48 protein-coding genes are annotated in these 54093 nt (G+C 63.4%); 22 read left to right on the forward strand and 26 right to left on the reverse strand.

Annotated elements, in window-relative coordinates; translation table 11 throughout:
• The 9 genes from AC2YJX_RS25670 to AC2YJX_RS25710 form a co-directional block, all read right to left on the reverse strand.
• On the reverse strand, nt 1-282 hold a 282-nt coding region (locus AC2YJX_RS25670), incomplete at its 3' end, for an isocitrate/isopropylmalate family dehydrogenase (RefSeq protein WP_487257666.1).
• A 40-nt stretch (nt 283-322) separates the two neighbouring features.
• The gene (locus tag AC2YJX_RS25675) at nt 323-1969 is read right to left on the reverse strand and encodes an ABC transporter ATP-binding protein (RefSeq protein ID WP_487257667.1); all 1647 of its coding nucleotides are present in this window, start codon (nt 1967-1969) and stop codon (nt 323-325) included.
• A gap of 2 nt (nt 1970-1971) precedes the next feature.
• Nucleotides 1972-2868 carry an ABC transporter permease gene (locus AC2YJX_RS25680; RefSeq protein WP_487257668.1) on the reverse strand — a complete coding sequence of 299 codons (897 nt, stop codon included), beginning with the start codon at nt 2866-2868 and terminating at the stop codon, nt 1972-1974.
• 24 nt (nt 2869-2892) lie between these two features.
• Nucleotides 2893-3849: an ABC transporter permease gene (locus AC2YJX_RS25685; RefSeq protein WP_487257669.1), complete on the reverse strand. Its 957-nt coding sequence runs from the start codon at nt 3847-3849 to the stop codon at nt 2893-2895.
• Nucleotides 3850-3884: 35 nt separating this feature from the next.
• Nucleotides 3885-5405: an ABC transporter substrate-binding protein gene (locus AC2YJX_RS25690; protein WP_487257697.1), complete on the reverse strand. Its 1521-nt coding sequence runs from the start codon at nt 5403-5405 to the stop codon at nt 3885-3887.
• Nucleotides 5406-5553: 148 nt separating this feature from the next.
• Complete coding sequence (locus AC2YJX_RS25695; protein ID WP_487257670.1) at nt 5554-7173, reverse strand: ABC transporter substrate-binding protein; 1620 nt, start codon at nt 7171-7173, stop codon at nt 5554-5556.
• A gap of 80 nt (nt 7174-7253) precedes the next feature.
• Nucleotides 7254-8546 (reverse strand): NAD(P)/FAD-dependent oxidoreductase, encoded by a 1293-nt coding sequence (locus AC2YJX_RS25700; RefSeq protein WP_487257671.1) that lies wholly within the window; start codon nt 8544-8546, stop codon nt 7254-7256.
• Nucleotides 8547-8595: 49 nt separating this feature from the next.
• Nucleotides 8596-9261, reverse strand: coding sequence for a haloacid dehalogenase type II (locus AC2YJX_RS25705; RefSeq protein ID WP_487257672.1), 666 nt, complete (start codon nt 9259-9261; stop codon nt 8596-8598).
• 211 nt (nt 9262-9472) lie between these two features.
• Nucleotides 9473-10954: an aldehyde dehydrogenase family protein gene (locus AC2YJX_RS25710; protein ID WP_487257673.1), complete on the reverse strand. Its 1482-nt coding sequence runs from the start codon at nt 10952-10954 to the stop codon at nt 9473-9475.
• A 234-nt stretch (nt 10955-11188) separates the two neighbouring features.
• On the opposite strand from AC2YJX_RS25710, the gene AC2YJX_RS25715 reads away from it, so the two are divergent.
• The 8 genes from AC2YJX_RS25715 to AC2YJX_RS25750 are packed head-to-tail and all read left to right on the forward strand — an operon-like array spanning nt 11189 to nt 18750.
• A complete protein-coding gene (locus AC2YJX_RS25715) occupies nt 11189-12082 on the forward strand; it encodes a GNAT family N-acetyltransferase (RefSeq protein ID WP_487257674.1) in 894 nt (297 codons plus the stop codon).
• A 56-nt stretch (nt 12083-12138) separates the two neighbouring features.
• On the forward strand, nt 12139-12450 hold the full coding sequence (locus AC2YJX_RS25720) for a (2Fe-2S)-binding protein (protein ID WP_487257675.1): 312 nt from the start codon (nt 12139-12141) through the stop codon (nt 12448-12450).
• Entirely contained in the window at nt 12429-13811 is a 1383-nt protein-coding gene (locus AC2YJX_RS25725) for an FAD/NAD(P)-dependent oxidoreductase (RefSeq protein WP_487257676.1), read from the forward strand. The genes AC2YJX_RS25720 and AC2YJX_RS25725 overlap by 22 nt, the downstream gene beginning before the upstream one ends.
• Nucleotides 13808-14953, forward strand: a complete 1146-nt coding sequence (locus AC2YJX_RS25730) for an NAD(P)/FAD-dependent oxidoreductase (protein ID WP_487257677.1) — start codon at nt 13808-13810, stop codon at nt 14951-14953. Before AC2YJX_RS25725 ends, AC2YJX_RS25730 begins: the two co-directional genes overlap by 4 nt.
• Before the next feature lie 49 nt (nt 14954-15002).
• Nucleotides 15003-15779 (forward strand): cupin domain-containing protein, encoded by a 777-nt coding sequence (locus AC2YJX_RS25735; protein WP_487257678.1) that lies wholly within the window; start codon nt 15003-15005, stop codon nt 15777-15779.
• A 33-nt stretch (nt 15780-15812) separates the two neighbouring features.
• Nucleotides 15813-16739, forward strand: coding sequence for a 2-hydroxyacid dehydrogenase (locus AC2YJX_RS25740; protein WP_487257679.1), 927 nt, complete (start codon nt 15813-15815; stop codon nt 16737-16739).
• Between the two features lie 41 nt (nt 16740-16780).
• Nucleotides 16781-17776 carry an ornithine cyclodeaminase family protein gene (locus AC2YJX_RS25745; protein ID WP_487257680.1) on the forward strand — a complete coding sequence of 332 codons (996 nt, stop codon included), beginning with the start codon at nt 16781-16783 and terminating at the stop codon, nt 17774-17776.
• Nucleotides 17773-18750, forward strand: a complete 978-nt coding sequence (locus tag AC2YJX_RS25750; protein WP_487257681.1) for a threonine ammonia-lyase — start codon at nt 17773-17775, stop codon at nt 18748-18750. Before AC2YJX_RS25745 ends, AC2YJX_RS25750 begins: the two co-directional genes overlap by 4 nt.
• Nucleotides 18751-18816: 66 nt before the next feature.
• On the opposite strand, the gene AC2YJX_RS25755 is transcribed toward AC2YJX_RS25750, so the two are convergent.
• A complete protein-coding gene (locus AC2YJX_RS25755) occupies nt 18817-19323 on the reverse strand; it encodes an HAD family hydrolase (protein ID WP_487257682.1) in 507 nt (168 codons plus the stop codon).
• Between the two features lie 475 nt (nt 19324-19798).
• On the opposite strand from AC2YJX_RS25755, the gene AC2YJX_RS25760 reads away from it, so the two are divergent.
• The 3 genes from AC2YJX_RS25760 (at nt 19799) to AC2YJX_RS25770 (ending at nt 23464) form a co-directional block, all read left to right on the forward strand.
• On the forward strand, nt 19799-21202 hold the full coding sequence (locus tag AC2YJX_RS25760) for an aminotransferase class III-fold pyridoxal phosphate-dependent enzyme (protein WP_487257683.1): 1404 nt from the start codon (nt 19799-19801) through the stop codon (nt 21200-21202).
• 85 nt (nt 21203-21287) lie between these two features.
• Complete coding sequence (locus AC2YJX_RS25765) at nt 21288-21782, forward strand: Lrp/AsnC family transcriptional regulator (protein ID WP_487257684.1); 495 nt, start codon at nt 21288-21290, stop codon at nt 21780-21782.
• Nucleotides 21783-22138: 356 nt separating this feature from the next.
• The gene (locus tag AC2YJX_RS25770) at nt 22139-23464 is read left to right on the forward strand and encodes an NAD(P)/FAD-dependent oxidoreductase (protein ID WP_487257698.1); all 1326 of its coding nucleotides are present in this window, start codon (nt 22139-22141) and stop codon (nt 23462-23464) included.
• A 271-nt stretch (nt 23465-23735) separates the two neighbouring features.
• Here the strand turns inward: AC2YJX_RS25770 and AC2YJX_RS25775 are convergent, their stop codons facing one another.
• Both AC2YJX_RS25775 and AC2YJX_RS25780 read right to left on the reverse strand, forming a co-directional pair.
• Nucleotides 23736-24971 carry an amidohydrolase gene (locus AC2YJX_RS25775; RefSeq protein ID WP_487257685.1) on the reverse strand — a complete coding sequence of 412 codons (1236 nt, stop codon included), beginning with the start codon at nt 24969-24971 and terminating at the stop codon, nt 23736-23738.
• A 565-nt stretch (nt 24972-25536) separates the two neighbouring features.
• A complete protein-coding gene (locus tag AC2YJX_RS25780) occupies nt 25537-26427 on the reverse strand; it encodes a LysR family transcriptional regulator (protein ID WP_487257686.1) in 891 nt (296 codons plus the stop codon).
• 112 nt (nt 26428-26539) lie between these two features.
• On the opposite strand from AC2YJX_RS25780, the gene AC2YJX_RS25785 reads away from it, so the two are divergent.
• The 6 genes from AC2YJX_RS25785 to groL all read left to right on the forward strand — a co-directional run bounded on the left by AC2YJX_RS25785 (nt 26540) and on the right by groL (nt 32130).
• On the forward strand, nt 26540-26986 hold the full coding sequence (locus AC2YJX_RS25785) for an ester cyclase (RefSeq protein WP_440597352.1): 447 nt from the start codon (nt 26540-26542) through the stop codon (nt 26984-26986).
• 16 nt (nt 26987-27002) lie between these two features.
• Nucleotides 27003-27923, forward strand: coding sequence for an NADP-dependent oxidoreductase (locus tag AC2YJX_RS25790; protein WP_487257687.1), 921 nt, complete (start codon nt 27003-27005; stop codon nt 27921-27923).
• Nucleotides 27924-27938: 15 nt separating this feature from the next.
• Nucleotides 27939-28844 (forward strand): SDR family NAD(P)-dependent oxidoreductase, encoded by a 906-nt coding sequence (locus AC2YJX_RS25795; RefSeq protein ID WP_487257688.1) that lies wholly within the window; start codon nt 27939-27941, stop codon nt 28842-28844.
• Nucleotides 28845-28884: 40 nt separating this feature from the next.
• A complete protein-coding gene (locus AC2YJX_RS25800; protein ID WP_440597349.1) occupies nt 28885-29625 on the forward strand; it encodes an SDR family oxidoreductase in 741 nt (246 codons plus the stop codon).
• 467 nt (nt 29626-30092) lie between these two features.
• A complete protein-coding gene (locus AC2YJX_RS25805) occupies nt 30093-30383 on the forward strand; it encodes a co-chaperone GroES (protein ID WP_055395161.1) in 291 nt (96 codons plus the stop codon).
• A gap of 94 nt (nt 30384-30477) precedes the next feature.
• The gene (gene groL / locus AC2YJX_RS25810; protein WP_055395159.1) at nt 30478-32130 is read left to right on the forward strand and encodes a chaperonin GroEL; all 1653 of its coding nucleotides are present in this window, start codon (nt 30478-30480) and stop codon (nt 32128-32130) included.
• A 147-nt stretch (nt 32131-32277) separates the two neighbouring features.
• Here groL and AC2YJX_RS25815 read toward each other — a convergent pair whose 3' ends face one another.
• The 4 genes from AC2YJX_RS25815 to edd all read right to left on the reverse strand — a co-directional run bounded on the left by AC2YJX_RS25815 (nt 32278) and on the right by edd (nt 37787).
• On the reverse strand, nt 32278-34383 hold the full coding sequence (locus AC2YJX_RS25815; RefSeq protein WP_487257689.1) for a TonB-dependent siderophore receptor: 2106 nt from the start codon (nt 34381-34383) through the stop codon (nt 32278-32280).
• Nucleotides 34384-34704: 321 nt separating this feature from the next.
• Entirely contained in the window at nt 34705-35004 is a 300-nt protein-coding gene (locus tag AC2YJX_RS25820; protein WP_218298755.1) for a DUF805 domain-containing protein, read from the reverse strand.
• Between the two features lie 222 nt (nt 35005-35226).
• A complete protein-coding gene (eda, locus tag AC2YJX_RS25825) occupies nt 35227-35856 on the reverse strand; it encodes a bifunctional 4-hydroxy-2-oxoglutarate aldolase/2-dehydro-3-deoxy-phosphogluconate aldolase (RefSeq protein WP_121422374.1) in 630 nt (209 codons plus the stop codon).
• A gap of 161 nt (nt 35857-36017) precedes the next feature.
• The gene (gene edd / locus AC2YJX_RS25830) at nt 36018-37787 is read right to left on the reverse strand and encodes a phosphogluconate dehydratase (protein ID WP_121422373.1); all 1770 of its coding nucleotides are present in this window, start codon (nt 37785-37787) and stop codon (nt 36018-36020) included.
• Between the two features lie 99 nt (nt 37788-37886).
• On the opposite strand from edd, the gene AC2YJX_RS25835 reads away from it, so the two are divergent.
• On the forward strand, nt 37887-38816 hold the full coding sequence (locus tag AC2YJX_RS25835; RefSeq protein WP_487257690.1) for an SMP-30/gluconolactonase/LRE family protein: 930 nt from the start codon (nt 37887-37889) through the stop codon (nt 38814-38816).
• Nucleotides 38817-38926: 110 nt separating this feature from the next.
• Here the strand turns inward: AC2YJX_RS25835 and AC2YJX_RS25840 are convergent, their stop codons facing one another.
• From AC2YJX_RS25840 to pgi, 3 genes are all read right to left on the reverse strand, one after another.
• Nucleotides 38927-39259: a hypothetical protein gene (locus AC2YJX_RS25840; protein ID WP_306556019.1), complete on the reverse strand. Its 333-nt coding sequence runs from the start codon at nt 39257-39259 to the stop codon at nt 38927-38929.
• A 6-nt stretch (nt 39260-39265) separates the two neighbouring features.
• Nucleotides 39266-40495 (reverse strand): AGE family epimerase/isomerase, encoded by a 1230-nt coding sequence (locus AC2YJX_RS25845; protein WP_487257691.1) that lies wholly within the window; start codon nt 40493-40495, stop codon nt 39266-39268.
• Between the two features lie 109 nt (nt 40496-40604).
• Nucleotides 40605-42170, reverse strand: coding sequence for a glucose-6-phosphate isomerase (gene pgi, locus AC2YJX_RS25850; protein ID WP_487257692.1), 1566 nt, complete (start codon nt 42168-42170; stop codon nt 40605-40607).
• Between the two features lie 186 nt (nt 42171-42356).
• On the opposite strand from pgi, the gene zwf reads away from it, so the two are divergent.
• Nucleotides 42357-43811: a glucose-6-phosphate dehydrogenase gene (zwf, locus tag AC2YJX_RS25855; protein ID WP_121422369.1), complete on the forward strand. Its 1455-nt coding sequence runs from the start codon at nt 42357-42359 to the stop codon at nt 43809-43811.
• A gap of 190 nt (nt 43812-44001) precedes the next feature.
• Nucleotides 44002-44325: a hypothetical protein gene (locus tag AC2YJX_RS25860; RefSeq protein WP_487257693.1), complete on the forward strand. Its 324-nt coding sequence runs from the start codon at nt 44002-44004 to the stop codon at nt 44323-44325.
• Nucleotides 44326-44339: 14 nt separating this feature from the next.
• On the opposite strand, the gene gloA2 is transcribed toward AC2YJX_RS25860, so the two are convergent.
• The 7 genes from gloA2 to AC2YJX_RS25895 form a co-directional block, all read right to left on the reverse strand.
• The gene (gene gloA2, locus AC2YJX_RS25865; protein ID WP_487257694.1) at nt 44340-44795 is read right to left on the reverse strand and encodes an SMU1112c/YaeR family gloxylase I-like metalloprotein; all 456 of its coding nucleotides are present in this window, start codon (nt 44793-44795) and stop codon (nt 44340-44342) included.
• Nucleotides 44792-45769 (reverse strand): glucokinase, encoded by a 978-nt coding sequence (glk, locus tag AC2YJX_RS25870; protein ID WP_121422360.1) that lies wholly within the window; start codon nt 45767-45769, stop codon nt 44792-44794. The genes gloA2 and glk overlap by 4 nt, the downstream gene beginning before the upstream one ends.
• A gap of 200 nt (nt 45770-45969) precedes the next feature.
• Nucleotides 45970-47046, reverse strand: a complete 1077-nt coding sequence (locus AC2YJX_RS25875; protein ID WP_121422359.1) for an ABC transporter ATP-binding protein — start codon at nt 47044-47046, stop codon at nt 45970-45972.
• 8 nt (nt 47047-47054) lie between these two features.
• Complete coding sequence (locus AC2YJX_RS25880; protein ID WP_121422358.1) at nt 47055-47924, reverse strand: carbohydrate ABC transporter permease; 870 nt, start codon at nt 47922-47924, stop codon at nt 47055-47057.
• Nucleotides 47914-48795 (reverse strand): carbohydrate ABC transporter permease, encoded by an 882-nt coding sequence (locus AC2YJX_RS25885; RefSeq protein ID WP_121422357.1) that lies wholly within the window; start codon nt 48793-48795, stop codon nt 47914-47916. Before AC2YJX_RS25885 ends, AC2YJX_RS25880 begins: the two co-directional genes overlap by 11 nt.
• A 121-nt stretch (nt 48796-48916) precedes the next feature.
• The gene (locus tag AC2YJX_RS25890) at nt 48917-50101 is read right to left on the reverse strand and encodes a carbohydrate porin (protein WP_487257695.1); all 1185 of its coding nucleotides are present in this window, start codon (nt 50099-50101) and stop codon (nt 48917-48919) included.
• Between the two features lie 57 nt (nt 50102-50158).
• Nucleotides 50159-51409 (reverse strand): ABC transporter substrate-binding protein, encoded by a 1251-nt coding sequence (locus tag AC2YJX_RS25895; protein WP_487257696.1) that lies wholly within the window; start codon nt 51407-51409, stop codon nt 50159-50161.
• A gap of 224 nt (nt 51410-51633) precedes the next feature.
• Here AC2YJX_RS25895 and AC2YJX_RS25900 point away from each other — a divergent pair, with 224 nt between their 5' ends.
• Together AC2YJX_RS25900 and AC2YJX_RS25905 are read left to right on the forward strand one after the other, a co-directional pair.
• Complete coding sequence (locus AC2YJX_RS25900) at nt 51634-52353, forward strand: response regulator transcription factor (RefSeq protein WP_055395176.1); 720 nt, start codon at nt 51634-51636, stop codon at nt 52351-52353.
• A gap of 178 nt (nt 52354-52531) precedes the next feature.
• Nucleotides 52532-53926, forward strand: a complete 1395-nt coding sequence (locus AC2YJX_RS25905; protein ID WP_121507508.1) for a sensor histidine kinase — start codon at nt 52532-52534, stop codon at nt 53924-53926.
• Nucleotides 53927-54093: the final 167 nt, after the last annotated feature.

Consider the following 54093-nt stretch of genomic DNA (forward strand, 5'->3'; position numbering starts at 1 on the left):
GAGCAGCGATCCCCACAGCGACACATGGTCGGGCACGGTGGCGGGCCAGCCCACGGCACCGAAGAAGATGGCGTCCATGCCCGACAGTTGCGCCTTCCAGTCGTCGGGCATCATTTTTCCGTGGGCGGCGTAGTAGTCGCAGCTGGCCCATTCGAATTCGTGCAACTGCAGTTCAAAGCCAAAGCGGGCGGCGGCGGCCTGGATGGCGCGCAGGCCCTCGGGCATGACTTCTTTGCCGATGCCGTCTCCGGGCAGGACGGCGATGCGGAATATCGGGATCATGAATGGGTGCTCCTTCCTAGATTCATTCGCAGCATGGCGCTCACGCCGCCAGCGCCACAGGCGCGACCGCATGGGTGACCTGAAGGTCCCGCTCTTCCAACCAACCCTGGCGTAGCTCGGGCACCGAGGCGGCCAGGAGTTCGTAGTACGGATGGTGCGGGCCCCGGTCAAAGTCGGCGCGCACAACATGGTCGAGCTTGCGGCCATGCTGCATCACGATGATCTCGTCGCACACGGCCCGCACGGTGTGCAGATCGTGGCTGATGAACAGATACGAGACGCCCAGCTCGCGGCGCAGGTCTGCCATCAAGTCCAGCACGGCGGCCCCCACCACGGTGTCAAGTGCCGATGTCACTTCATCGCACAGGATCAGGTCGGGCTCAGCGGCCAAGGCACGCGCCAGGTTCACCCGCTGCTTCTGCCCGCCTGAGAGGCCGCCCGGAAGACGCTGCGCCACAGAATGCGGTAGCCGCACCAGATCCAGAAGCTCATGGATACGCCGCTGCAGCGCAGGCCCCTGCATGCCTTTATAGAACTGCAGCGGTCGCGCCAGGATGCGCTCGATGGTCTGCGAAGGGTTCAACGCCGTGTCCGCCATCTGGAAGACGATCTGGATCTGCCGCAAATCTTCCTTGCTGCGCTGGCGTAGGTCAGGCTGAAGCGTGTGGCCTTTGAAAAGCATGCTGCCCTTACTGGGCGCGATCAGCCCGGCAACCGCTCGCGCCAGCGTGGTCTTGCCCGAGCCGGATTCGCCGATCACACCGATGGCCTGGCCACGGTACAGCTTGAAATTGATGTCCTCCAGGATCAGCGTTGCAGGCTGTCCCTTCGAATCCACAGGGCCGTATCCGGCCGAGAGCTCGCGCACCTCCAGCAGTAGCTCACCCTCGCCCTTGCAATGGCCGGTGGCGCGCGGCGCAGGGCGTGCGGCTGCCAGCAGGCTCTGGGTGTACTCATGCGCAGGTTTGGCGAGGATCTGCGCGGTGGAGTTCACCTCTTGCATCTGGCCGCCACGCAGCACGAGGATGTGGTCCGCCATCTGCGCCACCACAGCCAGATCGTGGCTGACGTACACGGCCGTGGCTCGCCGCTCGCGCACCACACGGCGGAAAGCGCGCAGCACCTCTATTTGCGTAGTCACATCCAGCGCTGTGGTGGGTTCATCCAGGATGACCAGGTCCGGGTCGGTGATGAGTGCCATGGCCGCCATCAGTCGCTGCAGCTGCCCGCCAGACACTTGGTGTGGGTAACGCTGGCCGATGGTTTCAGGATTGGGCAGCGCCAGCTCGCTGAAAAGTTGTACAGCCTTGGCCTCGGCCTCGGCACGGGGCATGGTGCCGTGGATGCGCGCGGGCTCCACCACCTGGTCCATGATGGTGCGCGAGGGGTTGAACGATGCCGCCGCACTCTGCGCGATATACGACACGGTGCGTCCTCGCAGCGCCCGTTGACCGGCCGGTGACAAACCCAGCACATCGGTGTCGCCAATGCGCACGCTGCCGCCCGTGATCGCGCAGCCATGGCGTGCGTAGCCCATCAGGGCTAACGCCGTAGTGGTTTTGCCTGACCCGGATTCACCGATGAGTGCCAGCACCTCGCCCGGCTCAATGACAAAGCTCAGGTGGTCCACCAGAGTCTGATCGCCTGCGGTGATGTGCAGGCCTTTCACAACGACTGAAGCGCCCATGTTCAATGTCCTTGACGTTCGCGGGCCGCACGGCCCGGCAGGTTGTCGATGACCAAATTGACCGAGATGGTCAAGCTGGCGATGGCCAGGGCCGGAGCAATCACCGCTGCGCCGCCGTTGGCTAGCGCGTCAACGTTTTCCCGCACCAGCGAACCCCAGTCGGCTTCGGGAGGTTGAATACCCAGACCCAAGAAGCTCAGGCTGGCCAGCAGCAGCACCACATACACAAAGCGCAACCCAAGGTCTGCCAGGATGGGGCCAATGATGTTGGGCAAGATCTCGCGCAACATGATGTACAGCGTTCCCTCGCCCCGCGTACGGGCCACGGTCACGTAGTCCAGCGCGTTGATGTTCACGGCCAGCGAGCGAGCGATTCGGAAGGCTCCGGGCACATACAGCAGTGCTGCGGTAAACACCAGCATGCCGATGGACGAGCCGAAGCCAGCCACCAGAACCAGCGCGAACATCTTGCTGGGAATGGAAGTCAGCGTGTCCAGCAGCCGGCTCAGGAAGGCGTCCACCCACGATCCCGTGGCTGCTGCCAGCAGCGCCAGCACCGTTCCCGTGCTGCTCGCAATCAAGGTGGCCACCAAGGCCACGCCTACGGTGTAGCGCGCACCCTGTACCACTCGCACCAGCATGTCGCGACCAAGGTAGTCCGTACCTAACCAATGCTGAAAGTCAATTGGCGCATAGACCACCGAGGCTTGTAGGTCCACCAGATGGCGGGGCAGCAACGACGGTCCCAGCAGTGCGGTGAGCAACCAGAACACAAGAATCACCAACCCAACCAGGCCGGAGAATCCAAAGCCCGCAAGCCAGCGCAAGGTCCGGCCACGGTCGGGGGCAGGTGGCAGCGAAGAAGCACCTGAAGTCGGGGAAGGGGGAAGCGAATGCATCAGAAAATTCTCCAGACTGGGGCTTCAACGGTGGCGCAGACGCGGGTTTGCCAGGATTCCGCAAACGTCAGCGAGCGTGACCAGCAGCAAATACCCGGTACAAAAAATCATGGCGCAGGTCTGCACCAGCGGCATGTCGCGCTGAATCACCCCGTCCACCATCAACTTGGCAATTCCCGGATAGTTGAAGATGGTTTCAATCACGATCACCCCCCCCAACAAGTACGACAGCGACAGCGCCACCGCATTGGCAATAGGCCCTACCGCGTTGGGCAATGCATGGGCGAGCACCATGCGCAGGGGCGATGCTCCCTTGAGCCGCACCATCTCGATGTAGGGCGCTTCGAGTTGGTCGATCACCGCAGCGCGCGTCATGCGCATCATCTGCGCCACGATCACGCAACACAGGCTGAGAACGGGCATGGCGTATGCGCGCAGCATCTGTCCCATGGATTCGATATCGTTCACGTACGAGAGCGCTGGCAGCCAGCGCAGCTGCACGGCGAACACCAGCACCGCCAGCGTAGCCACCAAAAACTCAGGGACGGACACCACCGCCACCGACAGGCTGGAGGCAATGCGGTCAAGCCACGAACCCCGCAGCACTGCCGACAAGATGCCGAACAGCAGCGCGATGGGAACCGAGAACAGGGCCGTGACTGCGGCCAGCTGCAGCGAGTTGGGCAGGCGGCTGGCCACCAGCTCGGCCACCGGCAACCGCGTGGTGATGGATTGCCCCAGGTCGCCCTGCACCACGCCCCACAGCCACTTCACGTAGCGCTCGGGGGCTGGCACATTGAGTCCCATTTGCGCACGCAGGGCCGCCAGCGCTTCAGGGGTTGCGTCCTGGCCCAACTGCTCCTGCGCCGCATCGCCCGGCAGCACTGCGGTAATCGAAAACACGATGGCAGACACCACGAGCAGCGACACACAAGCGAGCGCGATCCGTTTGATCAGCAATGACAAAATGACGTTATTCATGGTTTTGCGTGTCTCATATTCTTGGAATTCGGTTATCAGGCGTCCACCCAGACGTGCTCGGCGAACGCGTTGCCCATCAACCCGCCAAGTGGAATGGATTGCAGGCCCTTGAGACGACTGGAATGCCCGTCAATGCTGGCCAGGAACAACGGGATTCCAACACCGGCATCGTGGTGGATCATCGTCTGCATATCGGCGTACATCTGCTTGCGTTTGCCCACATCCAGTTCGGCGCGGGCAACCAGCAGCAATTGGTCAAACCGCTCGGACTTCCAGCGTGATTCATTCCAAGCAGAGTCTGATTTAAAGAACTGGGTAAGGATGGTGTCAGCTGTGGGGCGGGCGTTGATGTTTCCAAAGCCCACCGCGCTGCTGAGCCAATGCTTGGACCAATAGCCGTCGGCCGGCACCTGCTGCAAATCCAGTTCCAGGCCGATCAGCTGCGCAAACTGTTGCAGCATCAGGGCCATGTCTAGCGAATACATGGCCGCGCGAGATGCCACCACCTGCACGGGCCCTGTTACGCCGGATTTCTTCAAGTGGAACTTGGCCTTGTCTAGGTCGAAAGGACGCTGCGGCAACTCATCAAAGTGAAAGCGGCTGGTAGGGCTGATGGGCTGGTCATTGGCGACCAGCGCATGGTCCAGCGCCACGATCTTGCGCATCTGCTCGCGGTGCATCAGGTGCTTCATCGCCAGCACGAAGTCGGCGTTTGCACCCGGCCCAGTGTCTCGGCGCATGACAAGGTTGGTGTAGTGCGACCCTTGCGTGGTGAAGATGGCGTAACCCTTGGCGCTCTTTACGCGCCCGACCGAGCGCGGATCAATGCCCGCCACAAGGTCGAAATCGCCATGCAGCAAGGCGCTGACACGCGCCTTCTCGTCAGCAATGCCGGTAAATTCGATCTCGTCGAGGTAGGGCCGGTCGGGCTTCCAGTAGCGCTCGTTCCGCACCACCACGGAGCGCACGCCTGGCGTGAACTCCTTGAGCTTGAACGGGCCGGTGCCGATGCCTTTGGAGAAATCGGTAGTGCCCGCTTTGACGATATGGAAGTGGAAAGTCCCAAGAATGGCTGGCATGTCCACATTCGGCGCGGCGAGCTCCAGCGTCACTTCAGCAGGTCCAGTTGCGCGCACCGAAGCAATTTGTTCAGCCAGCGCCTTGACCTTGGAACCCGTGGCCGGGTCTTTGTGACGCAGCAGCGAGAACACCACATCGGCCGACGAAAGCGCTTTGCCGTCGTGGAACTCAACACCCTTGCGCAGAGTAAAGACCCAGGTCTTCGCGTCCTGTGTGGAAAAGGACTCGGCCAGCGCGGGCTGGGGGGTAAGCGCCCCATCCAGCGCCGTCAGCCCGTTGTAGAGCATGTGGCCGCGCGCATAGTCCATCTGGTTGGCCTGCTTGGCCGGGTCCAGTGTCTCGGAGGCTGTGGTGGTGGTACCCGCCACACGGATGCGCCCACCGCGCCGGGGAGTGCTCGCGTGAGCAGTAGCTGCCAACCCAGCCATGACACCCGCTGCACCCACCTGCATGCCGGCAGCCATGAACATCGCCATCACATCTCTGCGCGTGGCGCCGCGTGCAAGGGCCCGCAGCAGCGGCGCATGATCGCGCGGCTCCAGCAGGCTTCTCGAGGTGATGTGGGGGGCATTCATGACCGGATCGTTCAAGGGCAAAGAGGCTTGTGCGAGGCGTCGCCGTGGCTCAGGCGTCCAGCCACACGTTTTCTGCAAACATGTAGCCCATCAGCCCACCAATCGGAATCGGCGACAAGCCCTTGAGCTTGGTGCTGTGCCCGTCGATGCTGGCCAAGAACATGGGGATGCCGATGCCCGCGTCGTTGTGGATCATGGTCTGCATGTCCGCATACATCTGCTTGCGCTTGGTGATATCGACTTCGGAACGCGCGGCCAGCAGGAGTTGGTCAAACTGGGTGCTCTTCCAGCGCGATTCGTTCCAGGTCGCATCTGACTTGAAAAACTGCGTGAGGATGGTGTCGGCATTCGGTCGCGGGTTCACATTTCCAAAACCGACCGGGCTATTCAGCCAATGGTTGGACCAGTAGCCATCGGCAGGCATCCGCTTGACATCCAGATCCAGGCCAATGCGCTGGCCTGCCTGCTGTAGCAGCAATGCAATTTCCACCGAGTACATAGCTGCGGGCGAGGTGACCACAGGAATCTTCCCGGTCACACCCGACTTCTGCAGGTGGAATTTGGCCTTGTCCAGGTCAAACGGACGCTGCGGCAGGTCTTTGAAGTAAAAGCGATTTGTGGGGTCGATGGGCTGGTCGTTGCCCAACACAGCATGGTCCAGTGCGATGGTCTTTTTCATCTGTTCGCGGTCGAACAGATGTTTCATCGCCAGGGCAAAGTCGGGGTTCATGCCAGGGCCCACATCCTTGCGCATGATGAGATCAGTGTATTGGCCCGATTGCGTGGTCATGATGGCAAAACCCGCCGTTCCCTTGACGCGCGCCACCGAGCGGGGGTTGATGACGCCCACCAGGTCGATGCCGCCCGACAGCAGGGCGTTGACACGGGCGTTTTCGTCGCCGATGCCCACGAACTCGATTTCATCCAGGTAGGGCTTGCCGGGCTTCCAGTAAGCGTCGTTGCGAACATGGACGGAGCGCACGCCGGGCTTGAACTCCTTGAGCTTGTAGGGGCCGGTGCCGATACCCGCAGTGAAGTCGGTGGTGCCTTCCTTGACGATCTGGAAGTGCGAGGTGCCCAGAATCACGGGCAGGTCGGCGTTGGGCGCCGACAGCACGATGGTCACTTCGTTCGGGCCGCTGGCACGCACGGTGTCGATCTGCTCGGCCAGCACCTTGGCCTTGGAGGCCGTGGCCGGGTCCTTGTGGCGCATGAGCGAGAACACCACGTCGGCGGGCGACAGCGCCTTGCCGTCATGGAACACCACGCCCTTGCGCAGGGTGAAGACCCAGGTCTTGGCGTCCTGCGTGTTGAACGATTCGGCCAGCGCCGGCTGGGGCGAAAGCGTGGCGTCCAGCGACGTGAGCCCGTTGTAGAGCATGTTGCAGCGCGAGTAGTCCGTCTGGTTGGACTGCTTGGCAGGGTCCAGCGTGTCGTTGGCCGAGGCCGTGGCGCCCGCAACACGAATGCGCCCTCCGCGCTTGGGGGTCTGCGCATGGGCCGATGTGGCCAGGCTGGCAATGCCCCCCGCCACCGTGGCCTGCATGCCGCATGCGGTCAACATGGCCAGCACGTCGCGCCGGGTTGCGCCGCGCTTGAGCGAGTTCATCACGCGAAGGCTCTCGCCGGGACCGACAAGTTGCTCAAATTTTTTGTGGCTATCGCTCATGGTCATGCTCCTCGTTGAAAAATGGATCGCAGGGTTGTGTTGTCAGAAAGGAAAAGATTGGCTGCGAGCCAGGCCCAATTTCAGGCCAGCCGGTCCTTGAGCCGGAAATACAGACCCACCGCAGGCAGAAACCAGGGAGGCCCGAAATGCCCCGGGATAGCAGGCCAGCGCCGGTTCTTCCAGGGATTGGCGTCAGCATCGCCTGCCATTACCGCAGCCATGCGCTGGCCCATATGCACAGACATCTGCGTGCCATGGCCGCTGTAGCCCATCGAATAGAAGACGCCGTCGCGCTCGCCCGCCTGGGGCAGGCGGTCTTGCGTCACATCCACCAGGCCGCCCCAGCAGTAGTCGAGACGAACCGGGCCCAGTTGCGGAAAGGTCTCTGCCAGGCCCGCGCGCAGGATCTCCCCGCTGGCGGCGTCTGATTGCGGGCTGGAGATGGCAAAACGCGCGCGCCCCCCGAACACCAAGCGATGGTCCGGCGTGAGGCGAAAGTAGTGGTGGATATTGGCAATGGTTGTGTAGGTGCGGCGTTCACGCAGCAGTGCATTCGCACGTTCGGCGCCCAAAGGCTCCGTCACCACGATGAAGCTGCCAATCGGCACGATGCGCCGCCGCAGCCAGCCGAAGCTGCCGTAGCCGCCGTGGCGCGAAGCACCCGTGGCCAACAGCACCTGATCAGCGGCCACCACACCATGGCTGGTATGCAAGCGGTGGGCATGCCCCTGCACGCGCTCCAGGCGGTCTACCCGCGTGCCGGTGTAGATCTCAGCACCCTGGCGCTGTGCAGCATGGGACAGCCCCTGGGCAAAACGACCCATGTGCATCTGCGCGCTGCGCTTGTAGAACAGGCCGCCGTGAAAACGCTCGCTTTGCACTTCGCTGCGCACGCGGGCGGCATCGAACACCTCCACATCGGTGTCCACGCCATCGGCAATCAGCCGTTCAGCGCTGCGCTGCAGTGATTCCATCTGGTGAGGCCGCGTAGCCAGCTTGAGCTTGCCGTGGCGCAGAAAGTCGCAGTCGATGTCCTCATCGGCTACCAGCCGGGCCACGGTGTCGACCGCATCGTCATAGGCTTGGTACCAGGCTCGCGCCTGGGGCACACCCACCCGTGCAGCCACGTCCGCGTAGTCCACGGCCAAGCCGTTGTTCACATGTCCGCCGTTACGGCCCGAGGCTTCGGGGGCCACCGTGGCCCCTGCCTCCAGCACCACCACACTCGCGCCCCGGCGGGCCAGAGCCAGGGCTGCCGATAGGCCAGTGAAGCCGCCGCCCACGATGGCCACATCCACCTTGGTCGGCAGACTGCCCGCAGCGGGCGCCTGCGAGATAGGCAAGCCATCGTTCCAATACGAATCGAGCTTCATGGTGATGAACGCCGTGGAAAAATTGGAGGGGTATGGCGGTGCAGCGCGATCAGAGACCCACCACGCCGGGCAGGCCGCCGATGTCCTGGATCTCGGTGTAACGGTAGGCAGGGTTGCCCGGGCCGTGGCCGCGGTTCACATAAACCTTGTTGACGATGCCAATGTCGTCTGCCGACATCAGGTCGTAGCGCAGGCTGGAGGACACATGCAACACATCCTCTGGGTTGCAGCCCAGCGAGTCGAGCATGTATTCGAAAGCCTTCAGGCGCGGCTTGTAAGCCTGGGCCTGCTGGGCGGTGTACACGCGATGAAAGGGCGCGCCCAGCATGGCCACGTTCTTCTGGATCTGGCTATCCATGGCGTTGGAGATGATGACCAGCGGGATCTCCTTGGCCACTTTGGCCAAGCCGGCTGGCACATCAGCGTGCGGATCCCACGTGGGTACGGCGTCGTAGTACGTCTGACCATCGGTGTCGAAGTACTGGATCTTCCATTTCTTGCACAAACGACGCACCGCATTCTTCAGCACCACGTCGTAGGGCTGCCAGTCGCCCAGCACTTCGTCGAAGCGATAGGCGGTGAAGTCAGCAATGAACTGCTCCATGCGCTCGGCTGGAATACGGTCAGCAAACAGCTCGCGCGTCAACTCGGCCATGCGAAACCGGGTGAGCGTACCGTAGCAGTCGAAAGTCACGTACTTGGGGCGAAAAGTCATGGTCTCTGTTCCTTCAAAGTTAGGTTGCCGATCGTCGCCAATCGCATCTCGAAATTACTGTTTGCGACAAAGTGATGTCGAATTGATTGGAGCACTTCACAACGCAGAACGTGTTGGGAAATAGGGCCCTTGCACGCGACAAAGTTGCGCATTGCGTGGGGGCGTTTGGCATGTCGTGTGGTGCGCACAGCATGGGTGCAAAACCGCACCATTAGTGCGCCGCAGCAAAGTCGATCAGCACGCTTTTGAAGCGCAGATTGGCCTCCACTGCCTGGCGCCCCAGATCCTTGCCAATGCCCGATTGGTGATACCCCCCTGTAGGGATGACGAAGTCGGCGCTGCGCCCATAGCGGTTGATCCAAACCGTTCCGGCAGAGATTCCTCGCATGGAACGTAGCGCCCGGCCAATGTCAGCCGTGTGTACGCCTGCAGCCAAACCGTAATGCGCATGCGCAGCCAATGCTAATCCTTCCTCCTCAGTGTCGAAGGTCTGCATCGTCAGTACCGGGCCAAAGATCTCCTCCTGTACGGCAGGGTTGTCGGCTGATACGCCCTCCAGCAGCGTCGGTTGGAAATAGGCACCACCTGGACCGCCCTCAAACAGACCGCCACCGCTGCGCACTTGGGCTCCAGCGACACGCGATCGCTCCACGATGTCGAGAATACGCGCGGCCTGCGGTGCAGAGATGATGGGGGAGAGCGTGGCCTGCGCATCCCAAGTAGCCCCGGGGCGAAGAGCCGCAAAGCGCTGCGCCAAGCGTTCCATCAGTGCATCGGCAATGCCGCGCTGCACGATGAGCCGCGAGCCCGCAACGCACACCTGGCCCGCGTTCCCGGTGATGGCGCCAGCAATAATGTCGGCGAGGCGGTCCACATCGGGTGCGTCGTCAAACACTAGCTGCGGGCTCTTGCCGCCCAGCTCCAGCGTTACGGGTTTAGGCCCCTGCAGCGCACAACTGGCCATGATGGCGGCACCCGTGCGCGTGGAGCCGGTAAAAGTCATCTTTGCAATGAGCGCATGGCGTGTGAGCGCATCGCCCGTCGCGCGGCCATCGCCCTGCACGATGTTGAAGATCCCCGGCGGCACACCCGCGTCGATGGCCAGCTGAGCCAGGCGCACAGCCGAAAATGGTGTCATCTCCGAGGGTTTGAGCACCACGGCGTTGCCCGCAGCAAGGGCCGCTCCCACTTTCCAGGACACCATCACCAGCGGAAAATTCCAGGGCGTAATCGCCCCCACCACGCCATAGGGCTCAGCCACCACCATGCCGAGGTGGTCGTGTCGCGTAGCGGCCACCTCGCCGCCCAGCTTGTCAGCATATTCGGCAAAGAAGCGCAGGCCCTCGGCGGTGAAAGGCACGTCCCACGCAGCAGCATCGCGCACAGGACGGGTGGAGCAAACGGCCTCCAGCGGAGCCATATGCTGCACATCAGCCTCAACCAGGTCGGCCCAACGGCGCAGGACGCGGGCCCGATCCCGGGGAGCGCGGCGCGCCCAGTCGGAAGTGCGCCAAGCGCGCCATGCATCCTGCACTGCTGCATCCACGGTTGATGCGTCGGCCACAGGCAGTTCGGCGTGCGCCTGCCCATCAGAGGGGCGCAACACCGTAAGGCGCCCAGTGTCAGAAACCAGCTGGCCGCCGATGAAATGGCCGGACGCAACCGCAATGGATTGAGGGTCGAAAAGTGGCATGGCAATGGTGTCGCCCGCAGGTCCGGGCGGAAGGTGGAAATAGATGGTTGATGCTAGGCACTAAGGCCCAGCATTTGTGCCCATAAGGACCTCCCAAGCGGCAGCAAATTGCAAAACGAGAGGGGTCCGCAGACGATGCTTGCAAGTTGCGGGCAAACCCCAATTCGGTGCTGGTGCAACGCCGCGATGTCGTCCAAGATAAGCACCAATTTCCATTGCCTTGAGGTGCTTTTTATGCCGCCGAAGCCCGCCGTTTCCTCTTTACACGCTGCTGTCGCCGACGACGGTGTAGTGCTGCGCCCGATGACCGCCGACGACTTGCCCCAGGCCCATGCACTGTCGGCAGAGCAGCGCTGGCCCCATCGCCCTGTGGACTGGGAGCAGATGTTCGCCCACAGCGAAGGCCTGGTGGCCGAGCGCGATGGCAAGGTGGTGGCCACGGCCCAGCGCTGGCTCTGGGGCGACCACCACGCCACCATCGGCCTGGTGATTGTGTCGCCCGCCTGCCAGGGTCGGCGCATCGGCCATCGGCTGATGAGTGCGCTACTGGAAGACATGGACGACCGAACCGTGCTGCTGCAGGCCACCGCAGAAGGCAGGGGCCTGTACGAGCGGCTGGGCTTTGTACGCACCGGAGAGATCCGCCAGCACCAAGGCATGGCACAGCCCACCCCGCTCATTGCGCTACCCGCTGGCTGGCGTCTGCGCCCCTCAGGGCTGAACGAAGCCGCCGCCCTGCACCAGCTGGACCGGGACGCGCGCGGTATGCCCCGGGCTGCGCTCATCGACGAGCTGATCGCACAGGCGGACGCCTGCGTGGTGCTGGACCACGAGGGCACCCAAAAGGGCTTTGCCATCCTGCGCCGCTTTGGCCGCGGCCATGTCATCGGCCCCGTGGTTGCGCCCGACGCGGAAAGCGCTAAGGCGCTGATTGCCCACCTGGCCGGCATGAATGCGGGGCGCTTCACCCGCATAGACATCGACTTCTCCTCCGGCCTGGCCGAGTGGCTGGAGAGCATCGGCCTGCTGCGCGTGGACGCCCCCACCACCATGGTGCGTGGCGCACCGCTGCAGCACCCTGAAGGCGCGCCCGGGATGTTCGCCATCGTGACCCAGGCGCTCTGCTGAAAGCCCGCTGATTCCATCGACCTGCCAGGACAACGGCAGGCAATAGGAGACATGAGATGAGCCAACGATTTTTCCGTCTGGCAGAGGAGGCCCGCGCCCGCGTGCGTATCGTGATCGACGGGGAGATGGCCGCCGCACTCGCTGGCGACACGCTGATGGTCGCCTTGCTCAGCCACACGCGGCACCTGCGCGAGTCTGAATTCGGGGATGGAAAACGCGCGGGATTTTGCCTGATGGGTGCCTGCCAGGACTGCTGGGTGTGGACCGCTGACGGCCACCGGTTGCGCGCCTGCTCCACCACAGTGGAAGAAGGCATGCACATCGTGACCCAACAACCGGAGGCAACATGGCCCAACCACAGCGCGTAGTCATCATCGGCGCAGGCCCTGCAGGGGTCCGCTGCGCACAGACCCTGGCAGCAGCCGGTCTGCGCCCCACGGTTGTGGACGAGAACCAGCGCGACGGCGGACAAATCTACCGCCGCCAGCCCGACAACTTCACACGCCCCTACGCCAAGCTCTACGGCACCGAAGCCGGGCGCGCAGAGGCGCTGCATGCAAGTTTCGATATGCTGCGCGACCAGATCGACTATTTACCCCATACGCTGGCCTGGAACATTGCCGACCAGCAGGTGCATGTGGCGTGCGGCGAGCGTGCCTCGACCCTGCCCTTTGATGCGCTGGTGATCTGCGCGGGCGCGACCGACCGACTGATGCCCGTGAAGGGTTGGCAGCTGGCGGGCACCTACAGCCTGGGTGCGGCCCAGATCGCCTTGAAAGCCCAGGCCTGCGCGATAGGCCGCCGGGTGATCTTCATGGGCACCGGGCCTTTGCTCTACCTGGTGGCGTCACAGTACCTCAAGGCGGGGGCGCACGTGTCGGCCGTGCTGGACACATCGCCGTTGGCAGGTCGTTTTGCGGCGCTGCCCAAGCTTCTGGCTCGGCCCTCGGTGCTGCTCAATGGGGTGGCGCTCGTGGCCAGCATCAAGCGTGCTGGGGTACAGGTGCTGACGGGCATCACGCCAATGGAAATCACTGGCGATACGGAAACGGGTGTGCAGGGTGTGGTGGTGAGCGACGCCAGTGGCACCACCCACACCTTCGGGTGCGACGCGGTAGCCATGGGCTACCACCTGCGGCCCGAAACCCAATTGGCCGATCTGGCGCGCTGCGCGTTTCACTTCGCCCCCGAGACGCGCCAATGGCTGCCCGAAGTGCGCGAAGACGGCCGCACGTCTGTGCCCGGCGTGTACCTGGCGGGTGACGGCATGCGCGTGCAGGGCGCCGACGCCGCCGAGATCTCGGGCCGCCTGGCCGCGATGGCCGTGCTGAAGGACTTCGGCTTGGAGGTCGCCAACGACCAGCTGCAGCAGCTTCGCGCGCAACAGGCCACGATGGAACGCTTTCGCCAGGGGCTTGCCAAAGCATTCCCCTGGCCCGCGCACCAAGCCGCGCTGCTGCCTGACGAGACCATCGTCTGCCGCTGTGAAGCCATCACCGCCGGCGAACTACGCCGTGTGGTGTGCAATATGCGCGCCCAAGAGGCCAATCGCGCCAAGGCCTTCAGCCGCGTGGGCATGGGTCGTTGCCAGGGCAGGTATTGCGGACATGCGGGCGCCGAGGTGATTGCCAGCGCAGCCGGAGTACCGGTGGAACAGGTGGGCCGCCTGCGCGGCCAGGCGCCCATCAAGCCGCTGTCCATCGCGGTGCGTGAGGAGAAAGCGGCATGAGCGCACTGAAAGCAGATGTGATCATCGTGGGCGGCGGCTTCATGGGGGCGGCCAGCGCATTCTTTCTACGCAAGCGCGGAGTTTCGGTGATCCTGCTGGAGCGCGGCCTGATCGGGCAGCAGGCCAGCGGCGTCAACTTCGGCAATGTGCGTCGGCAGGGCCGCGCCATTGAGCAATTGCCGCTGGCCAACCGCTCTCGCGATGTCTGGGGCCGCCTCAAGGAATTGATAGGCGAGGATGTGGAGCTCCTGCTCAGCGGCCACCTTCGCGTGGGCTACCGCCCGGTGCATGCCGAACGTATGGAAGCCTATGCGCGCGATGCCCAGCCCTATGGCCTGGACCTGCAGATGATGACGGCCAAGGCGGTACGCGAGCGCTTTCCGTTCCTGGGGCCGGAGGTCACGGCCGGCTGCTACGCCCCGCACGATGGCCACGCCAACCCACGACTGGCGGCGCCGGCCTTCGGGCGTGCTGCGGTGCGTGAAGGCGCCCAGGTGTTTGAGAATACCGAGATCGTCCACATTGAAAAAGCGGGCGAGGACTTCCAGGTGCAGGCAGCAGATGGTCGCAATTTTGCGTCGCCCGTCGTGCTGGTCACTGCCGGCGCATGGGGCGACCGCATCAGCGCAGCCTTCGGCGAGCCAGTGCCGCTGCAGGTCAAGGGGCCACAGATGTGCGTGACAGAGCCGGTGCCCTACGCTATTGCCCCAACGATCGGCTTGGCCACCGATGTGCCAGAGGAAATCGTCTACTTCCGACAGGTGGCACGCGGCAACATCGTCATCGGCGGCGGTGGCCACGAGCCCGTGGACATGGAAAACCTACGTGCCCACGTACACCCTCGCCGCACACTGATGACGCTCGCCCAGCTGCCACGCGTGGTGCCAACCTTCAATCGCCTGAACATCATCCGCGTGTGGAGCGGCATCGAAGGCTACATGCAGGACAGTCGCCCCGTGATGGGCCCCAGCGCTCGCGTGCCTGGCCTGCACTACGCCTTCGGCTTCTCGGGCCATGGTTTCCAGCTGGGTCCCGGCGTGGGCGACGTGATGGCAGAGCTGATCCACACCGGCGCAACCAGCACGCCTATCGGGCAGTACCACATCGGCCGATTTGCAGAGCCTGTGGCCCAAGCGGCATAACCCCTGCGCTCCACCGCACCTTCTTCCTGCTCCTTCCATTAAAACCAGCATGTCCAAACTGCAGTCCGCCCTGGCCCCAGCGGCCGAAGCCACCCCGGTTCCCTCTTTCATCGACCTGCGCGCGTTTGCGCGGGATGCCCGCCAAGGCGTAGCCATGGAGTCCTCGGCAGGGGACGACCCCTTTCTTGTCCAGCGTCGCGCGCTGGACTGGGCGCCCGGTGGCCCAGTGACGGCGGGCGTCATCATGCTCGAAGCTGGCGGCGGCACGGTGCCGACCTTGCCCGCAGATGAGTTCATCATCGTCCACGAAGGACGCTTGACGCTCGTCCAACAGGGCGAGCGCCAGAACACCACGCTGACCTTGGAGCCCGGCCAGAGCGCCGTGATCCCGCACGGCGCGGAGTTCACTTGGTCGGCATCGGCGCCGGTATCGCTCATCTTCACGCGCTACAACCTCAGTCAGCCCGGCAGCGGTGTGATCGTGCCCATTCAGCAATCACCCGAACTCAAGCCCTCGGGAACGCCACCCCTGGACCTGTTGACCACGCCTGCCCCCTCCTGCCGCAATTTCACCGACTACCAATCGGCTGATGGCGAGTTCATGTGCGGCACCTGGGATTCCACGCCCTATGCGCGCCGCCCGCTCTTCTACAAACACTACGAGCTGATGCACCTGCTCCAGGGCAGTGTGGACTTTGTGGATGAAACGGGCCGCTGCGCCACCTTCTCCAAGGGCGACATCTTCCTCGTCGAGCAAGGCGCGCGCTGCACCTGGGACAGCCGCGAGCAGGTGGCGAAGGTGTACGTGATCTACCGTCCCAAGTAAACGGCCGGTTTGGCCGCAAACCCAAGTTCTGACATGACCTTTCTCTACAAAGCCGACCCAGTGCGCGGCGCGGTGTGGGCCGAGCTGTTGGCCCGCAAGATGCCGGAGCTGCCTTTTCGCATCTGGCCCGACATCGGCGACCCACAAGCGGTTCGCTTTCTGGCCGCGTGGCAGCTGCCGCAAGATTTGGCTGCGCAGTTCCCCAACCTGGAGATCCTGTTTTCCACGGGCGCTGGCACCGACCAGTTCGACTTCGCGGCCATCCCTCCCAGGCTGCCGGTGGTGCGCATGGTCGAGTCCGGCATCGTCCAGGGCATGGTTGAGTATGTGACTCTGGCTGTGCTGTCTCAACATCGCAGCTGGCGCACCTACCAGGACCAGCAACGCGCCGGCATCTGGCAGGCGCACCGCGTGCAACCGGCCTCGTCGCGCCGCGTGGGAGTTCTCGGGCTGGGAACGCTGGGCCGCGCAGTGCTGGAACGGCTGCGCAGCTTCGGCTTCCCGTGCGCGGGCTGGAGCCGGTCACCACAGCAGCTCTACGGAGTGGAGTGCCACCATGGGCCCCAAGGTCTACAGGACCTGCTGGCGCGCACCGACATCCTGGTCTGCCTGCTCCCACTGACCGACGGCACGCGCGGCATCCTCTGCCAAACGCTCTTTGACCAGTTACCCCGTGGTGCCACCGTGATCAACGTGGGCCGTGGCGGACATCTGGTGCAAGACGACCTGCTGCGTGCGCTGAACGCAGGGCAGTTGGGGAACGCCGTACTAGACGTCTGCGAGCCCGAGCCGCTGCCACCCGACCATCCGTTCTGGACGCACCCCCAGGTGGTACTCACGCCGCACATCGCCAGCATGACACAGCCAGAGACGGCGGTCGACGCCGTGATCGAGAACCTGAGCCGGTACCGTCAGGGACTGCCCATGGTGGGGCTGGTAGACCGGACGCTGGGCTACTGAAGCCCGCTCCATCCCGATCAATCTTCAGAAGTACAACCCCTATGAAAACGCTGCTGCTCAACAAAGGAGATGTGGGCCGATTGATCCACATGCGCGAAGTAATCGAGACAGTGGAGGAGGCCTACAAGGCCCTCAACAGCGGCCAGGTGACCCAACCACCCTACACCTGCATCCACCTGCCCCCGCCCCGGGGCGAGATCGATTTCAAGCTCAGCCACTGCGCCGCCAACGAGATCATCTCGATGAAGGCCTCGTCCGGCGGCTTTCCGAACAACCCCACCAAGTACGGCGTGCCCAGCGGCATGGGCACCGTCCTCCTGTTTGATGCGCGGACCTGCGCGCTCATCTGCGTGATGGACGGCAGCCTGCTCACCGGCCTGCGCACTGGGGCGGCCGGAGCGGTGTCGGTGAAGGCCCTTGCGCGCAAAAACGCAAAGACCGTCACCTCCATTGGCACCGGCAACCAGGCGCGGATGCAGATCCGCGCGATCCGCGAGGTGATGCAGATCGAGACCATTCACGCCTGGGACCATCACCCCGAGACCCTGGCCCAGTACCAAGCCGATATCGAGCACGATTTCGGCATTCCAGTCGTGGCCGCCCACTCCAAGCAAGCGGCGGTAGAGCAGGCCGACATCCTTGTCACTACCACGCGAGGAAAAGGCTCGCTGGTGGAAGCGGCCTGGGTGCGCCCCGGAACGCACATCGTGGCCATTGGAACCGACACATATGGAAAGCAGGAGTTCGAGCCCGAGATTTTCAGGGGAGCCAAGATTGTCAATGACTCCATTGCGCAGTGCCTGGAGAAGGGCGAGACCTGGCATCCGCTACACAGCAACATCATTCGCAAGGAAGACATCCACGCAGAACTCGGCGAAATTCTGCTAGGCAAAAAGTCCGGGCGCGAACGGGAGGACGAAATCACGATCTTCGACTCCACGGGCATGGCCATTCAGGACAACACCACCGCAGCCCGCATCTACCGCAATGCCATTGCTGGCCAGGTCGGCACGGCCTTTGAGTTCATTTCATCATGATTTCCCTGCTTGAACACCCCACCCTTCAGGACATTCTCCAAGCCCGCGAACGCCTGAGGCCCCACATCCGGCACACACCCTTGCTGCGTGCCGAGAAGATGGAACCCGCGCTCGGGTGCCAGTTGTACCTCAAGCCCGAAACACTACAGATCACCGGCGCTTTCAAGATCCGGGGCGCGCTGAACAAGTCGCTGTCGCTGCCGCGCGAGGCCCTGGCCCACGGCATCATCGCCACCTCTTCGGGAAACCACGCCCAGGGCCTGGCCTATGCCGCGCGCATGCTGGGCGTGAAGGCCATCCTGGTCGTGCCCGTCACCACGCCGAGCATCAAAGTGGAAAATACCCGGGCGATGGGCGCGGAGGTGATTCTGTTTGACGGCGACACCGCAGCCAGGTGGCAGCATGTGTACGAAATCGCAGCACAGAACCACTACACCATCGTGCATGCGTTCGAGGACCCGCTGGTCATGGCGGGCCAGGGGACCATTGGCTGTGAAATCCTCGAAGACCTGTCCGACGTGGACACAGTGATCATCCCAATGGGCGGAGGCGGTCTCATCTCCGGCATTGCCACCGCCATCAAGGAAACCAGGCCCTCAGTGCGGGTCATCGGCGCTGAGCCCGCCTTGACGCCCAAGTACTTCCACAGCCGACTCCACAAGGAGCGCACCTCGCTGCCGCTCAAGAACACCATTGCAGATGGCCTACGCATCAGCGTTCCGGGACAGAATCCCTATCCCATCATCGAAAAGTATGTGGACGAAATCATCCTGGTTGATGACGAGCACATAGTTGCGGGTATGCGCGCGTTAGCAAAGGATGCGAAGCTGATCGCGGAGCCGGCGGCCTCCATTGGCATTGGAGCCTTGTTGGCTGGTAGCGTAGAGCTCAAGCCTGATGAAAAAGTCTGTGTAGTTCTGACCGGTGGAAACTGGGATCTGTGCGATCTTGCTGAGATATATGCAGGTGGCTGAGCGACTCAGCAAAAGATGAGCGAACTACGGCATCTCCAACTGCCTCAGCTACTTCAATAGCAGGCATCACCTAGCCATGCGCCCGCAACCGAGCTGGTCGAACATGTATTCGAAGGTCTGCATGCGCGGCTTGTAGGCGCGCGCTTCCTCGGAGGTGTAGACCTTGTGGAACGGGGCCTTGAGGTGCGCGACGCTGTGGGGGATGAGGTCAACCATCGAGTTGGACAAGATCACCAACGGCACGTGCGGTGCGATGGCTTCCAGCACTTCCACGACGTTCGGGTGGGGCTGAAAGGTCGGCACTGCTGCGTACAAGGCAGTCGCATCCGATGGCAGGCATTCGACGCCATGCTTCGTGCAAGTGCGTTGAATGGAGTTTTCCAACACATCAAAAAAGGGCTTCCAGTCACCCAGCACCTCGTCGAGGCGATAGGCGCGGAAACTTTCCAGAAACGCCGGCATGCGCTCGGCTGGCACACGGTCCTTAAACAGGACCTTGGCCGTCGGCCCCATCTCGAAGTTGATGAGGGTTCCGTAGCAATCGAAGCTGATGAATTTGGGTTTGAATGTCATGGTTTGATCCTCTGCGTTGAGACGGAATAAGTCTATGGTTGCCCCCCTTTCAGGAGATGCCATATCGCAGCGGCCTGCACGCAGATTCGTTGTCAATCAACGGGATGTCTGGCACTTTTTGCCATCGCTGTTGAGCGGTGGCCGCGTCGAATGTCTGGTCATGCGGGGAGGCGATTGCCGGTCCCCTGGGAAGAACCCGTATTTCGAACGCAATGGCAAATATCGCCTTCATAGAACTCTGTCATGGGCAGCTGTTAGCTCTGAGGTAACTCCGTGCATGAACGCGCCCAGGAGGCAGCAACCAAACGAAGTGCTGTCTGCCCCTCCAACAACCGCACGCTACTTCGTCCGGCATCCTCAAAGCAGCATCACCTTGGTCGCTATTCGCCCTAACCTAGAGGCAATTGACGACAGGTGTTTTAGCGCCTGCCACCTTGTCTTCTGACCTTGTGCCTTGCCACCCATGGATACTGCAATGACTCACTCCGAAGCCCTTCCCCAGATCGCAGCACTGGACGCTCTGGACCGCGCCCACCTCATCCACCCCGTGTCCCCTTGGCGCACGCACGAAGCGCGCGGCCCTAACATTCTCACGGCCGCGCAGGGCATCTGGCTCACGGACGGCCGGGGCTACCAGTTGCTGGATGCCTTTGCAGGCCTGTGGTGCGTGAACGTGGGCTACGGACAAGAGAGCGTGGTGCAGGCCGCAGCCGAGCAAATGCGCAAGCTGCCCTACGCCACCGGCTACTTCCACTTCAGCAGCGAGCCCGCCATCCGTCTCGCCGAAAAATTGGTGCAGATTTCGCCCGCATCGCTGCAGCACGTGTACCTCACGCTGGGCGGGTCTGAATCGGTGGATGCTGCGGTGCGCTTCATCGTTCAGTACTACAACGCCATTGGAAAACCTGCCAAGAAGCACTTCATCGCTCTGGAGCGCGGATACCACGGCTCGTCGTCCACTGGCGCAGGCCTCACTGCGCTGCCCGTATTCCATCGCGGGTTTGACCTGCCGCTGCCCACGCAGCACTACATTCCATCGCCCAACCCCTACCGCGCGGCAAACCCGGCGGACGGCCAAGCCATCATCGATGCGTCGGTCGCGGCCCTGAAGGCCAAGGTGGCCGAGCTAGGCGCCGAAAACGTGGCGGCATTTTTCTGTGAGCCCATCCAAGGCTCGGGTGGGGTCATCGTGCCACCGCAGGGCTGGCTCAAGGCCATGCGCGAGGCTGCTAGAGCGCTTGATATCCTGTTCGTGGTGGACGAGGTCATCACCGGCTTCGGGCGTACTGGCCCCATGTTCGCCTGCGACGCCGAAGGCGTGGACCCCGATCTGATGACCGTGGCCAAGGGTCTGACTTCCGGCTACGTGCCCATGGGCGCCACGCTGATGAGCCACAAGGTCTATGCAGCCATCGCCGACGGAGCCCCCAAAGGCGCCCCCATTGGCCACGGCGCCACCTACTCCGCCCACCCGGTGAGCGCCGCCGTGGCGCTGGAGGTGCTCCGTCTGTATGACGAAGGAGGCGTTCTGGTCAATGGCCATCACGTAGCTCCGGTGTTCGCGCAGGGCTTGGACGACCTCCTGACCCACCCGCTGGTGGGCGACTCGCGCCACCGTGGCCTGCTCGGCGCACTGGAGCTCGTTAGCAACAAGGCCACCAAGGCGGGCTTCGATGCCACGCTGGACCTGCCTGGCCGCATGGCGGCCACCAGCTACCGCAACGGCATCGTGTTCCGTGCGTTTGGCGACAACATTTTGGGCTTTGCTCCGGCGTTGACCTTCACTGAGTCCGATTTCGGCTTGATGTTTGAGCGCTTGAAAAAGACTTTGGATGACGTGCTCAACGCCCCTGAGGTGCGTGCCGCCCTGAAAGACTGACGCGGTGTAACTCCCACTCCAGCCTACGCTGACGCCGAAGCAAAATGTCTGTCACCTCTTCTTCCCTGTGCACCAGGAGACCATGATGACTGAAGCCTTCAAAATTGACCGCCTGGACCTGCGCATACTCGCGCAGTTGCAGAAAAATGGGCGGATGACCAATGTCGATCTGGCGGACGCGGTGGGCTTGTCTCCCAGCCCCTGCCTCATCCGCGTCAAGCGTCTGGAGCAGGCGGGATACATCGCTGGGTATGGCGCCCACTTGCGGCTAGAGAAGCTGGGCGACACGCTCACCGTGTTCACAGAGGTGACCCTCTCCGATCATCGCCGCGAAGACTTTGCCCGCTTTGAGACAGCCATTCGCGAGGTAGACGAAGTGCTCGAATGTCACTTGGTCAGCGGAGGCTATGACTATCTGTTGCGCTTTCTGACTCGGGGTGTAAATCACTATCAAGAAGTGATTGAAGACCTGCTTGAGCGCAATCTGGGTATCTCCAAATACTTCAGCTACATCGTCATCAAGTCGCCATTCATCAAAACACACTGTCCGATCGAACGCCTGTTTCCGCACCAGCACTAAGCAAGTCCTGCGGCTCTGAGACGCGAGACGACCCCGGTGGTTGATGCGCAGAGCCAGGACAGAGCGAATGGGCTGTCCTCAACCAAGCCATGCTGCCCGAGACGCTCCACTCCGAATAGATAGCGGCCGCAGGTTGCACTTGCTGTGAGTGACAGGCCTCACGCCAGCCGATTTCCGGCTGCCTTGCGAGGCGCTCAACGCTGACTTTTTAGCGGCGCTGTATCGAGAACAAGAACCCTCGCCAAGCTCACCCAATTCGGTACCCCATTCGATATGCCACACCTACCATCCACCACATGAATTGGCCTATGACAACGCACTACCACCCCAGCGCTGAAGCTGCGGACCGCACCGCCATTCTGCAGCCCCTGCGCATCATCGAGAGTTCGCGAAAAGTGCCGACGCACGCAGATGCCGTCGTCATTGGCGGCGGAATCATCGGTGTATTCGCGGCCTACTACATGGCTCGACGAGGCCTCTCCGTCGTGGTGCTCGAAAAGGGCAGCATCGGTGCAGAGCAATCTAGTCGCAACTGGGGCTGGTGCCGTCAGCAGAATCGCGACGCGCGCGAGCTACCGATGGCAACTCGGAGCCTCGAACTCTGGGAACAGTTCGCCGCAGAAACGGGCGAAGACACGGGGTTCAAACGTTGTGGCCTGTTCTACCTCAGCAACGATGAGGCAGAAATTGCGCGCTGGGCCCGGTGGCGCGACTTTGCAAAAACTGCGGGTGTGACCACTCATATGCTCAGTGGCCGCGAGGCCAGCGAACGCGGCCGGACCACGGGACGTACTTGGAAAGGGGGCGTATTCTCGCCCAGTGACGGCACTGCCGACCCTGGTAAAGCAGCACCTTCTGTGGCTGCGGCCTTTTTGAAACTGGGCGGTACCGTTCTTCAGAACTGCGCTGCACGCGGGATTGAGCGTGAGGCAGGGCGTGTGAGCGGTGTGGTGACTGAGGCCGGTACGATCAAGACCAACACCGTTGTCTATGCGGGTGGCGCGTGGGCATCGTCGTTCTGCCGCCAGCTAGGCATACGATTCCCGCAGGCCACAGTCCGCCAAACTATCGTGCGTGTCTCTGGCGCAGCCGAACGCCTTCCGGATGCGCTGCACACTGCGCGCGTTTCCGTCACACGCCGCAGCGATGGCAGCTACAACTTGGCCATTAGCGGGCGGGGGCGGGTTGACCCTACGCCGCAGCTGCTGCGTTTTGCACCACAGTTCCTGCCCATGTTTGCCAAACGCTGGCGCAACGTTTTTCCGGGTGGTCTAGAGGGACTGCGCGGTGGTCACGAAACGCTCGCCAGGTGGCAATTGGACGCCCCGACCCCCATGGAGCGCATGCGGATCCTCAACCCCCGCCCCGATGCCGCCGCAGTGCGCCAGACCTATGAGCGTGCCATCGATTTGTTGCCTGCTCTCAACAAGACTGGTGTCGCCAGTGCCTGGGCGGGCTTTGTGGACAACACCCCCGATGGTGTCCCCGGGATCGGCGAAGTGGCTGAACTGCCTGGCTTCATTCTCGCGGCAGGCTTCTCGGGTCATGGCTTCGGTATTGGTCCCGGGGCTGGCCATCTGATCGCCGATTTGGTCACAGGTGTGGAGCCCATCTTCGACCCACGCCCATACGATCCGGCGCGTTTCCGGAATTCAGCATGGGGCAAGGTTGCGGACTTCTAATCCGGTGGATTACGCGCAGTTTCGGTGCAAGGGCCAGTGGCTAGATGAGCGAATGCGCCTGCGTTCTCCGCTGTGCCCACGCATGCACCTGCCAACACTTGAGTGAACTACATGCAGCCGAGCAGCGGCGCGGCGCCCCATCCGGAACGCGGGACCGTCAGTCTGGATTTTTGAGGTTCACCTCCAATTGGTAGCTTGCGTCGCCCGATTTGTAGGCACTGCAAGCTACCTCTTACGAGAAATCTCCTACCGTGCCCATGGCGATACGACTTTAGCCTGAGACGCTAGTTTCCAACGAACGAGTAGCGACCTCGCAGAACCAGCGCACTCCAAGTGGCAATGCATCGTCGTTGAAGTCATAGCAGGGGTGGTGCAACGCGCGCTCGCCATCGGGCCCAGGATCCGCACGGCCCTGGCCTAGCCACAGGTAGGCCCCCGGCTTACGCTGCAGCATGAAGGCAAAGTCTTCCGACGTGAACGCGGCACGCGGGGCCACCTCAGCGCAAAGGCCCACGGCGCGCGCAGCTTCCAGGGCCAGCGCTGCCTCGGCAGAGGTGTTCACAGTGGCGGGGTAGTAGCGAAGGTACTTCACCTCTACCTCGGTGCCACTGGCCAATGAAACTCCGTGCGCTGCGGCGCGCAGTGCGCCCTCAATGCGGTCCTGCGACGCTGCATCAAAACTGCGCACCGTGCCCGTGATCTGAACTTCAGCCGGCAGTACGTTGTGGCTGTGGCCTCCCTCGATTCTGGTGACAGACAACACGGCAGACTCACCGGGGTCAATGCGCCGCGCCACGATGGTGTTGAGCTGCGCAACCAACTGGCTGGCCGCCAGAATCGCGTCGGGCGTGTGGTGCGGCTGTGCTGCATGGCCGCCTTTTCCGCGCACGCTGATGTCGAACCGGTCAGCGGCGGCCATGATGGGCCCAGGGCGCGTCTGCACCTTGCCCAGTGGCAGATCGGGCCAGTTGTGCAGCGCAAACACGCGATCGCATGGAAAGCGTTCAAACAGTCCATCCTCGATCATGCGGGCAGCACCACCTTTGCCCTCCTCGGCGGGCTGAAAGATGAAATGCACAGTACCGCTCAGCCCGAGCGCCTTACGCGTACGCACCAACTGCTGGGCAGCGCCTAGCAACATGCTGGTGTGGCCATCGTGGCCGCAGCCGTGATGCTTACCTGGTGAGCGGCTTGCATAGGCGCGCTGGCCCAGCTCCAGCATAGGCAGTGCATCCATGTCCGCCCGAAGACCTACGCTTGGTACATCACTTCCGCAACTTTCGCCGCAGCGAAGTGTGCCCACAACGCCGGTTCCGCCTACACCTTCGTGCACCTCAAGACCCAAAAGCCGCAGAACATTGGCGACAATGCCCGCTGTACGCTGCTCTTCGAAAGCCAGTTCGGGGTGAGCGTGAAGGTCGCGGCGCAGCCCCATCAATTCGGGCAAAAGATCGTCCACCGGTGCGGAGATAGCCAGAAGGTTGCAGTCTTTAGATAGAGATTTCATTCTCTTGGCTCCCCCGAATAGGTTTGTGACACCAGCAGGAAGGAGCACCGATCTTGCATGGTGCTAATCGAACAGGCATCCACACCTACTTGGAGAATGCGCCCTCGATGGCACAGTATTTCTCCATCAAAAAATACCTCTTTGAAACACCATGAAGCCATAGTCCACTCCTGCAGCTAGCAATCAGTTCGCAGCCCTCCGGAGAGCGGTCTGCCGCACAAAAAATGCTGATCGAGCTTAGAAGTGAAGTGACTCTCGCGGGCACCAATCTACGTACCCGGAACAGCAGCAAGTTTCGTTTTGGTGGCCCGAATGCACACATGATTGAAGTCCTCTGACAAGAAGGCCAGACGGCGAGATCTTTTAGTAGTCTCTCGGTGCAAGTGTCGTGTTTTCGCTGCAAATCGCGTTCGCCGCTACGGGTGTTCAGAAAACGATCTGTCTACGCGAGGTCAGCATTGCAGCGGTTGCTGTCATCCGATCTGCGTCGTTGAACGCGTACTGTCGGCCAAAAAGCGGCCACTCCTGGTGGCAGTCAGTAGGCTAGGCGCTTCCAGCGCTGCGATCACAAGGCGGAGGACACCCGCTCGATGAGCCCACGCATCCACGCCTGCGCCGCGTTGGCGTCGGCCCGGCGGTGCCAGATCAGGTTAAGAACGATTTCCGGCAAGGCGACCGGCGGAGGGAAGAAGGCCAGTTCCTTGCTGGCCAGCGCATGCGACGCCACACGCTTCATGACCGTGGCGGCCAAGTCGGTGCGGGCGATGACGGCCGGCAGGGCGAACATCTGCGGCAGGGTCAGGCTCAGGGTGCGTTGCTTGCCGTGCAGCGCTAGTGCCTCGTCAACCAGCCCGTGGCGCTGGCCTTCCGGCGAAGCCAGGGCATGGGGCAGCGCGAGATAGGTTTTCAAGTTCATGCCGCGTCGTGCCGCCGGGTGGTCGCGGCGGAGAATGGTTATGAACTCATCCCGCAGGATGGGGCGCGCCAGGATGCGTTCTTCCGACTGGGTGGGCGTGACACCGATGGCCGCGTCGATGGCACCGGCATCGAGCAGACTCACCGCATGGTCCCGGTCGTGGTAGCCATGCACTTGTACGCAGATGCCCGGCGCCTCGGTGCCCAGCACCTGCATCAGCGGCGGCAACACGACGAAGGCAGCGTAGTCGGTCAGGCCCAGGTTGAAGGTCAGCCGGGCCTCCGACGGCACGAAGCCCGGTTGACGCACCAGGGCAGCCCGGATGCCGCCCAGCGCTTCCTGGATGGGCGCTGCCAGCTCGCGCGCCCGCGGTGTTGGCAATAGGCCGTCGGAGCTGCGGTGGAACAACGGGTCGCCCAACAGCAGGCGCAGCCGGGATAGGGCTGCGCTCATGGCCGGCTGGCTAACCCCCACATGCGCCGCAGCACGGGTCACATTCCGCTCAGCCATCAGTGCGTCGAAGGCCACCAGTAAATTCAAATCGACGCCATGAAAATCCATAAATCAAATAATCGTATATATCAGATATCTGTTGGACAGATTTTATCCTGGCATCAAAACTACAGGTCTTCCAAACCTGAAAGTAATAGCCATGATTACCCAAGACCTCGACATGACCGAACGCCTGCGCACCGAACGCCTGGCCGTCGAGACCCTGTACCGCGCCTTCAGCGAACAATCTCCAGACCTCGTTGACACCGTGCTCGCCCCGGACTGGGACGACATTCCGCTAGCACCCGGCCAGGAGTCCGGCCCCGCAGGCATCAAGCCCATCATCCAGAGCGTGGCCAAGGCCTTCCCCGATGTGCGCGTCGTTATCCATGACGTCATCCAGGCGCCGGGCCGCGTTGGCGTGCGCGCCGAGATCACCGGTACGCACCTGGGCGAGCTGTTCGGCATTGCCGCTACCGGCAAGAAGGTCAGCTTCCGCCTGCACGAGTTCCACACAGTCGAGAACGGCTTGGTCAAGACGACCTGGCACATGGAGGACTGGTTCGGCCTGTTCCTGCAACTCGGCCAATTCCCGCTGCAGGCCTGAGCCTAGGAGTACCCCCATGAAAGCAGCCATGATTTCCAGCTTCGGCGGACCTGATGTCATCACCACCGGCGAACTGTCGTTGCCCAGCCTGCAGCCTGACGCGGTGCACATCCGCATCGAGTCCGCAGGCCTCAACCCGCTGGACGTGAAGATGATCGCTGGCTACCTGCAGCAGGTCTTCCCGGTCAACCACCCCTACGTACCGGGCACTGACTTCAGCGGCGTCATCGTCGCCGTTGGCGCCCAAGTGCAGCACCTGCAAGTGGGCGAGCGCGTCTACGGCCGCACGTCCCCGGTCGTCGGCGGCGCCTTCGCCTCCGAATTGATGATCGCGGCCACCGAGGTTTGTCCCATCCCGGCTGACATGTCCTTTGAGCAGGCCGCATCCCTGCCTACCACCTTCGGCACCGCCCACCAGGCGCTGTTCGCTGTCGGAGAACTGGCCGCCGGCGAACGAGTGCTGGTACACGCGGCGGCCGGCGGCGTCGGCAACATGGCAGTGCAACTAGCTCGCCAAGCCGGCGCCCATGTCATCGCCACGGCCTCGGAGCGCAATGTGGAGCTGGTCAAGAGCCTGGGCGCCCACGAGGTCATCGACTACCGCACGCAAGACTTCAGCGCCCTACGGGACATAGACCTTGTGCTGGACCCGCTGGGTGGCGAGACCCTGGAAAAGTCTTGGGCGGTTTTGCGTGCGGGTGGCCGCATCGCCAGCCTAGTGGAGTTCGGCATCCAGGACCGCGACGGGAAGATCGGACGCTCGGTGTTTTTCGTCAGCGCGGCACCGACCCTCGCACTGGCCGTGGCGCACTTCCAGGCCGGTCAACTGCAGATCATCATTGACTCCGTCTACCCGCTGGCCGAAGCCCGCGCGGCGCTTGAAAAGCAGGCCACCGGCCACGCACGGGGCAAAGTGCTGATTCGCACCCCCGGCTGAACAAGGAGGTCAACCATGACAACCAAGAATCCGGAAGTGGTTTTGGTCACCGGCGCTGGCTCCGGCATCGGACGTGCCATTGCCCTGGCACTGGCGCGCGCTGGACACAAGGTGGTCGCGAGCATGCGGGAACCTGAAGGCCGCAACGCCGGGCGCAGCCTGGCTCTGCGCCAGTTGGCCGAGACGGAGGGGCTACGCCTGCAGGTACTCGAACTCGACGTGCTGTCGGAGACAGCGTGTCGCGCCGCAGTGGACGCCATCGAGGCCGAACACGGTCGGCTCGACGTGGTGGTCAACAACGCCGGCATGCTGATGACCGGCGTTACCGAAGCTTTCTCGGTGGAGCAGGTGGCCCGCATCATCGACACCAACGCTCTGTCCTGGCTGCGGGTCAACCGCGCGGTATTGCCGGTGATGCGGCGCCAGGGCCGTGGTGTACTGATGTATGTCGGCAGCACCACCTCGCGCCTGCACGAGCCCTGTATTGGCCCTTACGTGGCCAGCAAGGCTGCCGGTGATGCTTTGGCCGAAGCCATGGCGATGGAGGTCCGGCCCATGGGTATCGAGAGCATCATGCTGGTTCCGGGCGCGTTCACGCAGGGCACGGAGCATTTCGCAGATGCTCATAGTCCAGCCTATCCTGCCATCGTCCGGCAATACGGCCCCTTGGCTGAACGTCTGCAAACGCTCGGCGGCAAGCTAGACGCTATCGACGCAAAACTCGGCGGTGCACTGGATGTATCGGCCGTCGGCAGGGCGGCCGTGCATGCACTGGCCCATCCGCGCGGCAGCCGACCGTATCGCGTCACTGTGGATGGGCAGCAAAAGGGCACGGAGGCCATCGATCGCGTTTACCACGAGAAGCAAAGCGCATTTCTGCAGCGACTCGGCCTGGGAGATATGGTCCTGCCATGCGCCTAGGCACCACTCCTAAACCAACCAAATTTACAAGAAGTTCTCCATGAGCCCACCCTCCACCCGCGCCGCCATCGTGACCGGTGCGTCACGCGGCATCGGCCGTGACATCGCCTTGCGGCTGGCGCAAGACGGCCATGCCGTGGCTGTCGGCTATGCGCACGACCCGGCAAAGGCACAGGAAGTGGTAACCGCCATCGTAAACGGCGGTGGTCGTGCCCTCGCCATTCAGGCCGACGTGTCCGCGCAGGACGATGTCGAACGCCTGTTCTCAACCGCTCAATCGGCCTTCGGCCGGCTGGATGCGGTGGTCTGCAGTGCCGGCGTCATGGGTATGGCAACGGTGCGAATGGAAAACGTCGCGGATTTCGACTCCATGATGGCGGTCAACGCCCGCGGCACCTTCCTGGTGCTGGCGAAGGCTGCGGAAACGCTGGCCGAAGGCGGACGCATCGTGGCGCTCTCAAGCAGCGTCATTGCCAAGGCCTCGCCCGGCTATGGTCCATACATCGCGTCGAAGGCTGCCGTGGAAGGCTTGGTCCATGTGCTGGCCAACGAGCTGCGCGGGCGCGGCATTACCGTCAATGCCGTGGCACCTGGACCGGTCGCCACCGAGTTGTTTTTTAAGGGCAAGACCGAAGAGCAGGTGGCGATGCTGTCCAAAATGGCGCCGCTGGAGCGGCTGGGTGAACCCACAGACATCGCAGGCGCCGTCTCGTTCCTTTTGGGCCCTGACGGCGGCTGGGTGCATGGGCAGGTGCTGCGGGTAAACGGCGGATTCGCCTAAAGCCGCGCCCGTTCGCCCACTTCACTAATGTCTGCTTTGGACCGATTGCGTATGTCCAATGACAGCTGATCAACGACAGCAATCAGCCTTAGGCTGACGTAGTAGCAACCAAGTCACTGTCGAATGCAGCCGATAGTTTGCACTTACTTCTATTTTTTCAATTCTGATTCTTTGCGGCTCAGAGGGTGGTAAACAGATCACGTGCCCAGTCCCTGCGCGCCAGCGGGTCGTCAAATCTAAAGTTAAGTGGCGGAAAAACGAAAGTAGAGTGGCGTTCCGCAGCAGCCACCGCACCGCCCACCAGGTTCCGAAATCTGTAGGGCATCTTGAAACCGTCACAAATGCCCGTATCATTAGCACTCACCGCAGACGAGTGCTAACACCGCCTTGGCTGCCGGAAGTTTGGTAGCGCCTGGGCCTCCAGGCGCTGAGTACGTCAGCTTTTTACTGAAAACAGGAGCATTGCAATGAACCTTCGCCCTCTGCACGATCGCGTGATCGTCAAGCGTATCGAAAGCGAAACCACGACCGCCTCCGGCATCGTGATCCCTGACAACGCCGCTGAAAAGCCCGATCAAGGTGAAGTGCTGGCCGTCGGCCCCGGCAAGAAGAACGACAAGGGCGACGTGATCGCCCTGAACGTGAAGGTCGGTGACCGCGTTCTGTTCGGCAAGTACTCGGGCCAGACCGTCAAGGTCAACGGCGATGAGCTGCTGGTCATGAAGGAAGACGATCTGTTCGCAGTGGTCGAGAAGTAATTCTCCCGCTGATCCGCTCATCTTTTCATAGCTGCTACTGCTTACTGTATAAGCGCTAGCGGCCAATTTGAACCCAATTTTCAGGAGCTCCAAAATGGCAGCAAAAGACGTAGTTTTCGGCGGCGAAGCCCGCGCACGCATGGTTGAAGGCGTGAACATCCTGGCCAACGCGGTCAAGGTGACTCTGGGCCCCAAGGGTCGCAATGTGGTGCTGGAGCGCTCGTTCGGCGCCCCTACCGTGACCAAGGACGGTGTGTCCGTGGCCAAGGAAATCGAACTCAAGGACAAGCTGCAGAACATGGGCGCCCAGCTCGTGAAGGAAGTGGCCTCCAAGACCAGCGACAACGCTGGTGACGGCACCACCACCGCTACGGTGCTGGCACAAGCCATCGTTCGCGAAGGCTTCAAGTACGTGGCCGCTGGCATCAACCCGATGGACCTGAAGCGCGGTATCGACAAGGCTGTGACGGCCCTGGTTGCCGAGCTGAAGAAGGCTTCCAAGCCCACCACCACCTCCAAGGAAATCGCCCAAGTGGGTTCGATCTCCGCCAACTCCGACGAAACCATCGGCAAGCTGATCGCTGACGCCATGGACAAGGTTGGCAAGGAAGGCGTGATCACCGTGGAAGACGGCAAGTCGCTGGACAGCGAACTGGACGTCGTGGAAGGCATGCAGTTTGACCGCGGCTACCTGTCGCCCTACTTCATCAACAACCCCGAAAAGCAATCCGCGATTCTGGACAACCCCTTCGTGCTGCTGTTCGACAAGAAGATCAGCAACATCCGCGACCTGCTGCCTACGCTGGAGCAAGTTGCCAAGGCTGGCCGTCCCCTGCTGATCATTGCCGAAGAAGTCGAAGGCGAAGCCCTGGCTACGCTGGTGGTCAACACGATTCGCGGCATCCTGAAGGTTGTGGCTGTGAAGGCTCCAGGCTTTGGCGACCGTCGCAAGGCCATGCTGGAAGACATCGCCATCCTGACGGGCGGCAAGGTCATCGCTGAAGAAGTGGGCCTGACGCTCGAAAAGGTGACGCTGGCCGACCTGGGCCAAGCCAAGCGCATCGAAGTGGGCAAGGAAAACACCATCATCATCGACGGCGCTGGCGCTGCAGCTGACATCGAAGCCCGCGTCAAGCAAGTGCGCGTGCAGATCGAAGAAGCCACGTCCGACTACGACCGCGAAAAGCTGCAAGAGCGCGTGGCCAAGCTGGCTGGCGGCGTGGCCGTGATCAAGGTTGGCGCTGCCACCGAAGTCGAAATGAAGGAAAAGAAGGCCCGCGTGGAAGACGCACTGCACGCTACCCGTGCAGCTGTGGAAGAAGGCGTCGTGGCTGGCGGCGGCGTGGCTCTGCTGCGTGCCAAGCAAGCTGTGGGCGACTCGGTCAAGGGCGACAACGCTGACCAGGAAGCCGGTATCAAGCTGGTGCTCAAGGCCATCGAAGCGCCTCTGCGCGAAATCGTGAACAACGCTGGTGGCGAAGCCTCCGTCGTGGTGAACGCTGTGTTGGCCGGCAAGGGCAACTACGGCTTCAACGCCTCGAACGACACCTACGGCGACATGCTCGAACTGGGCATTCTGGACCCCACGAAGGTCACCCGTACTGCCCTGCAAAACGCTGCCTCCGTGGCATCGTTGCTGCTGACGACCGAAGCCATGGTTGCTGAAGCGCCCAAGGACGAGGCCGGCGCTGGCGGCGGCATGCCCGACATGGGTGGCATGGGTGGCATGGGCGGCATGGGCATGTAATGGCCGGCCGCTCCGGGTGGAACCCAGGTTCTGCCCGGTAGCCCCAAAAAAACCCCGCAGGTTGCAAAACCTGCGGGGTTTTTTCCTTGCCGGGCCGACATCCACGGGTGAATGCCGCCGGTGCAGCAGATCGCCCCGATGGGTCGGTCAGAACCTGTAGGTCGCGCTCAGCACCACATTGCGCCGTGTCGCCCACCAGCAGTCACCACGCGCCAGACAGGTGCTCATGTACTTCTTGTCGGCCAGGTTGCTGATATTGAGCGCGTAGCGCCAGTCCTGGCTGTCGTAGGCCAGCAGCGCATCCACCACACCGGCCGCCGGAACCTTCGGCCCCGTGCCGTCGCGGAACGACGACAGCCAGCGGTACCCCGCACCGGCCGAGAAGCCGCGCACGCCGCCAATGGAGAACCGGTACACGCCCCACACGGCCGCCTGGTGGCGCGGCAGGTTTTCCAGCAGCGGATCGACGTCCGTGTAGTTGTAGTGGGCGGTCAGGTCAAACGCCGTGGCCACGCGCGCCTTGTATTCCAGCTCCAGGCCCTTGTTGCGGGTCTGGCCCACCTGCAGCGAGTTGTCGGGGTTGGTCGGGTCGGCCACCTTCTGGTTCTTTTCCTTGAGGTCGTACACCGCCGCCGTGAACTGGGTGGTGCCGCCTGAGGGGGCATATTTCACGCCCACCTCGATCTGTTCGCCCTCCAGCGGCTTGAAGCGCTGGCCCGAGGCGTTGGTGCCGCTCACGGGGCTGAAGGATTCGGCATAGCTGATGTAGGGCGTCCAGCCGCCCCCCAACTGGTACATCGCACCGAGGCGTTTGGTGGTGTCGCTGGTGCGGTCATCGGACTGGCCTGCCAGGCTGTTCACAGCACGGTCGTGGCGCAGGCCGGCGATGAACATCCAGTTGCCCCACTTCATCTGGTCCTGCACATACAGGCCGCTTTGGCGCTGCACGTTCTCAGGCCGTGCGATGAGCGTCGGGTTCAGAACGTTGCCGTACACCGGGGCGTAGGCATCGATGGGCGTGTTGTACGCATCGTCGGCCTCGTTCTTGTTCTCGGTCTGCCGGTTCCAGTCCACACCCAGCAGCAGTTGGTGGCTGAGGGCGCCGGTGGTGAGGTTGCCCTGCAGGTGGGTGTCCACCGCCGCCATGCGGGTGCGCGTGACGTTCTTGCCGTAGACGCGGTCAATCAGCCGCTGGTTGACAGGGTCTGCGCCCCAGCCACCCGTGATGGTGAAGAAATCGGCATAGTGGTAGCCACCGCGGTTCTCATTGCGTGCCAGGCGCAGGTTCTGGCGCACCGCCCATGCGTCGTTGAAGCGGTGCTCGAACAGGTAGCCGAGGGATTGCCGGTCGCTGTCGTAATAGTCGCCCGGCTCGCCGATGAAGCGGTTGATGGGCAGCTGGCCATTGGGGTTGGGCAACAGCGTGCCCGACCAGGGCAGGAACTGCGCCGTGGTGCCCGTGCGGTCCTGCTGCCAGTGGGCCTGCAGCACCAGCGAGGTCGCGGCATTGGGGCGCCAGGCGAGCGAGGGCGCAATCAGGCGCCGGTCGTTCTGCACATGGTCCGTCTGCGTGCCCGCATCGCGCGCCACGGCCACAAGACGGTACGACCATTCGCCGTCCTTCGTGAGCGGGCCGGTCAGGTCGGCCTGCAGCTGCTTGCGGCTCCAGCTGCCCAGCTGCACGCCCACTTCGCGCTGCGCTTCCTGCAACGGGCGCTTGCTGACCATGTTGACCACGCCCGCCACCGTGCCCGCGCCAAACAGCATGCCCGACGGGCCGCGCAGCACTTCAATGCGCTCGAGCGTGTAGGGTTCGGCGGGGGTGGTGCTGGTGTACCAGTTGTAGTTCTGGCGCAGACCATCCAGGTACGTGTCGGGGGAGCTGCCGCGCACCCGCACACTGTCGGCGCGGCTGTCCAGGCCATAGGCGTCGCTGCGCACCCCGGCGGCATACAGCAGCGCCTCTTGGAAGGTCGTCGCACCCTGGTCCACGATCTGGTCGCGCGTGACCACGGTGACGGACTGGGGGGTTTCGGCCAGGGGCGTGTCGGTCTTGGTGGCCGTGGCCGCGTTGCGGGCACGGTAGCCGACCACCGGCGCGGTGGCCGATTCTTTCTCGGCGCTCGCGTCCACGCGCACCTCGGACAAGGTGGCTCCCACGTCCTGGGCCTGGGCCGCGACCCAGGCGGGGACGCCTCCAAAAGCCAACGCAATACCCATGTAGACTGCGGTCCGCTGATGCTGGAGTTTCATGATTTTCAAGAATAGAAATAAGAATGATTACTATTCTAAAAATCAAACCACACAAGTGCGCGTTCCAGATACAAGATGTCGTACAACAGCAACAAGTTGCGCTCGGATCGCAGTGAGATTGCTTCTATTTTTATAGCTATTTGCGCTTATCAAGAAAGCGCCAGAGCCACTTTTGACCAATATTCGCGCTGCACAAGGTTGCGGTACCTCTCTGGTACCTCGGAGCCCCCGCCACACCCCCACAAAAAAGCCCGCTGACCGTAAGACCAGCGGGCTTGGCGCGGGCGGACTCAGAGAGAGCCCGCAGCGGCGTCGCAAAGATCAGGCCTCGCTGGGCTGCACCCACCAGTAGATCAGCAGCAGCACGCCGATGCCGGTCAGCGTCAGCAGTTGCCACCAGCCCGAGCGGCCAATGTCGTGCAGTCGGCGCGCGCCCACGGCGAATGCGGGCAGCAGCAGCGCGATGGAGACGATGCCGGAGACCACGTCACCCAGGAAGCTGGCGATCACCATGACGATGATCTGGAACAGGAAAAACCACCAGAACTCGGAGCGCACGGCGCGGCCCGAGAAACCCGCGTACTGCCCCAGGCAGCTTTTGATAGCCGAAACAAAATCCATACTGAACTCCCTCTCTTTGAAACGTAAAGCCGTTGTGGCAGGGCCAAGCCCCGCGCCATGATAGGGGCGCGCAGGGCAGCAAGTCCACACGCCCAGTCACCCCACCGACTGCACCTCACTCTGCAGGCGGACCAGGGAACGACGGATGCTTCTATTCTTATAGCTATCAGCGCTTACAGGACAAGCGCTAGAGCCATTTTTTCGCCTCAGATCCTGGAAAACTCAAACGGCCTTGCGCAGCGCATGCGTCTCGCGCGCCAGCTGGGTGATGCGCGCCCAGTCGCCCGCACGCACGGCGTCGGCGGGCGTCAGCCACGAACCGCCCACGCAGCGCACATTGGGCAGCGCCAAGTAGTTGGGCGCAGTGGCCAGGCTGATGCCACCCGTGGGGCAAAAGCTGACCTGGCCAAACGGACTGGCCCAGGCCTTGAGCAGAGGGATGCCGCCCGCGGCCTCGGCCGGGAAGAGCTTGAGGAACGAGAACCCATCGGCCAGCGCGGCCATGATTTCGCTGGACGTGGCCACACCGGGCAGAAGCGGCAAATTCAGGCCCTTGCAGGCGCCGCCCACTTCGGAGGTGTAGCCAGGACTCACCGCAAAACGTGCACCGGCCTCGCTCGCGCGGCGCGCATCGTCGGCGTTGAGCACCGTGCCCACGCCCACCACGGCCTCGGGCAAATTGCGCGCAATGGCTTCGATGGCGGGCAGGCCAGCAGCGGTGCGCAGTGTGACTTCCAGCACCTTCACGCCACCGGCCAGCAGCGCCTCGGCCAGGGGCAGCGCGTCTTCCACGCGGTCGATCACGATGACGGGGATGACGGGGCCATGGCTGGCGATGTCAATGGGATTCATGGAAATACTCCTTGATGTTGGATGCCGCACGCGGCGTATGACAGGGGCGCGGCCCATACCAGTGCACCCGTGGAACTGGCTTCGCCAGGCCACTGGGTGCGTCCCCCTCCCGCGCAGCGAGAGAGGGTGAAGGCGCGCAGCGACTCAGGGGGTGCATCCTGCTACAACCATGTGCAGGCTCCTTGTTCGGCGCCGCCAGCGTGGCGGCGAAAGTTGGTGAAGAGCTCACGGCCAAAGCCGGTCGCGGGAGGGGCGGTGTAAGGCGCCAAGGGGCGTGCCGCCCAGGTGGCTTCATCGACCAGCACATCCAGCGTGCCGGCAACGGCGTCCACCCGCACGATGTCGCCGTCCAGCACCTTGGCCAGCGGGCCACCGGCCAGTGCCTCGGGCGTGACGTGGATGGCGGCGGGCACCTTGCCCGATGCGCCGCTCATGCGGCCGTCGGTGACCAGCGCCACTTTGAAGCCCTGGTTCTGCAGCACGGCCAGCGGAGGGGTGAGCTTGTGCAGCTCGGGCATGCCATTGGCCTGCGGGCCCTGAAAGCGCACCACGGCCACCATGTCCTGCTGCACCTCGCCCGCAGCAAAGGCGGCGAGCAAAGCCTCTTGCGAATCGAACACGCGCGCAGGCGCTTCGATGATGTGGCGGTCTTCGGGCACGGCCGACACCTTGATCACCGCGCGACCCAGGCGCCCTTGCAGCAGGCGCAACCCGCCGGTGGGCGAGAACGGCCGGGTCACGGGGCGCAACACGGTTTCATCGCCCGACACCGCCGGAGCGCCCTGCCCGCCTGCGGCAATGCCGCCGGTGTTCACGCTCATCACATCGGGGTGCATGAAGCCGCCGGCCAGCAGCTCGCGCAGGATCCACGCGGGGCCACCTGCGGCCTGGAACTGGTTCACGTCGGCATCGCCATTGGGGTACACGCGGGCCAGTAGCGGCACGGCGGAAGACAGCTCGTCAAAGTCCGACCAGTCGATCAGGATGCCCGCGCTGCGCGCAATGGCCACCCAGTGGATCAGATGGTTGGTGGAGCCGCCCGTGGCCAGCAAGGCCACCATGGCATTGACGATGCAGCGCTCGTCCACCACGCGTCCGATGGGCGTGAAGCGCGCACCGCGCTTGCCGATGTCGAGCACCGTGCGCACGGCCTGCCGCGTGAAGGCTTCGCGCTCTTCAGTGCCGGGCGGTGCAAAGGCCGCGCCAGGCACGTGCAAGCCCATGGCTTCCAGCAGCATCTGGTTGCTGTTGGCCGTACCGTAGAACGTGCAGGTGCCGGGGCTGTGGTACGCGGCCGATTCGGCCTTGAGCAATTCATCACGCCCCACGAGGCCCTGCGCGTACTGTTCGCGCACCTTGGATTTGTCCTTGTTCGACAGGCCCGTGCCCATGGGGCCTGCGGGCACAAACACGCAGGGCAGGTGCCCGTAGTGCAGCGCACCGATCAAAAGGCCGGGCACGATCTTGTCGCACACGCCCAGCAGCAGTGCGCCATCGAACACATCATGGGACAGCGCTACCGCAGTAGCCATGGCAATGGCATCGCGGGAGAACAGCGACAGCTCCATGCCGGGCGTGCCCTGCGTGACGCCATCGCACATGGCGGGCACACCGCCTGCAACCTGCACCGTCGCGCCGTGCTGTACAGCTTCGTCGCGCAAAACAGCGGGGTAACTCTGGTACGGCTGGTGGGCCGACAGCATGTCGTTGTAGGCCGTGACCACGCCAATGTTGGGCGCTTTTTCGACCGTAACCTTGAACTTGTCAGAGCCCGGAAGTGCCGCATAGGCATGGGCCAGATTGGCACAGCCCATGCGGTCTTGTGCGGGCTTGCGGGCGATCATGGCGTCGATGCCTGCGAGGTAAGCGCCGCGGGTGTCTGCGCTGCGCTGGACAATGCGCTCGGTCACGCGCGCTACAACTGGGTGCATGGAAGTCTCCATCGGTGGGTGGCAGGACCCCGTGCGTGGCGCCGGAGCCCGTTGTCTGAGGCCCTAGAATGTAACTCGATAACCACCCCACTTCAACCCATGTCCCTGCAAACCCTGCCCCTGCCGCCCTCCGAACTGGGCGAATCACCCTTCTGGCACCCCACGGAAAAATCCCTTTACTGGTGTGACATTCAGGGACAAGCAGTACACGCATGGCATCCTGAAAGCGGTCGCCACCGGCAATGGCGCATGCCCAGTGAGCCCGGCTGCTGCGCGCCTGCAGCGGGCGGGCGGTTGGTAATCGGGTTACGAAACGGTTTCTACCTTCTGGATACGGCGAAGGACAGTGCCGACACCAACGCCCTCACCTGCCTGGCCCTGCTGCCACCTGAGCAGCACGACACCGCTGTGCTGCGCCTGAATGATGGCCGCTGCGACACCGCAGGGCGATTCTGGGCGGGCTCCGTCATCACGCCCCGCATTGCTCCCCATGCCGCGCTGTGGTGCCTGCAGGCCGACCCGGCCAGCGCCACGGGCTACCGCGTGCGCCATATGGCAGGCGACAACTTCACCGCCAACGGCCTGGCCTTCAGCCCCGACAACCGCACGCTGTACTGGTCCAACACGCCCGAGCACCGCATTGACCGGTTTGACTTTGATGTGGCAACGGGTGAGATCACGAACCGCCGCCCCTGGGTGCAGTTTGACCGCAAGGTGGAAGGCCAGCCTTACGGCGGCAGGCCCGATGGCGCGGCGGTGGATGTGGAAGGCAACTACTGGGTGGCGATGTACGAAGGGGCGTGTGTGTTGCAACTCTCGCCATCGGGTGAGGTGCTGCAGCGCATTGCAGTGCCGGTGCAGTGCCCGACCATGGTGTGTTTTGGGGGGGAGGATTTGCGGACGCTGTACGTCACGTCGGCACGGGCCGGGAGGCCGGTGGAGGAGCAGGAGGCGAAGACTCCTGCGGGATCGCTGTTCAGCGTGCGGGTGAAGGCGAAGGGACTACCGGTGAATTTCTTCGCAGGCTGAGTGCGTGGTACGGGATCCTGCTCAGGGAGAGAGGTGCCGGGCTTCGGGTTTGGGCTCGTATCAGTCGCTATCCTTCTGTGCTCCCACCTGTCGAACGCAGCTCTAGGAGCCTACCGCCCGACCGCTTGCCGCAGGGCATGTAAAAAGTCCGAGGGATGTTCGACGTCATGTACGAAGGGCATCCCGACGCGTGAAAAAATGGTCGCTAGTTCCACCTCAGATACGTTCAAAGAGCGCTCCAGAATCGAGAGCATCGACCGCTTCGAAGTCTCATTCAGGAATTCAAACTCGAATGAAACGGCTAGTTGCATAGCTCGACTTCGGTCGTCCGGATCATTGACGTCGAGGCTAGCCAACTGTTCGCATTCGTAGTCGCTCAGGTACTCGACATCGAAATACTTGAGCCAAGAAACCACCGTCTGCTGTTGGCCGATAGCCACCATTCTCACTCACACCTCCCCCAACGCCCCCAGCACGTCAAAACACGCCCCCATGTTGTGATAGTCCACCTTCCCCGCATTGCTTTTCTCGCGGGTGGTGTTGCGGTTGTCGCGGTGCAGGATGCGAAACCACGCGCCGTGGTTGTGGTCCACAAAGTGCTCCCAGCAGTAGGCCCAGATGCGGTCGTACCACTGCCAATACCGATCGTCGCCCGTGCGCACAGCCAGAACGGCAGCGGCGGCCATGCTCTCGGCCTGCACCCAGTGGTATTTGCCGTCGTCGCAGATGCTGCCGTCAGGCGCCATGCCGTAGTACAGGCCTCCGTGCTCGGCATCCCAGCCGCGCTCTACGGCGGTATCGAACAGGCGCTGTGCACAGGGCAGGTGCCAGTCGGCGGGCAGCAAGGCATCAAGTTGCAGCAGCAGCTTGGCCCATTCGGTCTGGTGGCCGATCTGGTAGCCCCAGGGGCGGAAGATGTTGCTGCGGTCGTGGCGGTTGTAGTCCCAGTCCACCGACCAGTCGGCGTGGAAATGCTCCCACACCCAGCCTTCGGCAGCCGGGGCGCTGGCAGGGTTGGATAACGCCGCCTGCCGCTGGCAGATGCCTTGCGCCAGTTGCTCGGCACGCTCGATGTAGCGGCGCTCGCCCGTGGCGCGGAAGGCCGAGATCAGGGCCTCGCAGGCGTGCATGTTGGCGTTCTGGCCCCGGTAGCCTGTGAGCTGCCAATCGGGACTGGCCTCGTCGGCGTACAAGCCTGCGGCGGGTTGCCAGAAATGCTGTTCGGCGGTATCAAAGGCCTGGGCCAGCCACTCGCGGGCTTCGGGCACGCCAGCTTCAAAGGCGCGGGCGTAGGCCAGCATCACAAAGGCCATGCCGTAGCAGTGGCGCGTGGCGTCTTGTACGGTGGCTCGCCTTTCATTCCAGTCGATCAGCCAGGCGTAGCCGCCAGTGGCGGGGTCGAGGAACGCGGTGCGCAGAAACTGCAGCGCGTGCAACATGCCGGCCTGGTAGCGTGCCTCGCCCGTGGTGCGGTAGAGCATGGCGTGCGTGACCACAAAACGGGTAGCGCTGACCAGGTGGCGGGTGCGCGTGTCGTACACCGCGCCGTCATCCAGGAAGAAGTGGTACTGCCCGCCGCTCGCGTCGGTGGCCACGGGGTCGTAGAACGCCATGGTGTCACGCAGATGCTGGCGCAAAAAGGCTGCGGAGCGGAAGTCCGGATAGGGCGGAATCGCCATGGGGGTGTCTCCTGATGCGTTAGCTGTAGGCCAGAGACCGTGCAGGCCTCTGTCGGTGGGAGCCTGGTCTGCCGCCAGCGCTGCCCCAAAACGAGCAATGTTCCGGGAGTCAGGCCGCGCTGCGCAGAAGGCCCAGCAGGCCGGCGGTCGAGCCATCCAGCCCCGCAGCGTCGCCACTGGCCAGCCGCGCCTCAATGTCCTTGGCCAGCACCTTGCCCAGCTCCACACCCCATTGGTCAAAGCTGTTGATGCCCCACAGGCTGCCACTTACGAACACGCGGTGCTCCTGCAGCGCAATCAGCGCGCCCAGCGAGGCGGGGGTGAGCGCATCAAGCAGCAAGAAGGTGCTGGGACGGTTGCCCGGGAAGTGGCGGTGCCCATCTTCCCCTTCCTTGCCCACCATCAGCGCCTGGGCCTGCGCCAGGGCGTTGGCCAGCAGCTTGTTGTGATGGCCCGGGAGTGGGTGGGTGGGCTGGCGCACGGCGATGAGTTCCAGCGGCAGCACGTCGGTGCCTTGGTGCAACATCTGAAAAAAAGCGTGTTGGCCGTTGGTGCCCGGCTCGCCCCACAGCAGGGGCGACGTGGCATAGGGCAGCGGCTGGCCGTCCAGCCCCACGCGCTTGCCGTTGCTCTCCATCTCCAGTTGCTGCAGATAGGCCGGCAGGCGGCGCAATGCGGCATGGTAGGGCGCAATGCAGCGGCTGGTGAAGCCATGGAAGTTGCGGTACCAGATGTCCAGCAGGCCCAGCCGCACCGGCAGGTTCTGCGCCAGCGGCGCTGTGCGGAAATGCTCGTCCATGGCATGGGCACCGGCCAGCAGGTCGCGAAAGCCCGCCGAGCCAATCGCAATCGCGATCGGCAGGCCAATGGCGGACCAGAGCGAATAGCGCCCACCCACCCAGTCCCAGAAGCCGAAGGTGGTGGTGATGCCCAGCGCCTGCGCGGCATCGACATTGGTGGTCAGTGCCGCAAAGTGGCGCCCCACATCCTGACCGCCTTGCGCCGCAAACCAGGCCAGCGCCGAGCGCGCGTTGGTCATGGTCTCTGCCGTGGTGAAGGTCTTGGAGGCGATGAGGAACAGCGTGCTCTCGGGCTTGAGCGTGCGCAGTGTGGTGTGCAGCTCATGCCCGTCCACGTTGGAGACAAAGTGCAGCCGCTTGCCCGGTGCACGGAACTGCTCCAGCGCCAGCACGGCCATGTGCGGGCCCAGGTCCGAGCCGCCGATGCCGATGTTCACCACATCGGTGATGGACTCATGAGCACGCACCGTGTCGGCATATGCCAGCATGGCATCCAGCGTAGTGTGCACCTGGGCCAGCTTGTGTGCAATGTCTGGCCCGTCGCCGGGCAACGCCAGGCCCCGGGGGCGGCGCAGCAGCGTGTGCAGCACGGCGCGGCCTTCGGTGCTGTTGATGGGCTGGCCGCCGAACATGGCGTCGCGGTGCCGGGTGAGTCCACTGGCACGGGCCATGTCCAGCAGCAGCGCTTCGGTGGTGGCGTCCCACAGGTTCTTGGAAAGGTCCGCAAACACCTCGGGCGCATGCTGGCTGAAGTGCTCAAAGCGCTGCGCATCGCTGGCAAAGGCCTTCCGCAGGTCCAGACGGCTGCCATCTGCGGAGAACGCGGCCTGCAACTGAGGCCACTGCGGAGTTTGGTCGCAACGGAGGGAGGACATGGTGAATTCAGGATGTGGGGAGGTGAAAACCGGCGAGATAGTAACTTGATTACACAGTTTATCTAATAATTTCTGCGCACGAACTGTCAAAAAACGTTTTACAGCCTCTACAGCTACACAATTCAATGTAACGAGATTACAATTTCCAGCCTCAGACGCACAACAACACCCTGATACGGAGACCCCATGAGTTTTGACCTTGTCCTGTTTGGTGGAACAGGTGACCTGGCTTGGCGCAAGCTCATGCCCGCATTGTTTCAGGCGTTCCGGCACGGAACGCTGCCCGAGGGGGGTCGAATCATTGCCGTGGCGCGTGACGAGTTGAGCCACGAACAATACCGCAGCCTGATAAAGGCGCGGTTTGACAGCGTGGAACTGGCCAAGCGCCCCACCCCGGACGAGTTCGAACGCTTTGGTGCGCTGCTGCACTACCTGCGCATGGATCTGTCCAAAACAGAGGACTACACCAAGCTGGCCGCCATGCTGCATGAACGCGGCGCCGACTCGGTGGTGATGTATGTGGCCACCGCGCCCAGCCTGTTCACCAACGTGTGCGAGCAGATCGCCGCCGTGGGCCTGAACGGCCCCACTACCCGCGTGGTGCTGGAAAAACCGCTGGGCCACGACCTCCAATCGAACCAGGCCATCAACGACACGCTGCGCCGCGTGCTCAAGGAAGAGCAGGTCTTTCGCATCGACCACTACCTGGGCAAGCCCTCGGTGCAGAACCTGTTTGCCATGCGCTTTGGCAACGCACTGTTCGAGCCCCTGTGGCGGCGCGAAACCATTGCCAACATCCAGATCACCATTGCCGAAGAACTGGGCGTGGAAACGCGCGGCGCGTTCTATGACCAGACCGGCGCCCTGCGTGACATGGTGCAGAACCACGCGCTGCAACTGCTGTGCGCCATCGGCATGGAGCCGCCCATCAACTCCAGCGCCAACGCCATCCGCGATGAAAAGCTCAAGGTGCTGCAATCGCTCAAGCCATGGAGCATGGAGACCATCGGCCAGCACGTGATTCGCGGTCAGTACGCTGCGGGCAACGTGCACGGCGCGCAAGTGCCCGGCTACGCGCAGGAAAAAGGCGTGGCCCCCGGCAGCACCACCGAAACCTTTGTCGCGCTGCGCACCGAGATCAGCAACTGGCGCTGGGCCGGAGTGCCGTTCTACATTCGCACCGGCAAGCGCCTCGCCGGGCGCGATGCGCACATCGTCGTCAACTTCCGCCCGGTGCCGCACCCCATCTTCAAGACCCCGGTGGGCGCCGCCAACCGCCTGGTGATCAACCTGCAGCCCAAGGACGGGCTGGAGCTGCACCTGCTGGCCCAAGGCGCCGCCCAGCACCAGACGGAGCCCGCGCTGTCGCAGGTGCACCTGAACCTGGACTTCGACCAGCGCTTTGGCACCGAGCGCGTGGGCGCCTACGAACGCCTGCTGCTCGACGTGATTGCAGGCCGCCTGAACCTGTTTGTGCGCAGCGACGAGCAGGAAGAAGCCTGGCGCTGGGTCGAGCCCATCCTGCAGCACTGGAAGAACGACCCCGTGGGGCCGCGCCCGTACACGGCGGGCAGCTGGGGGCCTAGCTCGGCCAGCGCGATGATTGCGAGGGATGGGTATTGCTGGAGCGAGGAGATGTGAGCGGCAGGTGGTAGCCTCTAACGCTCCACCGGTTCCCGAATAACCCAGACTCACGGCCATGCTCACGAAGCGAAAGCTACTACCCGTCCTCCTGAGCATTCCGTTGATCGGAGCGCTAGCTTTCCTTGCACCGTCAGGTCCTGAAGGTTGGAAATCTGCCTGCGGATGCATCCCTACGGACTGGGGTTTTGTGAGTTTCCTGTCGCTGGAGACGGAAGGGTCACCTCTCTCAGCTTCTGTGGATCTCGACAAGCTGGACAACGCGATGGTTGTCTCTGGCTTCCTGCGCAAAATTCCTATTGGCTCTAGCCTGCAAGAAGTCAAAGAAACCAGCAGATTCATGGAATCCACCTGCGAAGAGGTCAATTCCCGCCTCTATCGGTGCGACTACTGGCTTCAGTTCAAACGCACCTCAGCACGAGGTTACTCCGTGTGGTTTCACCTCTCTGAGACCCAGCAGCTGGGATCGCTCGAAGCCAAGGCAGTGACGAAAGAAACAAAAAAGGCGTTGTGATTCGCGCAGGAAGCTCAGTCAGCCCCAGCAGTCTGTCTATCGATTCCCCCCACCAACTCAATCGGCAACCCATCAGGGTCGGCAAAAAAGGTGAACAACGCGCCGGTAAACGGATCGACCCGCACCGGCTCGACCGCCACGCCATGCGCTACCAGCGTGCCCACGCTGGCCTCCATATCGGCTACGCGCAACGCCAGATGGCGCAGGCCACAGGCCTCGGGGTACGACGGGCGCTTGGGTGGATGGGGGAAGGAAAAAAGCTCCACCTGCGTTCCATCGGGTAACTGCAGGTCCAGCTTGTACGACTGCCGCTCCGCCCGAAAGACTTCGTGCACCACCCGCAGGCCGAGCACCTCGGTGTAGAAGCGGCGCGAGCGGACATAGTCGCTGGCGATGATGGCCACATGGTGCACACCGCTGACCTGTAGCGCAGGCCCCGGCGCGGGCGGTGCGGCAACTTCGCTGCTCATCCTTCAGAGCCGGCAATATCGAGCGCACGCGAAGCTCCATACAGCGCAGGCGTGGCGCTCGGGTCGATGATCCAGCAGGGGATGGACGCGAGGTAGGGCTGAAAGCGTCCCTTGGACTCGAACCGTGCGCGGAACGAGGATTTGTCGAACCACGTGCCCAGGCGCGGCACCATGCCGCCGCCAATGAACACGCCGCCGCGCGCGCCCAGGGTAAGGGCCAGGTTACCCGCCACGCTACCCAGAAAGCCGCAGAACAGGTCCAGCGCCTCCAGCGCCAAGGCGTCGTTGGACTGCAGTGCCAGCTCGGTCACTTCGGCGGCCGAACTGATCTCCTTGCCGCCGCGCTGGGCCAGCCTGCGCAGCGCATGGTACAGGTCCACCAGCCCCGCACCCGATACCGCGCGCTCTGCGGACACATGGCCATAGCGTTCTTGCAGGATGGCCAGCACGTCGAATTCGCGCTGCGTCTGCGCGGCCAGCGAAACGTGCCCACCCTCGCCCGACAGGGGCACGCCGTTGCTGGACCCCGGCGGGAAGACCAGACCCGACACGCCCAGGCCCGTGCCCGGGCCCAGCAGCGCGATGGCGGCGCCCGGCACGGCCTCGCCACCGCCCACGGGGCGCAGCAGGTCGGGCGTCAGCAGGGGCAGCGCCAGCGCCAGCGCGGTGAAGTCGTTGATGACCACCAGGCGCTCAAAACCAAACGCCTCGCGCACCGCGCGCTGCGAGAAGCTCCAGCTGTGGTTGGTCATGCGGATGGCGTCGCCCGTGACGGGGTTGGCAATGCCAAACGCCGCCTCGCGCGGGGTGGGTACGCCCACTTCTGTCAGATAGGCCGCCAGCGCAGCATCCACGGTGGGGAACTGCGCGCAGGGCAACACGCGCGTGTCGTGCAAGGGGCCGCCCGGTTCGTTCTGCCAGGCCAGTCGGATATTGGTGCCGCCGATGTCGGCAAGGAGGCGCTGAGGGTGCATGGGAAAAAGATGAAAACCAAAGGTCACACGCCCCCGTTGCCCTGTGGCAGACGGCGGACTGCGGATCGCCAACGCTATTATTTATATAGCTTTTGACGCTTGATAGATAAGCGCTAGAGCCTCTTTTTACCTGAATTACCGCTTCAGGCAAAGACCAAAGCCCCTTCTCGCAGCGACCCAGGGGCGGGGCTCCCAACCGCTCAGCCTGTCAATCGATCTTCGGACTTGGCGTCGAACCAGTGGGCGTTGGCGGGCTCTACCGCCAGGCCCACGGCGTCGCCGGGCTGCACACGGGTCTGCGCATCGGTGCGCAGCGTGACGCTGCCTGCGGCGGTGTCCACCATCACATAGGTGTCGGGGCCCGTGGGCTCCACCACGCTGACCCGCCCGCGCCAGGGGGCAGTCTCCTGCATCACCAGGTGCTCAGGGCGCACGCCCAGCAGCACTTCGTTGGAACCGCTTTGTGGGGGGGATGGAGGTGCCAGGTTCAACGCCGCGCCCTGGATGCCAAACTGCCCGCCTGTGACCGCGCCACGCAGCAGGTTCATGGTGGGCGAGCCGATGAAGGTGGCCACGTAGGTATTGGCCGGGCGGTTGTAGATCTCGTCGGGCGTGCCCAGCTGCTGCACCACGCCGCCCTTCATCACCGCGATGCGCGAACCCAGGGTCATGGCTTCGACCTGATCATGCGTCACGTACACGCTGGTGATGCCGCTGGCCTGGTGCAGGCGCTTGATCTCGGCGCGCATCTCCACGCGCAGCTTGGCGTCGAGGTTGGACAGCGGTTCGTCAAACAAGAAGAGCTGCGGCTGGCGCGCCAGGGCCCGGCCCATGGCCACGCGCTGGCGCTGGCCGCCCGAGAGCTGGCTGGGGCGGCGGTCGAGCAGGTGACTGATCTGCAGCATGGCTGCGACTTCGTCGATGCGCTTTTGGCGCTCTGGCTTGGGCATCTTGCGCATCTCCAGCGCAAAGCCAATGTTGTCGGCCACGGAGAGCGTGGGGTACAGCGCGTAGCTCTGGAACACCATGGCGATGTCACGGTCGCGCGGGGGCATGCCCACCACGTTCTTGCCACCGATGCGGATCTCGCCTTCGGTGGGCTCGTCCAGGCCCGCAATGATGTTGAGCAACGTGGATTTGCCGCAGCCCGAGGGGCCGACCAGGATCAGGAACTCGCCCGGTGCCACGTGGATGTCGATCTTGCGCAGCACTTCCACGCTCTTGTCACCCTTGCCAAAGCGCTTGTTGATGCCCGCGATGTCCAATGAAGACGCCATGATTTTCCTTAACCTTTCACCGCGCCAGCCGTCAGGCCGCGCACAAAAAACTTGCCTGCGAGAACATAGATCACCATGGTGGGCAAGCCTGCGATGATCGCGGCCGCCATGTCCACGTTGTAGGCCTTCACACTGCTGCTGGTGTTGGCCAGGTTGTTCAGGCCCACCGTCACGGGCTTCGAGTCGGTGCCCGAGAACACCACGCCAAACAGGAAGTCGTTCCAGATGTTGGTGAACTGCCAGATCAGCGTGACCATGATGATGGGCGTGGACAGCGGCAGCACGATGCGCCAGAAGATCTGGAAGAAGCTGGCGCCATCCATGCGCGCCGCGTTCACCAGCTCCTTCGGGATCGCCGCGTAGTAGTTGCGAAAGAACAGCGTGGTGCCCGCCAGCCCCGCCAGGCAGTGCACCAGCACCAGCCCGGTGATGGAGCTCGAAAGCCCCAGCCATCCCAGCACCTGGCTCATGGGCAGCAGCACCACCTGGAACGGCATGAACACGCCAAACAGCAGCATGCCGAACAGCGCATCGCTGCCGCGAAACTTCCACAGGCTCAGCACATAACCATTGAGCGCACCCCACACGGTGGAGATCATCACGGCCGGCACGGCCATGGCCACCGAATTCCAGAAGAACGGGCGCAGGCCATTGCAGTCCACGCCCGTGCACGCGCTGGACCAGGCCGTGCCCCAGGCTGCCCCGTTCAGCGCAGCGGGCAGCGCCAGCAGCGAGGTGCTGCGGATCTCCTCGGCATCCTTGAACGAGGTGACGAGCATGGCGTACAGCGGCAGCAGGAAGAACGCGGTGGCCAGGGCCAGCACGGCATAGACCAGCAAGCGGCCAAGCGATGGAAAGAGGGAGGGCTTAGCGGTCATGGGGCTTGGTCCGCAGTTCGCTGTAAAGGTAAGGGATGACCAGTGCCGCCACGGTGGCCAGCATCATGGTGGCACTGGCGGCGCCCAGGCCGATCTGGCCGCGCGAGAACGACATGGTGTACATGAACGTTGCGGGCACGTCGGTGGAAAAACCAGGGCCACCGGCGGTGAGCGCCATCACCAGGTCAAAGCTCTTGATCGCCAGGTGCGACAGCACCATGACCGTGGAGAAGAACACGGGCCGCAGTGCTGGCAGCACGATGCGCCAGTAGATGCGTGGCAAGGATGCACCATCGACCTGCGCGGCCTTGATGATGCTGTCGTCGATGCCCCGCAGGCCCGCCAGGAACAGCGCCATCGCAAAACCAGCGCTTTGCCAAATGCCTGCAATCACCACGCAGTAGATGGCCATCTCGGTGTCCACCAGCCAGCCAAACTCAAAATTCGGAAAGCCCCAGTCGCGCACCATTTTTTCGATGCCCAGGCCCGGGTTGAGCAGCCACTTCCAGGCCGTTCCCGTGACCACAAACGACAGGGCCATGGGGTACAGGTAAATGGTGCGCAGCGCGCCCTCAGCGCGAATCTTCTGGTCCAGCAACACGGCCAGCACGACGCCGATGGCCAGGGACCCGCCCACGTAGCCCACGCCGAAGATGCCGAGGTTCTTGAGCGCGACCCACCAGCGGTCCATCTCCCAGAGTTTTTCGTACTGCGCGAGGCCCACCCACTCGTAGTTGGGGAGCATGCGCGATGCGGAGAGGCTCAGCACGCCATTCCAGACCATCAGGCCATAGATGAAGGCAAAGCCCAGTACAAAAGCCGGTGTCACGACCAGCTTGGGCAGCCATGTTTCAAAGGTGTTTTTGCTCATGGCCACGGTATGTGTTTGTCATCGTCCTGCATGTAAAAAAAGCGGGGGACACGCAGGAGTGCCCCCCAAATGAACAAAGTAACCTCTGACTAACTCGCTAACTCACTACCTACTCAACGGATCACCACCACACCTCGTACTGCACGCCCACCAGCGTGCGCGAGGTCTTGCCATTGGCGCCAAAGGTTGCGGCATTGGCCAGTGCCGCTGCCTGGTTCCAGTTGGCCTTGGTCACGTACAGACGCAACTCGGGACGTGACCAGAAGTCTTCCGACAGGGCCAAGGCGCCCGCCAGCGTGACCTTGGACAGGCGCTGGTCAGCACCAGTGCCCTTGCGGGTGGTGGTGGACAGTTCCACCAGGCCCTTGAAGTTCTTGGTGAACGCATAGGAGCCACGGCCGCCCAGCGAGAAGTCCTTGGTCTCCACGCCCGTCAGATCAGCCTTGTTGGTCTGGTAGCCAATGAGGGCCTGACCACCAAACGGGCCGCTTTGCCAATTGATGGAGTCGGCGATGCGGGTGGCGCGCTTGCCAGCGCTGGTGCCCTCGATGGCCTCGAACTCTCCGTCGATGCGCGCATGGCCCCGCGATGTTTGCAGGTACAGCGTGTTGGTGATGCTGGGCAGCAGGAATTCCTTTTGCGTGTGCATGAAGGAGATGCCCGAGCCCGAACCGCCATTGACCTGGCCCTTGCCCCCCACCGCCGTCAGCAGCACCCGCAGCTTGCCGCCCGGGTTGGTGTTGATCTCCGACAGGTCGGCGTTGATGCGGTGTGCCTTCACGTTGTTGGGCAGGCCACCGTCGAACTTGTCGCCGGTGAACACGCCCAGGCCCAGCTTCATGCCGCCGACGGGCACGTCGGTCACACCGGCGCCGATGTTGTCGCCGTAGTTCAGCAGGAAGTAGTCGACGATGTGCACATCCTGGATCCGCAGGCGGCGCTGGCCGACCCAGAACTTGGCTTCGGGTGAGAACGAGAAGCCGCTCATTTCTACAAACGCCTGTTCGGTGCTGATGTCGCCACTGCCCCACTTGGCGGGCATGTAGTTGACCTTCCACTTGACACCGCCGGCTTCAAAACCGCGTGCAAAGTTGACTTCGATGCCGTTGTCACCCTCGTTGCCCAGGCGGTATTTCTGCAGCTCGCCACCCAGCGAAAGGTTGCCCTTCACGCCGTCGGAGTGGTTGAACACCGGGCCGCCCCGCGAGTAACCGTTGAACTCAAAGCCTGCTACATCCATAGCAAAGGCGCCATTCGCGCATGCGGCGGCCAAAGCCACCGCCGTAAGGCGGTTTCTTGTCTTCATGATGGGATCCCTCTGGGGTTGGTTTTAGTGCGTGTGTGCGCGTGTGTCTTGCACGGCTTACTTGGTTTTCGCGGCGGCCGCGATCTTCTTCATGGCATCGGCGACGCTGACCTTGTCGTCGTTCCAGAACTGGCTGACCACGTCCTTGATGGCGCCTTCGGTGGCCGGGGCAATTGCCATGCCGTGGGCCGCGCTGGGCACCAGGCCGCCGCTCTTGGCGGTGTCCACGAAGTCCTTGGCCGAGGCCTTGGCGCAGTCGTCAAACTTGTCCATGGGCTGGCCCGCACGCACGGGGATGGAGCCCTTGTTCAGGTTGAACACTTCCTGGAAAGCCGGGCTCATGATGGCGCTGGCGAGGTCGCTCTGCGCCTTTTGTGCGGCAGCATCCTTCAGCTTGAACAGAATGAACGAATCGACGTTGAAGGTGAACGCGTTGGCCGAGCCCGGTGCAGCAGCACACAGGAAGTCCTTGCCCGGCGCCTTGCCTGCGGCCAGGAACTCGCCCTTGGCCCAGTCGCCCATCAGCTGAAAGCCTGCCTTGCCCTGGATCAGCATGGCCGTGGCCAGGTTCCAGTCGCGGCCAGGGGCGCCGGGGTCGGTGTAGCCCTTGATGCGGCGGAAGGTCTCCAGCGACTTCTTCATGGTGTCGCTGTTGATGGCCTTGTCGTCAAGCTTGACCAAGGCGTCCTGGTAGAACTTGGGGCCACCCACGCCGAGCACCACCGATTCAAACGTGGTGAAGTCCTGCCAGTTCTGGCCACCGTGGGCCACGGGCACCAGGCCTGCGGCCTTGAGCTTGTCGGCTGCCGCAAAGAACTCGTCCCAGGTCTTGGGCATGGCGGCCACGCCAGCCTTCTTCAGGGCCTCGGAACTGCCCCACATCCAGTTCACACGGTGCACGTTGACCGGGGCGGCCACATAAGCGCCCTTGTACTTCATGACATCGGCGACCACCTTGGGCAGCAGGTCATCCCATTTTTCAGCCTTGGCCAGGGTGTCCATGTTGGCCAGCACGCCTTCGGACGCCCACTCCTGAATGGCCGGGCCCTTGGTCTGCGCAGCCGACGGTGGGTTGCCCGAGATCACGCGGCTCTTGAGCACGGTCATGGCGCTGTCGCCACCGCCACCGGCCACGGCAAAGTCGCGCCAGGTGTGGCCCTTGCCCTGCATGATCTTCTTGAGCTCGGCCACCGACTTGGCTTCGCCGCCCGAAGTCCAGTAGTGCAGGACCTCCACCTCCCCCGCGCTGGCCGACGTCGCTGCCGCCAGGCCCACCGCCACTGCGGCGATTTTTGTCATCTTCCACATACCCGTGTCTCCTCGATGTTTGAATCCGTTGGTGCGCCGCAATCCGGTGCTGTTCAGCGCAGTCGGTACTTTAATTACAATAATTAATGAACATATCAGGGCTTTCCCGGGTGTGGGTTACATACCAACGCCATTGGCCCGTTATTGAATTACCAACCGCTGCGGGTGCAAGCATTGCCATGCTGCAGGAGCCGCTGGCGGGGTGCTTTGTTATGCTCAATCCCATGGCCACGATACTGATTGTTGAAGATGATGCCCTGCTGCTGGACGCGCTGACTGGCCAGCTCCAGCAGCTGGAATTCGGCGTGCACACGGCCTCCAGTGTGGCCGAGGCCACCACGCTGCTGCAGTCGCAGGCGGTGGACGGCATCATCCTGGACCTGGGCCTGCCCGGCGCCGACGGCATGGAGCTTCTGACCTGGGCGCGCACCCACATTGCCGGCCTGCCCGTGCTGATTCTGACCGCGCGCGATGGCGTGGAAGACCGCGTGCTGGGTCTCAATGCCGGGGCTGACGACTACATCACCAAGCCCTTCAACATGCAGGAGCTGCAGGCCCGCCTGCAGGCCATGCTGCGCCGTGCGCGCCAGCCCGCCTTTACCCAGGCCAGCAGCGCCGCAGGGGGCGCCAGCACCACCATCGGCCCGCTGGTGCTGGACCACGCCAGCCATTCGGCGGCGCTCAATGGCGACCTGCTCGACCTGACCCAGCGCGAATGGGAGCTGCTGGAGTTGCTGGTCAACCGCTGTGGCGAAGTCGTCACGCGCGACGATGTGCTGGCCGCCTGGCGCGCCAGCCCCCCGGAGCCCGGACAAACCGCCGCGCCCCCGCTCAACTCCAACGCGCTGGAGGTGTATGTGCACCGCCTGCGCAAGAAGCTCGACACCTCGCCGCTGGCCATCCGCAACATCCGGGGGCTGGGGTACATGCTGAACAGGCCGTAGATGGAACACCCCCCTGAGTCGCTGCGCGCCTTCCCCCCGCTCTCGCTTCGCTGCGCTACGCGGGCAGGAGGACGATGCCCTCGCTGCGGGGCGGCCCTTGCTCGGCATCCCTCGCGGGGGCCGCGCCAGTGGCTGGCATCGGGGGTCCCACTGATCTCCGCAGGCCCAGGCCACTGACATGCGCCACGTACCGGGGGTTTCTCTTCAACGCAAGCTGCTGCTGTGGCTGTTGCTGCCGCAGCTGGTGTTGTGGCTGTCTGGCGGGTTTCTGGCGTGGCGCATTGCGCTGCAGAACGGCGAGAAGGGCATTGACCAGACGCTGACGCAGTCGGTGCGAGCGCTCGCGCGGCAGATCAAGCCGATCGGGGACGGGTTGCTGGTGGACTTTCCCAAGGCCGCGCAGGACATCCTGGAGCAGGACCCGGCCGACCGCATCACCTACATGGTCTCGTCCCCGCCCGGCCGCTTTCTGCTGGGCAATGCCCAGTTGCCCCCGCCGCCGCCCGTGGAGGTGCGCGTAGGCGACCCCTACCTGTACCACGCCCGCGTGGACGACCGCCCCGTGCGCGTGGCGCTGCTGGACGTGGACTACGGCACACCCCAGACGCGCCAGACCCTGCGCGTGCAGGTGGCGCAGAGCCTCACCGTGCGCGAGCGCATCGCGCAGGAGCTGCTGGAGCAGATGGTGTTCCCCATGGGGCTGATGGGCCTGGCGCTGAGCGCCGTGGTGTATGCGGGCGTGCTGCGCGGCCTGCAGCCCTTGAAGCGCCTGGAGGCCCAGATCGAGCGCGCCGGCGCCCTGCCGCAGGCTGGCACCACACCGCTGCCCCCCATCGAGCTGACCTCGGCTCCGCAGGAGGTGCATTCGCTGGCCAGCACCATCAACCGGCTGCTGGAGACCGTGGCGCGCGGCCAGCAAAAGGAAAAGCGCTTTCTCAACGACGCTGCGCACCAACTGCGCACCCCGCTGGCCGGGCTCATCGGCCAGACCGAGCTGGCCCTGCACGAAAGCCATGAGCCCGCCGTGCAGGAACGCCTGCAAAAGGTGCTTTCGGCCGCCCAGCGCAGCGCCCACTTGGTGCACCAGTTGCTGCAGCTGGCGCGCTCCGAATCGAACGTGGAGATGCAGGCCATCGACCTGGCCTGCCTGGCCCGCGAAGTCGCTCGCGAATGGGCAGCCCGCGCCCTGGCGCAAGGCATGGACCTGGGCTACGAGGGTGACGACAGCCTGCCCGTGCAAGGCCACCCGGTGCTGCTGCGCGAAGCGCTCAACAACCTCATCGACAACGCACTGCACTACGCAGGCCCCGGCGCCACGGTGACAGTGCGTGTGGGCCACGAGGAGCCCGGGCGCTGGGCCTTGCTGCTGGTGGAGGACGACGGGCCGGGCGTGCCAGCCGAACACCTGGGCGATCTGTTTGCGCGCTTCTGGCGCGGGTCGGACAAGGCGGGAGGGTGTGGGCTCGGGCTGTCGATCGTGGAGGAGATCGCGCTGCGGCATGGCGGCCGGACGGTGGCGGAGGGGGTGGTGCCGAGGGGGTTGCGGGTGGGGATGCGGCTGCCTGCGGGGTGAATTTTTGGTTTTTTTGGGGTCTGGCGCTTGGTGGATAAGCACTGACAGCTATTGTTTTAATAGTTGCAGGGTTTCTTCTGCCCGTTCGGGCTGAGCTTGTCGAAGCCTGGGCACGCTCGTTCGCTGATCTGTGCGGCGTGCCTGGATTGAGGGCGGAGGCCGGGAGT

The organism is Acidovorax sp. SRI_002 (assembly GCF_057586455.1).

Coding starts and splice junctions, on each gene's coding strand:
- AC2YJX_RS25885 (WP_121422357.1), bottom strand. CDS start 48,795: ATGAGCAAAAACACCTTTGAAACATGGCTGCCCAAGCTGGTCGTGACA.
- pgi (WP_487257692.1), bottom strand. CDS start 42,170: ATGTCCTCCCTCCGTTGCGACCAAACTCCGCAGTGGCCTCAGTTGCAG.
- AC2YJX_RS25730 (WP_487257677.1), top strand. CDS start 13,808: ATGAGCGCACTGAAAGCAGATGTGATCATCGTGGGCGGCGGCTTCATG.
- AC2YJX_RS25715 (WP_487257674.1), top strand. CDS start 11,189: ATGCCGCCGAAGCCCGCCGTTTCCTCTTTACACGCTGCTGTCGCCGAC.
- AC2YJX_RS25750 (WP_487257681.1), top strand. CDS start 17,773: ATGATTTCCCTGCTTGAACACCCCACCCTTCAGGACATTCTCCAAGCC.
- AC2YJX_RS25680 (WP_487257668.1), bottom strand. CDS start 2,868: ATGCATTCGCTTCCCCCTTCCCCGACTTCAGGTGCTTCTTCGCTGCCA.
- AC2YJX_RS25710 (WP_487257673.1), bottom strand. CDS start 10,954: ATGCCACTTTTCGACCCTCAATCCATTGCGGTTGCGTCCGGCCATTTC.
- AC2YJX_RS25720 (WP_487257675.1), top strand. CDS start 12,139: ATGAGCCAACGATTTTTCCGTCTGGCAGAGGAGGCCCGCGCCCGCGTG.
- AC2YJX_RS25785 (WP_440597352.1), top strand. CDS start 26,540: ATGATTACCCAAGACCTCGACATGACCGAACGCCTGCGCACCGAACGC.
- AC2YJX_RS25745 (WP_487257680.1), top strand. CDS start 16,781: ATGAAAACGCTGCTGCTCAACAAAGGAGATGTGGGCCGATTGATCCAC.
- AC2YJX_RS25845 (WP_487257691.1), bottom strand. CDS start 40,495: ATGGCGATTCCGCCCTATCCGGACTTCCGCTCCGCAGCCTTTTTGCGC.
- AC2YJX_RS25890 (WP_487257695.1), bottom strand. CDS start 50,101: ATGAAGACAAGAAACCGCCTTACGGCGGTGGCTTTGGCCGCCGCATGC.
- AC2YJX_RS25775 (WP_487257685.1), bottom strand. CDS start 24,971: ATGAAATCTCTATCTAAAGACTGCAACCTTCTGGCTATCTCCGCACCG.
- AC2YJX_RS25820 (WP_218298755.1), bottom strand. CDS start 35,004: ATGGATTTTGTTTCGGCTATCAAAAGCTGCCTGGGGCAGTACGCGGGT.
- zwf (WP_121422369.1), top strand. CDS start 42,357: ATGAGTTTTGACCTTGTCCTGTTTGGTGGAACAGGTGACCTGGCTTGG.
- AC2YJX_RS25900 (WP_055395176.1), top strand. CDS start 51,634: ATGGCCACGATACTGATTGTTGAAGATGATGCCCTGCTGCTGGACGCG.
- AC2YJX_RS25895 (WP_487257696.1), bottom strand. CDS start 51,409: ATGTGGAAGATGACAAAAATCGCCGCAGTGGCGGTGGGCCTGGCGGCA.
- AC2YJX_RS25695 (WP_487257670.1), bottom strand. CDS start 7,173: ATGAGCGATAGCCACAAAAAATTTGAGCAACTTGTCGGTCCCGGCGAG.
- AC2YJX_RS25835 (WP_487257690.1), top strand. CDS start 37,887: ATGTCCCTGCAAACCCTGCCCCTGCCGCCCTCCGAACTGGGCGAATCA.
- AC2YJX_RS25795 (WP_487257688.1), top strand. CDS start 27,939: ATGACAACCAAGAATCCGGAAGTGGTTTTGGTCACCGGCGCTGGCTCC.
- AC2YJX_RS25800 (WP_440597349.1), top strand. CDS start 28,885: ATGAGCCCACCCTCCACCCGCGCCGCCATCGTGACCGGTGCGTCACGC.
- edd (WP_121422373.1), bottom strand. CDS start 37,787: ATGCACCCAGTTGTAGCGCGCGTGACCGAGCGCATTGTCCAGCGCAGC.
- eda (WP_121422374.1), bottom strand. CDS start 35,856: ATGAATCCCATTGACATCGCCAGCCATGGCCCCGTCATCCCCGTCATC.
- AC2YJX_RS25705 (WP_487257672.1), bottom strand. CDS start 9,261: ATGACTTTTCGCCCCAAGTACGTGACTTTCGACTGCTACGGTACGCTC.
- AC2YJX_RS25805 (WP_055395161.1), top strand. CDS start 30,093: ATGAACCTTCGCCCTCTGCACGATCGCGTGATCGTCAAGCGTATCGAA.
- AC2YJX_RS25690 (WP_487257697.1), bottom strand. CDS start 5,405: ATGGCGATGTTCATGGCTGCCGGCATGCAGGTGGGTGCAGCGGGTGTC.
- glk (WP_121422360.1), bottom strand. CDS start 45,769: ATGCACCCTCAGCGCCTCCTTGCCGACATCGGCGGCACCAATATCCGA.
- AC2YJX_RS25675 (WP_487257667.1), bottom strand. CDS start 1,969: ATGGGCGCTTCAGTCGTTGTGAAAGGCCTGCACATCACCGCAGGCGAT.
- groL (WP_055395159.1), top strand. CDS start 30,478: ATGGCAGCAAAAGACGTAGTTTTCGGCGGCGAAGCCCGCGCACGCATG.
- AC2YJX_RS25735 (WP_487257678.1), top strand. CDS start 15,003: ATGTCCAAACTGCAGTCCGCCCTGGCCCCAGCGGCCGAAGCCACCCCG.
- AC2YJX_RS25840 (WP_306556019.1), bottom strand. CDS start 39,259: ATGGTGGCTATCGGCCAACAGCAGACGGTGGTTTCTTGGCTCAAGTAT.
- gloA2 (WP_487257694.1), bottom strand. CDS start 44,795: ATGAGCAGCGAAGTTGCCGCACCGCCCGCGCCGGGGCCTGCGCTACAG.
- AC2YJX_RS25760 (WP_487257683.1), top strand. CDS start 19,799: ATGACTCACTCCGAAGCCCTTCCCCAGATCGCAGCACTGGACGCTCTG.
- AC2YJX_RS25725 (WP_487257676.1), top strand. CDS start 12,429: ATGGCCCAACCACAGCGCGTAGTCATCATCGGCGCAGGCCCTGCAGGG.
- AC2YJX_RS25700 (WP_487257671.1), bottom strand. CDS start 8,546: ATGAAGCTCGATTCGTATTGGAACGATGGCTTGCCTATCTCGCAGGCG.
- AC2YJX_RS25685 (WP_487257669.1), bottom strand. CDS start 3,849: ATGAATAACGTCATTTTGTCATTGCTGATCAAACGGATCGCGCTCGCT.
- AC2YJX_RS25790 (WP_487257687.1), top strand. CDS start 27,003: ATGAAAGCAGCCATGATTTCCAGCTTCGGCGGACCTGATGTCATCACC.
- AC2YJX_RS25875 (WP_121422359.1), bottom strand. CDS start 47,046: ATGGCGTCTTCATTGGACATCGCGGGCATCAACAAGCGCTTTGGCAAG.
- AC2YJX_RS25740 (WP_487257679.1), top strand. CDS start 15,813: ATGACCTTTCTCTACAAAGCCGACCCAGTGCGCGGCGCGGTGTGGGCC.
- AC2YJX_RS25905 (WP_121507508.1), top strand. CDS start 52,532: ATGCGCCACGTACCGGGGGTTTCTCTTCAACGCAAGCTGCTGCTGTGG.
- AC2YJX_RS25815 (WP_487257689.1), bottom strand. CDS start 34,383: ATGAAACTCCAGCATCAGCGGACCGCAGTCTACATGGGTATTGCGTTG.
- AC2YJX_RS25765 (WP_487257684.1), top strand. CDS start 21,288: ATGACTGAAGCCTTCAAAATTGACCGCCTGGACCTGCGCATACTCGCG.
- AC2YJX_RS25755 (WP_487257682.1), bottom strand. CDS start 19,323: ATGACATTCAAACCCAAATTCATCAGCTTCGATTGCTACGGAACCCTC.
- AC2YJX_RS25880 (WP_121422358.1), bottom strand. CDS start 47,924: ATGACCGCTAAGCCCTCCCTCTTTCCATCGCTTGGCCGCTTGCTGGTC.